Origin of the sequence: Naasia sp. SYSU D00948 (genome assembly GCF_017916515.1) — a bacterium.
Lineage (GTDB): Bacteria > Actinomycetota > Actinomycetes > Actinomycetales > Microbacteriaceae > Naasia.
On sequence record NZ_JAFMTA010000001.1, the window covers coordinates 738129 to 792151 of the forward strand.

The following is a 54023-nucleotide window of genomic DNA, read 5'->3' on the forward strand; positions in this document are numbered from 1 at the left end:
ACCCCTGTCAGAGGGGCGACACGGTGGCCGGCGCGACCATCACCCGCTCGCCCTCCACGATCCGCAGGTCGCCGGTGACGGCGAAGGTCCCCTCGAGCCGCAGGTCCTCGCTCGACGCCGCCACCCAGACCCGGAAGCTCCCCGGCTCGACGATGCGCCGGTAGTCCACTCCCGTGAAGGAGGTGAGGTCGGCGGAGAGCTCGAAGGAGACCCGGGCGGCCTCGCCGGGAGCGAGGGCGACCCGGGTGAAGCCGGTGAGCTGCCGGACGGGCCGGGCGACCTGGGCGTACTCGTCGGAGAGGTAGAGCTGCACGACCTCCTCGCCGGCGACGTCCCCGGTGTTGCGGATGACGGCGGACACCGTGAGGGCACCGGTCGCCTCGACAGCCGAGGCCGAGAGAGACAGGTCGGAGTACTCGAACGTCGTGTAGGAGATCCCGTGTCCGAAGGGGTAGAGGGGCGTCGGATCCAGGTTCGAGACCCCCTTGCTGAAGCGGCCGAGGATCGGTGCCAGGTAGGTTCCCGGCTGGCCCCCGTGGTGGCTCGGGACGCCGACGGGGAGCTTGCCGCTCGGGGTCACCCGGCCGGAGAGGACCCCGCTCAGCGCGGCGGCGCCCTCGGACCCGGGCAGGAAGGCCTGGACGATCGCCGCCGCGCGCTCGGCGTAGTCGCCGAGGGCGTAGGGCCGGCCGGACACCACGACGAGGACGGTGGGCGTGCCGGTGTCGAGGATCGCCGAGAGGAACTCGGACTGGTGCCCGGGCAGCCGGAGGTCGATGGCGTCACACGCCTCCCCGGAGGTGCCCCGGCCGAAGAGCCCCGCGAGGTCGCCGACCGTCACGATGGCGAGGTCCGCGTTCCGCGCCGCCTCCACGGCCTCCGGGATGCCGCCGGTGTCTCCGCCGCTGATCTCGACGCCCTTCACGACCCGCAGCTCCGCGTCCGGGAACTCTGAGCGGATCGCGTCGGCGATCGTGGGCACCGGGATCCCCGTTCCCTCGTCGCCGAGCCGCGACATGACGTGGTTCGGGAACGAGTAGCAGCCGAGCATCGTGCGGGGCTCGGTCGCGGAGGGACCGAGCAGGGCGATCCGCGCGGGCGCCGAGCGGACGGGCAGGACGCCGTCGTTGGCGAGGAGGACGACGGACTTCTCCGCCAGCTCGCGCGCGATCTCCCGGTTGCGGGGCGAGTCGAGGTCGATCGGTCCGTCCTTCGCCGGCGGCTTCCAGCCCGGGTCGAGCATCCCGAGGTCCGCCTTCTGCCGCAGCACCCGCTCGAGGGAGCGGTCGACGAGCCGCTCGTCGAGCTCGCCCGACTCGACGAGCCGCGCGATGGCGCGGTAGGCGGAGGTCTCGGGGAGCTCGACGTCGAGGCCGGCCCGCAGCGTGGCCGCTCCCGCGGCCGCGACGTCCTCCCCCACCCGGTGCATCGTGTGGACGAAGTTGATCGACCAGTAGTCGGATACGACGGTTCCGTCGAAGCCCCACTGGTCGCGCAGCACCTTCGTGAGGAGCTCCGTGCTCGTGGCGACCGGCTCGCCGTCGACGTCCGTGTAGGAGTTCATGACCGAGCGCACGCCGCCGAGCCGCACCGCCATCTCGAACGGGGGCAGGATCACGTCCGCCATCTCCCGGCGTCCCATCGGGACCGGCGCGTGGTTGCGGCCGGCGCGTGACGCCGAGTAGCCGGCGAAGTGCTTGAGCGTCGCGATGATGCCGGCCTTCTCCAGGCCGCGCACGTAGGCCGTTCCGAGCATGCCGACGAGGTAGGGGTCCTCCCCGATGCACTCCTCGACGCGGCCCCAGCGGTAGTCGCGGACGACGTCGAGCAGCGGCGAGAGCGACTGCTGCACACCGACGCTGCGCAGGTCGTCGCCGATCGCGGAGGCCATGCGCTCGACGAGCTCGGGCGAGAAGGTGGCGCCCCAGGCCGTCGCCGTCGGGTACACCGTCGCGCCGAGCGTCGTGAATCCGGTGAGGCTCTCCTCGTGCGCGATCGCCGGGATGCCGAGGCGCGTGTTCTCCCTCAGGTGGCGCTGGTACCGCCGGAGGTTCGCGACGCCCTCCTCCGGATCGACCGGGACGCTGCCGAACACCCGCGTGAGGTGGCCGAGCCCCTCGGCGGCCGCGGCCTCGAACGACTGCCCCTGCTCGCTCATCTCGCTCTCGAGCGGCGCCACGTCTCCGAACTCCCCCTCCTCGACGAGGTTCTTCGGCCAGTAGCTGCCGAGCTGCGCGAGCTTCTCGGTGAGGGTCATCCCGCTCATCAGTGCGGCGACGCGCTCGTCGACCGGGAGGGACGGGTCCCGCCAGCGCTCGCTCTCGGTGGCGGTGATGGTGTCGTCGGACACGGCTCTTCCCCTCTCGACTCTGAGAGCACTCGCGTGCGCGTCCGCGAAAGTTTCTGGCAACATTTTCGCGACGTCGGGCCACCGTAGCAAAGGGCGGGAGCCCGGGCAACGGCGCGTGCGCCCCCGGGCGACGGGGCCGCGCGGCAGTACTGTCGGAGGGCCCGCCGACGAGGACGGAGAGGTGTCCATGGAGCTGCTCAGCGGCGTTCTGCCGGTCGCGCCGACCGTGTTCGCGGAGGACGAGAGCCTCGACCTGGACGGTCAGCGGCGCGTCGTCGACCTCCTGATCGACGGCGAGGTGGACGCCATCTGCGTGCTCGCCAACTTCTCGGAGCAGTTCTCGCTCGACGACGCCGAGCGGATGGCGGTGATGTCCGCGGTGCTCGACCAGGCCGGTGGTCGCGTCCCGATCGCCGTGACGACCAGCCACTTCAGCGCCCGCATCGCGGCGGAGCGGTGCCGCACCGCCGAGGCGGCCGGAGCCTCGATGGTCATGCTGATGCCCCCGTTCTTCGGCACCACGGTCCGCGTCGGCGAGGAGGGCGTCCTCGAGTACTTCAAGCGGGTCGCGGACGGGCTGTCGATCGACGTCATGATCCAGGACGCCCCGATGAGCGCCACGCCGCTCCCGGTTCCGCTGCTCGCCCGCATCGCGCACGAGGTCCCCCAGGTCCGGTACGCGAAGATCGAGGTCCCCCAGGCGGCGGAGAAGCTGCGCCTGCTGTCGCGCGCCGCCGGAGAGGACCTGCCGGGCCTCTTCGACGGGGAGGAGGCGGTCACGCTGATCCCCGATCTGGATGCCGGCGCGATCGGGACGATGAGCAGCGTCATCGCGGCCGCCGAGCTCGGTCGCGTGGTGCGGGACTACGCCGCCGGCCGCCGAGAGGCGGCGGTGTCCGCCTGGGAGGAGCTCCTGCCGCTCGTGCACTTCGAGAACCGGCAGGTCGGCCTCCGCGCGTCCAAGATCCTCCTGCAGGAGGCCGGGGTCATCGCGAGCGACCGAGCCCGTGCCCCGCTGCCCGACGTCTCCCCCGAGACCCGGACCCAGCTCGTGGACCTGGCGCGACGGAAGTCGCCCTTCCTCCTCTCCTGGGCGCGGTAGGGCGCTCCGGCTCGGACGTCGCGTCGCACCGCGGCGTCCGAGCCGGAAGCTGGGACGGGCTCAGCCGACGGCGACCTGAGCGCCGATCCGGTAGCCGGCGCCCTTGTGCTCCTCCGGCAGCCGGTCGCCCCGCCCGTGCAGCTTGTGCCGCAGCGTCCCGGGCGTGTACTCGGTCGGGTACACGCCCCGCTCGCGGAGCACCGGGATGACGTGCTCGATCACGTCCTCCCAGGTGCCCGGCGTGATCGCGTAGGCCAGGTTGAACCCGTCCACGTCGGTCTCCTCGACCCACTCCTGGAGCTGGTCGGCGATCTGGGTGCCGGATCCGACGATGGTGGGACCCAGGCCGCCGATGGACCCGTGACGGCCGATGTCCCGCACCGTGAACTCCTTTCCGTGTCGCGCGGACTCCTGCAGGTTGGCGATCACCGACTGGATGGCGTTGCTCTTCACGTTGCCGACCGGCTCGTCGAGGTCGTACTGGGACAGGTCGATCCCCATCCAGCCCGACATGAACACGAGAGCACCCTCGTCGCTGGCGTACGAGAGGTACTCCTCGTACTTCGCCTGCGCCTTCTCCGGCGTCTCGTCCGTGATGATCGTGAGCAGGGTGTAGATCTTGGCTGCGTACCGGTCACGGCCCGCGGCCTCGAGGGCGTCGCGGATGCGCGAGACCGTCCCCGTCAGGACCTCCTTCGTGGGCGCGGCGACGAAGATCGCCTCCGCATTGCCCGCGGCGAACGCGATGCCGCGCGGCGAGGCGCCCGCCTGGTAGATCACCGGGGAGCGTTGCGGCGAGGGCTCGGAGATGTGGATGCCGGGGACGGTGAAGTGCTTGCCGCGGTGGCCGATCTCGTGGACCTTGCTCGGGTCGGTGAACACGCCCCGCTCGCGGTCCTTGACGACGGCGTCGTCCTCCCACGACCCCTCCCACAGCTTGTAGAGCACCTCGAGGTACTCGTCCGCGTGGTCGTAGCGGTCGTCGTGCTCCATCTGGTCGTCGTGACCCATGTTGCGCGCCGCGCTCGGCAGGTAGCCGGTGACGACGTTCCACCCCACGCGTCCCTTGGTGAGGTGGTCGAGCGTCGTCATGCGCCGAGCGAACGGGTACGGGTGCTCGTAGGCGGTGCCGGCGGTGACGCCGAAGCCGAGGTGCTCGGTGACGTGGGCCATCGCCGACACGAGCAGGATCGGGTCGTTCACGGGGACCTGCGCCCCGTTCCGGATCGCGGCCTCGTTGCTGCCCCCGTAGACGTCGTAGGTGCCGAGCACGTCGGCGATGAAGATGCCGTCGAAGGTGCCCTTCTCGAGCAGCTGCGCCAGGTTCGTCCAGTACTCGAGCGTGTTGTAGGTGGCGGAGCGGTCCTCGGGGTGGCGCCAGAGGCCCGAGGACTGGTGCGCGACGCAGTTCATGTCGAACGCGTTGAAGCGGATCTGTCGACTCATGCCGCCATGGTGCGATGCAGGGGCGGCCCCGCGCGACGGCGCCCGCAACGGCGGGTAACGGCTCGACACATCCCGTAACGGTTGGGGCGGGGGGATGCGGGGTGCGGCGCGCCGGCGGAAGGGGGGGCCGAAAGGCGGCGCCGAGGGCTGAGGCGGAGCGCGCGCCCTGCCGCTACCTGCGGCAAGCAGCGCGGACGGAAGAGGCGGAGGCCGCCCCGCAACGGGAGAAGGCGCCCCGAGTGGGACGCCTTCTGCTTCTCGTGGACCTGAGGGGATTCGAACCCCTGACCTTCTCATTGCGAACGAGACGCGCTACCAACTGCGCCACAGGCCCAAGTGCCCGTCCACACTACCAGTTCTGGGACGGGCGGATGCGCCACCGGGCTCCGCAGCGGCGCAGGCGTCCTCGAGCGCTCCCTGGCACACCGAGCGCACCCCGGAACCCCGAGAGCGCCTCGGGCACGGGGTGCATTCGGTGTCTCGGGGTGCGCTCGGCGGCATCGACTGCGCCAACGGGGTCTGCGGGGTGCCCAGCGCATCCGGGCACCGGATCCCGCCGTGCACCCATTGCCCTCGGTCCTCCCGGATGCAGTCGGTGCGGCACGGCAGACGGAACGTTCCGCCGGGGTCGCGCACGGCCAATGTACGAAACCTCCGGCGCACTCGGTGGTGCCGAGCGCGCCCTAGAACACCGAATGCGCCCTGTGCAACGGGCGCCCTCGGTGTTCGAGGTGACGCTCGGCGTTACAGGGCGCTCGGCGGACGGAAGCCCCGCCGCAGCAGCCCCGCCCCCTGCCGCCGCCTCGCGGAGGCGTGCCCGAGGGCGGGCGGGATCAGACGGCGCGGCGGCGGCGCAGGACGTCGTTGAGGTCGGTGATGCCGGGTGCGGGGTCCTCGAGCTCGACGAGGGCGACGTAGCGCTCCTTCGACACCGGCCGCGCCGGCATGCTGGCGACCTCCGGGGCCGACTGGGCGGCGCGGAGGGCCGCCTCCGCCTTCGCGGCCGCGTCGCGCAGCGACTGGTCCACCGTCACCTCGATGCGACGGACCGGCCCCGGCGGCGGTGTGGGGAGCTCGGTGCGGGACAGGTAGAGGGGCTTCGGAAGGGGCACCGGCGTCCAGGTCGGCCGGACCTCCTCCGTCTTCTCCCAGTCGACGAAGCTCTGCACCGGCGGCGCGACGGTGACGGTGCGGTCGACGGCGAGGGTCGCGCGCCGCGCCGCGGCCACCGTGGCGACCCAGTGCAGGAAGGCGAGAGCGCCGAGCACGCCGACCGAGCTCGCGGCGAGGAGCAGCCAGGAGCCGCTCGCGAACACCTGCGGCAGACCGACGACGACGCCGACGCCGGACGCCGCCAGGAGGACCGAGGCGAGCAGGCGAGCGCGCCGGAGGCGGGATGCGGCGAGCGCGGACACCGCGGCGGCCCGCTGCTTGGGCTCGCGGGGCGCCCTCGGGCTGCGGGCGAGGGCACGCGCCGCGGCGGCATCACGCGCGTGCGCAACCGCCTCGGCGCGCTGGGCGGCCTGCTTCAGCGCGCGGTGCGCCTCCGCGACGCTGCGCGCGTCCATCTCCGCCCGGACCTCCTCCGGGACCTCCGCCGTCTCGGCGAGGATCCGCAGGGTCTGCTGCAGGCGGACGGCGTTGCGCTCGGTGGCGAGGTACTGCCGGCGGCGCAGCCAGCTCGGCATCAGGTAGACGAGCCAGAGCACCGCGGCGAGCGCGATGATGATGCCGCCGCCCGCGCTCTCGCCGCCCATGCGCTCACGGTAGAGCGCGGGCTCCCGTGGTCATCGGATTGCCGGGGCGTGTCTCGTCCGTTCTCGGCGCTCATCAGGTAAGAGGGCCCCCGAAAGCGGGTCAGCCCTCGTGATCCGGCCGGCCCGGGAGCACGAGAGACAGGCGGCAGGCCGCGCGTCAGGCGTACGGCCACGCGGGTGGTGCGGACAGTTGCGGGTCAGGTACGGGGTGGCGACTGTCCGCACGACCGGCACGACGACCGCACGACCCGCACGACTCGCGACCCGCCCCGACCTCACCAGGCCGGGAACGGCTGCGCCGCGGCCTCCCGGTCCGCGTTCGGGATGTGGGCCGCGTCCGGAGGGACGCGTCCCTCCTTCCAGCGGCGCAGGACGCCCTCGCGGAGCTCCTCGGCGACGAGCGCGAAGCAGAAGTGGTCGCGCCAGTCGCCGTTGATGTGGATGTAGCGGCGCCGCAGCCCCTCGTACCGGTAGCCGAGCTTCTCGACCACCCGCAGCGACTTGGCGTTCTCGGGGCGGATGCAGATCTCCATCCGGTGCAGCCCCAGCTGCTGGAAGCAGTAGTCGGTCGTGAGGGCGACCGCGGTCGGGGTCGCTCCGGCGCCCGCGAAGCGCTCGCCGATCCAGTACCCGGTCGAGGCGGACGACGTGGAGCCGTACGCGATGCCGGACACGTTCAGCTGACCGGCCAGCTGCCCGTCCACCTCGATGATGAACGGCAGACCCTGACCCGACCGCGCGTTCGCCTGCAGCGCGCGGATCGTCGAACGCGTGTCGAAGCTCATCGGCCCCCGGGGGTTCGTGGCCTCCCACTCCCGCAGCCAGCCGCGATTCTCCAGCAGCTCACGCTCGAGGGCACGCGCGTCGCGGAGGCGGATCGGCCGGACCGTGATCCTGCCGTCACGCAGAGTGGGGATGATGGCCACCGTCAGTCACCGACGGTGGCGACGAAGTCCCGCAGCCAGGGGCGCAGCTCCTCACCCAGGTCGCCCCGCTCGCACGCGAGCTGGACGATCGCCTTGATGTAGTCGATCTTGTCGCCGGTGTCGTAGCGGCGGCCACGGAAGACGACGCCGTAGACGCCGCCGTCCGTCTCCGACGCGGCGAGGTGCTGGAGCGCGTCGGTCAGCTGGATCTCGCCGCCCTTGCCGGGCGCCGTGTTCTCGAGCACGTCGAAGACCTCGGGACGCAGGACGTAGCGTCCGATGACGGCGTAGTTGGAGGGCGCGCTCTCGGGCGACGGCTTCTCGACGAGGCCGGTGATCCGCACCACGTCGTCCTCCTCGGTGGCCTCGATCGCCGCCGCGCCGTACAGGTGGATCTGCGCGGGGTCGACCTCGAGAAGGGCCACCACGGTCGCGTTGCGCTGGCCCTGCACCTCGATCATGCGGCTGAGCAGGGTGTCGCGGGAGTCGATGAGGTCGTCGCCGAGGAGGACGGCGAACGGCTCGTCCCCCACGTGCATCCGGGCCCGCAGGACCGCGTGGCCGAGGCCCTTGGGGTCGCCCTGGCGGACGTAGTGGATGTCCGCGAGGTCCGTGGACTCCGTCACCCGCTGCAGCTTGGCGAGGTCGCCCTTCGCCTCGAGGGTCGCCTCGAGCTCCGCGACGCGGTCGAAGTGGTTCTCGAGAGCGTTCTTGTTGCGGCCCGTGACCATGAGGACGTCCCTCAGTCCAGCGGACACGGCCTCCTCGACCACGTACTGGATGGCGGGCTTGTCGACGACCGGCAGCATCTCTTTCGGCATCGCCTTGGTGGCGGGAAGGAAGCGGGTGCCGAGGCCTGCGGCAGGGATGACCGCCTTAGTGATGTGGGAGGGCATACAGAAGAGGCTATCGGGAGGGCCCCCTAGTATCGGACCATGCCGGCCGACCCGGGGCACCAGAAGAGGGCACTTCGAGCCGAGTTGCGGGAGCGCCGACGCACTCTGACGTCCACGGAGCGGGCCGAAGCGAGCAGCGGACTGACCCGCAATCTGGTCGAGCTGACCCGCTCCACGGGCGCCAGATCCGTCTCCTGCTACCTCTCCGCGCCGGACGAGCCGGACACCCGCGGGTACCTCCGCTGGACCGCCGAGCACGGCATCCGCACCCTCCTTCCGATCACCCGCAACGACGGGCTCCTCGACTGGACGGTGTCGCACGGCACCGAGGAGACGGTCGGCCTGTTCGGCCTCCCGGAGCCGATCGGCGAGCTGCTCCCCCCGAGCGCGATCGACGACGTGGACCTCATCCTCGTGCCGGCGGCCTGCGTGGACGAGCGGGGCGTCCGGATGGGCTGGGGCAAGGGGTACTTCGACAAGATGCTGGGGTCGATCGAGAAGTGCCCCCCGGTGTTCGCGGTAGTCTTCGATTCCGAGGTGATCGACGAGGTCCCCCGCGAGCGGCATGATCAGCCGGTCGACGGCGCGGTGACTCCGACCCGGATCCTCCGGTTCGCCTCGACGCCGTCCCGATCCTGATCGACCCGGAGCTCCTCCATGCCGACCTACTCCTACAAGTGCACCGCGTGCGGCAACGCCTTCGACACGGTGCAGTCCTTCAGCGATCCCGCGCTCACCACGTGCGACGTGTGCGGCGGCACGCTCCGCAAGGTGTTCAGCCCGGTCGGGGTGACGTTCAACGGATCCGGGTTCTACCGCACCGACTCGCGCAGCAAGCCCTCCGACTCGAAGCCGGCCTCCGGCTCGTCGGGCTCCGGCGCCGGGAAGTCGGACGCGGGCTCCGGCTCGTCGGGCTCGGGCTCGTCGTCGTCGGCGCCGTCGTCCGCCCCGGCCTCGACCGGCGCCTCCTCGTGAGCGAGGAGGAGAAGGCGGCCGGCGAGCAGAAGGAGAGCCTCTTCGCGGGCTTCAAGGAGTTCGTGCTCCGCGGCAACGTCCTCGACCTCGCCGTCGCCGTCGTCGTCGGCGCCGCCTTCACCGCGGTCGTGAACGCGATCGTGTCCGGGATCTTCAACCCGGCGATCGGCGCCCTCTTCAACGCCGAGAGCCTCGACGACGCGCTGATCTGGCGCATCCCGACGACGAGCGGCGGCACCGCCGACATCCGGTTCGGGTCGGTCCTCGGCTCGATCCTCCAGTTCCTCATCGTCGCGGTCGTCGTCTACTTCGTGCTCGTCCTCCCGCTCAACCGGCTGAAGCGCATCGCCTTCGCGAAGCAGCAGCAGGAGGAGACCGAGGAGGACAAGGCGCCGCTCCCGCCGAGCGAGGCCGAGCTGCTGCTGCAGATCCGCGACCTCCTGGCGGCCCAGGCGGACAAGGACGCCGTCCCGATCACGACGGGCAAGCACGCGGTCATCCGCCCGGGCGCCACCCCCGCCGACTGAGCCCCCTCCCGCCCTCTGCGCGGATCAGGAGTTTCGACGCCGATCAGGACAGCTGCCCGGTTCCGAGCGCGGATCAGGAGAACACGCCGTGCGGGAACCGCGAACTCCTGATCCGCGCAGCCACCGCAGAGTCGCCCGCTCAGTAGTGCGGCGGCTTGTCCGCCCGCAGGCGCGCGTCGTTGCCGTCCGAGCGGTCGCCCCAGGCCTCGTCGGCGTCCTCCTTCGCCCGCACCGCATCCACGCGCTCCTGCGGGGACGGGTCGGACCCCGGCACGGGCTCGGTGCGGACGCGGCGGTGCCTGCGCGGTTCTGCCACGCCGCAGACCCTAGTCCGCGATGACGGGGATCGCCTCGGTCTGCGGGGCGAGGTGCTTCGCCCCGAGCGCGATCGCGATCCGCAGCGCGACGCCGCCGGGGTCGGCGAAGAGCTCGAAGCTGTGCACGCGCAGGTAGTGCCAGCCGAGCCGCTTCAGCACCTCGGGACGCAGCCGCAGCGCCTCGCGCAGACTGGTGCCGGTCACCGCGGCGTCCGTCTCGATCGCGATCGCCCGCCCCTTGTACGAGGCGACGAGCCCGAGACCCTTGTAGCCGAGCGCCGTCTTCAGCCCGAGGGCCTCGAGCCGCCGGGACAGGTCGACGAGCATGGCGTCGCTCTCGTCCGGCTCGCGGTGCTCGCCGACGCGCGCCTCCGCCTCGGCGAGGAGCTCGCCGAGGGCGAGGACGCCGTGCGACATCCGCTCCGGGCTGATGTCCTCGGGTCGGAAGCAGGACACGATGACGAGCGAGCGGCGGGCGCGGGTGACGGCGGACGCCAGCAGCCGGTCCCCGCCGGGCCGGCCGAGCGAGCCGAAGCCGGAGAGCATCCGGCCGTGGGGTGTGCGGCCGTAGCCGATCGAGAGGATGACGCGGTCGCGGCTGAGCGCGACGGCCTGCTCGAGCGTCACGACCATGAACGGCTCGGCCTGCTCCTTGAGGAAGAAGTCCGTCACCTCGACGCGCTTCGCGACCGCGCGGAGGACGGCCGCCTGCACGCGCACCGCGTGCTTCTGGCTCGCCGTCACGACGAGGAGGGACTCCTTGGGCCGCTTGATTGCGTGGTCGAGCACGAGCTCGACCACGCGTGCGACCTCCGGATCGACGCTCTCGACCGAGCCGCTGTCGGCGTCCGGCATCCCGAAGCCGTCGACGACGTAGTCGAGCACCAGGCTCGGCCGGCCGAGGAAGCTGCCCGCCCAGGGCAGGGACTGGATCTTGCCGCCGTAGAAGCGGCGGTTCACGAGCTCCGCGAGGTCCTGGCCGCCGGCGCGGTAGCTGCGGGTGAGCTCGAGCGTGGGCAGCAGCTCCCCGAGCCGCGACAGCGCGGAGTCCGCGTGGCGGGCGTCGAGCTCCTCCTGGGTGTGCTCGACGCCGGGCGAGCCGCTCGTGAGGTCCTGGACCGCGATCCGGAAGTCGACCGGGGTCTGGGTGACGGGATCGCCGAACGCGACGATCTGCTTGCCGCGGCGGATCGCACCGAGCGTCTCGGCGACGCTCACGGAACCGGCGTCGAGCAGGAACACGGCGTCGAAGGGGATCTCGTCGGAGATCGTCCACAGGTCGTAGGGCGAGGCGAGCCAGACGGGCGCGACGAGCCGCGACAGGTGCGGCGCAGCCCGGTACAGGCTCGTGGCGTTCGCCGACTCGCCGCGCAGCAGCAGCCGCAGCGCCTCGGCCTCCTCCGGCCAGTCCTGGATGGCGACCTTCCAGGCTTCCGCGAGCGACCAGGCGAGGCGCGGGGCGTTGCCCGCGGCGTGGGCCTCGTCGACGAGCCGGAAGTCCGCCTCGAGCCGGTCCAGCACGCGGGTGTTCGCACCGAGCAGCGCCTTGTCGGTGGCGAGCATCCGCTCGAGCACGCTCGTCCACCAGGTGAGCTCGAGCTCGATCGCCACGTCCTCCTCGGGGACGTGACGGCGGGCCAGGTCGTCGAGCAGGGGGTCGAGGTCGAGCGCGCGCAGCGTGGTGACGAGGGCGGTGCGCTCCTGCAGGTTCTGCAGGACCTCGGAGTCCTCGGCGAGGGCCGCGAGCGTGCCGAGCAGCTCGGGGATCGGCAGGGTCGCGAGCGAGCCGGACGTCGCGGCGAGACCGAGCGGCTCGTCGAGCATCGCGAGGTCGCTCGCGACGCGCTGGTACGCGACCTGGACGTCGCCGATGCCGATCGGCACCTCCGGAGTCACCCCGGAGGTCACGAAGCGCTGGTAGAGCACGCGCTGCTGCTGGATGCGGATGAGGGAGTCGTGGAGGTCCGCGACGTGCACGCCGGGCCGGACGTACTCCTTCGCGAGCTTGCGCAGGCGGCGCCGGTTGCCGCCGCTCATCGCCTCCGCCTCGCGGCGGGGTCCGGTCGCGGCGATCAGCTCGCCGAGCGAGCGGTCGAACACGACGGGCAGGAACTTGTCGAGCGTCTCGCGGATGTCGAGCAGGAGCCGCAGGTAGATGCCGAGCTCGGCGATGCTCTCGAACGGGCGCAGCCGGGTCTGCCCGATGAGGTCTCCGGCGCGCTCGAGCAGGCGCGGGACGTCCGTCGACGACAGGCGCTTCGCGAGCGCATGCGCGTTGGTGGCGGCCGCGGACGTGGCGAAGGTGGCGCCGTACCAGGGCGAGTCCCCCGGCCCGTACTTGAACTCGCCCAGCGCCGCGGCCCGGACGAGAGTCTCGGCGGCGCCCGCCCTGTCGGTCGCGAGAGCCTCGATGGCGCGGTCGGTGAGGCGGGAGGTCGTCTGCGGAGGCTCGGGCAGGAGCGAGAGCCGGGCCAGCTCGGAGAGGGCGTCGAGCGCCGAGACCCCGAGGATCGGATCCTTGCGCGCGAGCGCCTCGCGGTAGTCGAGCAGCACGCTGCGGAGGCGGACGAGCGCCTCGTCGACCTCCGCGGTGTTGCGCTCCACCGCCTTCTCGCTGCGGTTGATCGACTGGATGACGTCGCGGCGCACGGAGCGCGGCGAGACCGCGATGCCGGGCAGGCCCGTCTCGTTGAGGCGCGCGGTGAGAGCGGCGAGGGTGGCGTGCCGGGGACTGACGACGAGCACGCGCTTGTGCTGGGCGACGAGGCAGCCGAGCGCGTTGACGATGGTCTGCGTCGCGCCCGTGCCGGGGAGCGTCTTGACGACGACCGAGTTCCCCTCCGCGATCTGCGCGACCACGAACTCCTGCTCGGCGTCCGCATCCAGCACGAGGGTGTCGCTCGCGGGCGGGCGCTCGTCCTGGCCCGCCGGCTCGATCTTCCGGTAGGCCTCGCTGATCGTCCGCTTCGCGTTCTTGTTGCCCGCGAGCGCGTCGATCACCGGATGGTCGAGCTTCTGCACGTCGGCGAGCATCGGCGGGGCGACGTCCGCGAACGAGGACGCGACGAGGCGCGGGTGCACCGAGAACCAGGCGAGGTGGGAGGTGAGCCCGCGCAGCCGGTCGATGGCCGCCTGAGGCTTGAACGTGTTCCCCGTCCCCGCGAGCGCGACGAACGCGGCGGGATCGAGCGTGATCTGGAACTGCTCGTGCAGGGCCCGCGCGAGCGCCGGGTTGAGGAAGGGCGAGCCCTTGAGCCGCAGCTCGAAGTCGCGGCCGTAGCGGCGGAGCGCGAGCGGCCGAAGCAGGAGCGGTGCCCGGTACTCCTTCTTGTCGTGCTTCCACTCGGCGATGCCGATCGCGAGGTGGATCGAGTCGATGCCGCGGGTGGAGCTGAGCTCGACGCCCTTGGCGGTCATGTTGGAGGCCGCGACGCTCGCGGTCCGGAAGGCGAGGTCGTCCCGGATGAGGCTCGAGAGCAGCGTCGTCTTGCCGGTGATGAACTGGGCGAGGCCGCCGGGATGCGTGGTCCCGAGCTCGATGCGGGTCCGGGGCGAGTCGATGAACTGCAGGAGAGGGGACGGGCCGCCGATGGCCGCGACCTCCGCGCGCCACTTCTCCCACTGCGGCTCCGCCACGTTGATCGGCGTCGCCCGCGGGTCGCCGACGGTGATCGTTTGCGGCCTCACCGGGGCCGGCGCGACCTTCGGCACGACAGCCTCGGAGAAGACGCTCACGTCCTCGTTCTTCCTGCCGACCCACGCCACCCGCCCACTGTATGCGGCTCGGGTCCCGGAAACCTGGAGGCGCCGCGAGTTTCGCGGACCCCGGACGGGGGGCGTGTCGTCCCTCGTCCACCGGGAACCGCTCTGCGATCACGCGCGCGTGCCGACCCCGACGGGGGCGAGGACGGGCGGCGTCGGAATCGAGGGCCGGCCGGAGCTCGCCCGGTCCACCCGCCGACCGCCGGTCCGCCCCGTGCTCCGCGGCGGCGGCACGAGGGCTCCTGACCGTAGACTGGGCGGGCCTCGCCTCTGTAGCTCAATGGAAGAGCAGTTCCGTCCTAAGGAAACGGTTGGGGGTTCGAGTCCCTCCAGGGGCACCACGCACGCGCGGCGGACCGTTCGCGACGTTGCGGCAGTGCTCCGATACTGCCCGTGCCCTGCAGGGAGCCGCTAGCGGCCTAGGTCTACGGCTGGCCCCGTCCGATCGGCTCTCCAGCCCACCGGCGCGTGACCCTGCGACGGCGACTCGGGCCCCAGCCGGTCGAGGTGGCCCGCACGGCCGGTGCGGGGTCGCCAGACTGGTGTCATGAATCCACACCCGGGCGAGCGGTCCTCCGGCGCGGAGCTGCGCCCGTCGGAAGAGCCGGCGCCCAGCACGACGACCGCGCTGACGCGAGCGGATCGCCTCGACCGACTGCCCTTCACGCGGAGGCACCTCACCCTGCTCGGCGGGTCCGGCGTCGGCTGGGCCCTCGACGCCCTCGAGGTCGGCCTCATCTCGTTCGTGATCGCACAGCTCTCGGTGACCTGGAGCACGGATGCGGCCGCGCTCTCGTGGGTCGCATCCGCGGGGTTCGCCGGCATGGCGATCGGCGCCGCTCTGGGCGGCCTGCTCGCGGACCGGATCGGCCGCCGCAACGTCTTCGCCCTGACCCTCCTCCTCTACGGGGTGGCGACCGGGCTCTCGGCGCTGGCCTGGTCGGTCGCGGTGCTGATCGTGCTGCGCTTCGTGGTCGGACTCGGGCTCGGCGCGGAGCTGCCCGTCGCGTCGACGCTCGTCAGCGAGTTCGCGCCGCGCCGCATCCGGGGCCGCGTCGTGGTGATCCTCGAGGCGTTCTGGGCCGTGGGCTGGACGGGGGCCGCCCTGCTCGGCTACCTCGTCATCCCGACGAGCGAGGACGGCTGGCGCTGGGCCTTCCTCGTCGGCGCCATCCCCGCCCTGTGGGCGGTGATCATCCGGTGGCGGCTGCCCGAGTCCGTCCGCTTCCTCGAGGCGCAGGGCCGGGAGGCGGAGGCTGAGCGCGCGGTGCGCTGGTTCGAGGAGAGCGCCGGTGTGCCCGAGCCCGAGACGTCGCCCGTCCCGCCCGCGCCGGCGGAGTCCGCCCGCCGCCGGGTGGCGCACCTGTTCGCCCCCGACCTGCGCCGGCGCACGTCCGCCATCTGGCTCGTCTGGTTCACGGTCAACTTCTCCTACTACGGCGCCTTCATCTGGCTGCCGACCCTGCTCGTCGCGGCGGGGTTCCCGCTCGTCCGCTCCTTCGAGTTCACGCTGCTCATCACGCTCGCGCAGCTGCCCGGGTACGCGGCCTCGGCCTGGCTCGTCGAGCGCTGGGGGCGCCGCGCCACGCTCGCCACGTTCCTGCTCGGCTCGGCCGTCGCCGCCGTGTTCTTCGGATTCGGCGCGGTCACCGGCTCGGAGGCATGGATCGTCGGCTTCGGCATGCTGATGTCGTTCTTCAACCTCGGCGCCTGGGGCGCTCTCTACGCCGTCACGCCGGAGCTCTATCCGACCCCGCTGCGCGGCACAGGTTCCGGCTGGGCGGCCGGCGTCGGGCGCATCGCGTCGATCCTGGCGCCGCTGTCCGTGCATCCGCTGCTCACGCTCGGCGGCACGCCCGTGCTGTTCACCGTGTTCGCCGGGGTGTTCCTCGTCGCGGCGGCCGGGGCTCTGGCCCTTCCCGAGCTGAAGGGCAAGGCGCTGGACTGAGCCCCGGCGGTGGGCGCCGCCGGCGCCCCTCGTCAACCCCGCGCCGGGAGCGCCGGCGCCCTGTCAGGGTGGAGGCACGAACAAGGAGGGGAACCATGTCCGACACGACAGGAACACCCGGCGGCTCCGAGAACGAGGGCGGCCTCGGGACCGAGGGCACGATCCCGGACAACCCCGCAGGTGTCGCGATCGGCGCGGGAGAGCCCAGCACGTTCGAGCCGGAGGAGGATCCCGAGACGGTGGACCCCGACGGAGGCGCGGGCGACGGCGAGGCCGCGACGGGCTTCAGCGGCCACTCGTAGGGGCGGATCCGTCTCAGGAGCCGGGGACGACCGGCGAGCCGCCGGCACCCTTCGCCGAGCGCCCGCGCCGTGGTCGGGCCCGTCAGGAGCGGATGCGCGGAAGCACGTCCTCCGCGAAACGCCGGTAGCTCGCGAGCGGGTCGTCCGCTCCGGCGACGACCACGACGGTCTCGCAGCCCGCCGCGCGCCAGCCGGCGATGGCCGCCAGGGCGTCGTCCGGTGTGCCGGCGAGAGCGACGGACTGCAGGATCGCGTCGGTCATCTCGCCGCTCCCGTCCGATCCGAGGCCGGCGATCTCCGCGAGCCGGTCGAAGACGCGGAACTCGACGATCCGCTGCATCCGCTGCCGCACCTGCTCGATGGCGCGTCCCGGGTCATCGCCGAGGCTCGTCATCGCGAACACGACGGCGCTTCCCGCCCGTCCGGCGGTCTCCATCTCCCGCCGCGCCCACCGCACCGCCTCCGGTGAGGCGATCTCCGGCAGGACCACTCCGTCCGCGACGCGACCGGTCAGGGCGAGGCCGGTGGGGCCCGTCGTGCCGAGGAGGACCCGCGGGGGCTGCTCCGGGGGGAACCCCAGCCGCACGCCGTCGAGCCGGACGTGCCGGCCGCTCATCGTCACCTCCTCCCCCGCCAGGAGCGCGGTGAGCGCGCTCGTCGTCTCGCCGAGAGCGGCGAAGGGGCGCGGCACCCGCGCGCCGATCTGCTCCATCCACGACGGGATGCCGTGGCCGAGCGCGACGGTCAGCCGTCCCGGCGCGATTCGGCTGAGCGCGGCGATCTCCATCGCCGCCGTGACCACGTTGCGCGTGACCGCGGGGAGGAGGCCGAGCCCGACGTGCAGCCGCGTGGTCGCCGCGAGCGCGCTGGCCGCCATCGCCACCCCTCCGGCCCACGGGAGGTCCTCGCTGAACCACAGCTCGTCGAAGCCCGCGTCCTCCGCCCACCGCGCGAACGCGGGAAGCTGCTCGGGGGGCCAGTCCGGCTCGAATCGGACCCCGATCCGGGGTGTGCGGCCGTCGGTGATCGTCACGTCGGTCCTCTCCGCTCTCCGGGGTCCGTTCGCACGCATCCGGGCGGCGCTCCCCCACTGACATCATCGACGGGTGGGACCCTCGACGACAGCCGACTGGTACCTCCGATACGCGGACCAGGAGGCCCGGGGCGAGTCGGCGACCTACGAGGAGTGGGCGCGAGGGGTCGCGGCGGACCCCGAGGTGCTCGGGCTGCTGGGCGGGCTGCCGGAGCAGAAGCGGCAGCCCGCCCTCGTCTTCGCCACCTCGCGGCTCCTCGGCGCGCAGGCCGGAGACTGGCCGTCGTTCCGCCGGTGGCTCACCTCGCACTGGACGTCGGTCGCGCGCGAGGCCGAGCGGCGGACGACGCAGACGAACGAGCCGCACCGGTGCGCCGCGGTGCTCCCCGCCCTCTCGCTGATCCCGCAGCCGATCGCGCTCCTCGAGGTGGGCGCCTCCGCGGGGCTCACCCTGCTGCCCGATCGATACGCCTACCGCTACGACGACGTGCTCGTCGGCGACAGCCCGCTCGTCCTCGAGTGCGCGACCGCGGGATCCCCGCCTCTCCCGGAGGTCCTGCCGGACATCCGATGGCGGCACGGCGTCGACCTCCACCCGCTCGACGTGGGCGATGCCGACGACGTGCGGTGGCTGGAGGTGCTCGTGCCGCCGGAGCAGACGACGCGGCGCGACCGCATCCGGGAGGCGGTCCGCCTCGCCCGGCTCGATCCGCCTCAGGTCGACGCCGGGGACGCCGTGGACGCGCTGCGCGAGCTGGTCGCGCGCGTCCCCGCTGATCTCACGCCCGTCGTCCTCTCCGCCGGGACGATGGTGTACGTGCCGGGAAGGCGCCGCCAGCTCTTCCGCGAGCTCGTCCGCGAGCTCGGCTGCCGCTGGGTGGCGATGGAGCGGGTCGGCGTGTTCCCGGATCTCGTCCCGCCGCGGCTGCCGACCGTGCCGACCTCGGCTCCGTGCCTCGTCACGCTCGACGAGCAGCCGCTCGCGGTCGCGTCGCCGCACGGCCGGCACCTCGCCTGGCTCTGACCGTGCACAGGCGTGCCCACCTGCGCGGCGCAGGCGCGGGCCCTGGCTAGGATCACGGCGTGAGCACCCCGAACGTCGCCCCCGCCGGCTGGTATCCCGACCCCAACGACGGCCGTCGGCAGCGCTGGTGGGACGGCTACCAGTGGACGGCGGAGACGGCGACCTGGCCGTCCGAGGCGCAGAGCGGGCCGCTCACCGCTCCCCCCGACACCGACTGGCGCACGCCCTGGGTGTGGCTCGTCCTGATCCTGCCGCTGCTGCCGATCCTCCCCGCCTTCCTGATCGACTGGTCCTCGATCTACCGGATCGACCCGGTCACCCTTCAGCCGGATCCCGCGGCGCAGCTGGCCCTCCTGACGTCTCCCGCGTACCTGGCGTCCGTGATCGGCGGATGGCTCTGCTACGCCCTCGCGATCGTCTTCGCCTATCTGGACTGGAAGGAGCTGCGCGCTCGCCGCGTGCCGCGCCCGTTCCACTGGGCGTGGACCTTCCTCAGCTCGTACGTCTACGGAATCGGCCGGGGCGTGGTCGTGCACCGGCGCACCGGGGGTGGCCTGGCCGTCGTGTGGGTCTCCGTCGCCATCCTCGTCCTGAGCATCGTGCTCGGCGTGGTGGTCTCGGTGCTGGCCGTCGCGGCCGTCTTCGCCCAGGTGAGCAGCTTCTCCTAGGCGAGAGCACGGCCGCCCGGGCGGCGCAACCCGGAGTTGCCCCAGAGCCGCGCCCGGGACTCCGGCCTACGGTTCCTGCATGACCGAGTTCAAGAAGGGCGACAAGGTGTCATGGAAGTCCCACGGCGGCGAGGCCGTGGGCGAGGTGAAGGAGAAGATCACCGAGGACACCAAGGCCGCGGGTCGGCAGGTGCGCGCATCCGAGGAGGATCCGCAGTACCTCGTGAAGAGCGAGAAGAGCGGCGGCGAGGCGGTGCACAAGCCGGACGCCCTCAGCAAGGAGTGAGGCGCCGTCGTACGCCGGCGCAGCAATGACGCAACCCCCCTGCCCGTTGCCGGTGGCCCTTGTTAGCGTGGAACGGCGATCCTGAGGAGGCGACGTGAGCACCGAGCACGACGAACTGCCACTGCCCGACTACGACCATCTGCCGGTGGGCAGTCTCGCGTCCCACCTGTCGGCGCTGACGGAGGACGACGTCGCGCGCCTGTTCGACTACGAGCGCGCGCACGGCAACCGTCTCCCGGTGCTCCAGGTGCTGGAGCACCGCCTGAACGCCCTCCGGGCCGGAGCCGAGCCGAGCGGGTCGGTCCCCGAGACCCTGCCGGAGCTCGGCGGGTCCGCAGCCGGCGGCTCCAAGGTCTCGCCGCAGACGAGCGGTCCACCGATCAACCCGCCGTCGCACGGCGACCCCACGAACCCGACCCAGCCCCGCGGATAAGGAGCACGCGATGGCTTCCGCCAAATACCTGAACCTCGCCTGGAAGGCGCTGCACACGCCGCAGGGCCGCGCGGTCGCGCGCAAGGCGACCGAGACGATCGCCGACGCCGGCAATCGGATCACCAAGAACAAGTACGAGACGCAGATCGCCCAGGGCAGAGCGGCGGTCCTCAAGCACTTCAGCGACCCCGAGCCGAAGCGGAAGGGACCGTTCAAGCGGAGGTGACTTCGCTCGGCGTCTTCCCGCCGGTCAGCATCCGACACGACCCAGTGTCGCGTGTGGTCCGGCCGGGGACACGCGGAGCGACGCCCGTTCTGGGGCGTGCTCCGCGCGCCGGCGGGGGCGTAGGAAGGTAGTCGGCCGTGCGCGGGGGCGCAGCGGCCGACTCAGGGGGAACGATGTCCGCGACGCTGCGCGCCGAGGCACGCCGCCCGGAGCTGCCGCCGCGCCGTCCGTTCGTGCGGCCCGCTCTGCTCACCGGAGCCGCGCTCTGGCTCTATCTCGGGGTCGCCGGGATGTGGTCGCCGCGTCCTGAGGTGACGGTCGCGTGGGCTCTGCTGGGCGCGTATCTCGTTCCTGCAGCCCTCGTGCTGGAGTCGGGCCGCCGCCTGTGGCCTCGCGACCGGGTGACGACGGTGATGCTCCTCCGCACGATGCTGCTCGGCAGTCTTGTCGCCGCAGCCGGCGCCGCAGCGCCGGATCTGGGCGCCTCCTCGGGTCCCTTCCCCCTCCGGGCCGCAGCCGCAGCACTCCCCGCAGCGGCGGAGACGGCCGTCGTCGCGCTGGCCGTCGCCCTCCTCGGGCGTCGCACGACGCCGACTCCGCGAACGGGCCTGTTCCTCGGCGGCGCGCTCGGCGCCGGCATCGCAGCGTTCACGGCTCTGTCCGCCACCCTGCAGGCGATCGGAGCGCTCAGCGGCGTTCCGCTGCCCGCCGAGATGTCCGCGCCCGTGTTCCTCGAGGGCGGCGTCGCGGTGCAGCAGGCTGTCCTCGCCGCGATCACGTCACCGGTGTGGGGCGCGCTCGTCGGAGCGGCGGTCTTCGGCTCCCCCCGGGCGCTCGCCGCCGCCGTCGCCGGAGTGCTGCTCACCCACGTCCTCGCCGACGCGGCCTTCCTCACCGTCGGCGGGCTGCTCGGCACGTCACCCGCTGCGCTCGCCGTCCAGCTCCTGCTGACCGCCGCGGTCGCCTCCCCGGCCGTCGCGGCCTGGAGCAGGCGCGCTCGCGCCCTGGGGCATCGCGCCGCCGAGGATCAGGGAAGCGGCGGCGCGTAGAGGAAGAGCGCGATGTCGGACACCTCGAGGATCCGCTGTCCGTACGCGTGGCTCATGCCGTGGTTGTACTCCTCGATGAGGAAGGTCCCGTCGGGGAACACCTCCTTCACGTACGCGACGTGGTTCCCGGGGAACCAGGCGACGGCGCCCGCGACCGGCTCCTTGCCGGTCGGCCAGCCGTGGCGCTTCCAGTTCGAGGCCCACTGCCGGGCGTCCCCGCCGCCGGGCGTCAGGTACGGCCAGGTGAAGGCGAACGGGGCCTCGGTGCTGCCCACGTCCCGGTTGAGCCGCCAGGCCACGAAGTCGACGCACTCGCGGTAGTAGTAGCCGAGCGGGGACAGCCCGCCGCCCTCGTAGTCGGCGGCCTGGTAGAACCACGGGTAGTCGTCGCCCGCCTCGACGGCGCCGGACGCGAGGTACTTGGCCACGCGGGCGGCCCGGGCGGGGTCGGCGATGCGGGCGCGCATCTCGTCCTCGGAGGTGGCCGAGAGGCCGCTGCGGTCGATCGCCTGAGCGGCAGCCTCCGACGAGACCACGAAGGAGCGGCCCTGCTGGGCGGCCGAGGCGGCACTCGTCCCGAGCTCCGGGGCGTACACCGACGCGTAGGCGGGAAGCGCGGCGGTCGCGAAGAGCCCCGGCACGACGAGGACGGTCACGAGGGTGCTCCAGACCGGCCGCTTGACCTTGGAGCGCGACGGCGCGGCGGGGCGCGCCGAGGGCCGCCGCTCGCCGATGACCCCGCTGCGACGGGCGCGCCGCGGGGGCGTCGATCCTCCGCGGAGGTCGCGGCGCCGGGTGGTCCCCGGCTCGGCACTCGCGGTTGCGGCCGTGCCGCTCGACGCTCCGTATGCAGGCTCGATCAATCGTTCCCCCGGTTCAGGTACGCGACTTTCCCCCCGCCGCCGACTGAGCCGGCGACCACCCGAGCGTACGCGAACGAGCGCGATCTGTCACGGAACGGTAACGGCGCGTCCCTCGCCCGAGGGTCAGGCGGCGGGGGCGAGGAACTCGGACCATGCGGCGTGCGGCCGCTCGATCCCCCGCACCACCCAGGACCCGCCATGGGGTGCCCGCGGAGCGATCCGCAGCCGCCAGCCCATCTCGGCCGGGGTCCGGTCACCCTTCGCGTTGTTGCATCCGAGACAGCACGCGACCAGGTTCTCCCAGGAGTCCGCCCCGCCCCGCGACCGCGGGAGGACGTGATCGACGGTGGTCGCTCCGTGGCCGCAGTAGGCGCATCGGTGACCGTCCCGGCGGAGCACGCCGCGACGGGACACCGGAAGACGTCGCGCTGAGGGGATCCGGACGTACCGCGTCAGCAGGATGACGCTCGGACGCTCCCACTCTCCGGACGAGCCGATCACGGGATTCCCGGCGTCGGATGCCACCACCGTGGCTTTGCCGCCCATGACGAGCACCAGGGCCCGCTTGAAGGAGACGACGGCCAGCGGTTCATATCCCGCGTTCAGCACCAGCGTGCGCATCTGCATCCTCTCGAGACGGCCTGCACGGCTTGCAGGCACCCGATCCCGCCTTCGACAGGCGCAGGATGCGAAAAAGGGCACCGTCTAACGACGGCGCCCTTTCTCCCGGACCGCGAACGAGCCGCGGCCCTGTATCCGGCTGGCGTGCCAGTGTCCCGCGAGCGCGCAGGCCACCCTGGTGCGGGGGCTGCTGCTCAGGTCCACTGACGGCCGTCCTCTCGGTGACGTGAGGTCAGGGTAGCGCATGCCCGCCCGACAATGGCTCAGCGCAGGGCGGGCGCGGACTCCTTCTCAGCCGACGCGGACGTAGAAGACGTTGCTCGTCCAGATCGGCTGCTCGCGCACCGACGCGCCGGGGTAGGGCGCGTGGACGATGTTGCCGTTGCCGGCATAGATGCCGTCGTGGCTCAGGTCGCTGAGGACGACGATGTCGCCCGGCCGAGCCTCGGAGGCCGGGATGACGGTTCCCGACTGCGACTGGCTGCGCACCGAGTGCGCGAGCGAGATCCCGTGCTGCGCGTAGACGAACTTCACGAGGCCCGAGCAGTCGAAGCCGGACGGGTTCGAGCCGCCGAAGACGTAGGGGACGCCGATGTACTGGCGGGCGGTCGCGAGCACGCTCTCACGGGGACCGCTCGGCGGTGCCGGCGTCGACGCGGCGTACTCGGACGCGCTCGGCCCGGAGTAGGAGTTGTACTGCGCGGCCAGCCGGGCACGGAGCTCCTCCGCCTGGCGGGCGGCCTCGGCCGCCTGGCGGGCGGCCTCTGCAGCGGCACGAGCGGCGAGGATCTCCTCCATGCTCGTAGCGGTGTAGTTGTCGCGGGTGACCGCGGCCAGGCCGGCGTCGTCGGAGACCTCGACGGTCTGCGCGCCATCGACCCGGAGCTCCTGGATGTCCGAGGCGGCGAAGGCGGCCTGCCCCGCCGTGACGGGGTTGAAGGCGTAGGAGGGGATCGCGATCGTCGCGACGAGTCCCATCGCGAAGGTCATCACCGCGACGTTGACCACGCCCTTCACGCGTGCTGCGCGGGAGCGCGGCGCGCGCTCGGGCCGGGTCTTCTCCAGCTGCCGTCCCGCGGTGCGCACCGAGCGGCGCGCGGGAAGCGGGATCGGCGAGGATTCGCGGCGCACCAGAGCGGTCGCGGAATCGGGTGTCGGGTCGTTCTGGGCGGAGCCGGAACGGTCACTCGATAGGGCCAAAAGGAACCTCCTGCGCCCCGCACCCGGTTCCCCGGGCACCCGTCCTCACGTTGTCAGCCGTGCACAGGAATGTCGCGTGACGGAGGGGTGGAGCGTCGCGATTCCCGGCCCTCCGACCGGCCTTTCTGGTCACGGGGCTGTAGCAGGCTACGTGACACCCGTGCCGATGGCAACAAATCGGTAACGGTCAGGTGGACACGAAGATATGTCCGGCGACCTCGACCGGCAGCTCGATACCCTGCTGCGCCCCGTCGACACTGACGCGGATGTAGCCGCCGGCGGCCTCGATCGTCGCCTGCGCTCCGGGGAGGACGCCGGCCTGCTTGAGGCGCAGCAGCAGCTCGGGATCGAACTGGACGGGCTCGCCCAGGCGCCGGATCACGGCGCGGACGGCACCCGAACGGGACCGCGCGGAATCGACCAGGTTCTCGACGCCGGCGAGGAACGCGACGGCCGGTGACTTGTCGACGTCGTCGAGGCTCGGGATGGGATTGCCGTAGGGCGACTCGGTCGGGTTGCCGAGCATCTCGATGAGCTTCTGCTCGACGTGCTCGCTCATCACATGCTCCCAGCGGCACGCTTCCTCGTGGACGAACTCCCACTCGAGCCCGATCACGTCGCTGAGCAGCCGCTCGGCCAGCCGATGCTTCCGCATGACGTGCAGCGCCTTCAGCCTGCCGCCCGGGGTCAGCTCGAGGTGGCGGTCCCCGGACACGACGACGAGCCCGTCGCGCTCCATCCGCGCGACCGTCTGCGACACGGTGGGGCCGGAATGACCGAGGCGCTCGGAGATGCGGGCCCGGAGGGGGACGATGTCCTCCTCCTCGAGGTCGAGGATGGTGCGCAGGTACATCTCGGTGGTGTCCACGAGATCGGTCACGAAGGCCTCCTCAACGCACGCGCTCGATGAGCGAGTTTACCGGCGGAGCAGGAGGCCCCCCGTCCGCGCCCATAGGCTGGACGATCATGGCCGCTCTTGCCCTGCCCGCGAATCTGCTCCCCGCCGACGGCCGCTTCGGATGCGGCCCGTCCAAGGTCCGCCCGGAGCAGCTGTCCGCCCTCGCCGGAGAGGGAGCCGCTCTTCTCGGCACGTCGCACCGGCAGAAGCCCGTGAAGCGGCTGGTGGGACGGGTGCGCGAAGGACTCGCCGACCTGTTCTCCCTTCCAGAGGGCTACGAGGTCGTGCTCGGCAACGGCGGCTCCACCGCGTTCTGGGATGCCGCGGCGTTCTCACTGATCGAGCGGCGCAGCCAGAACCTCGCGTTCGGCGAGTTCGGCGCCAAGTTCGCGAAGGCCGCAGCCGCGCCGTTCCTCGAGGCACCCGACGTCCGCAAGGCCGAGGGCGGCACGCGGAGCCGTCCGGAGGCCGTGGAGGGCGTGGACCTCTACGCGTACCCGCACAACGAGACGAGCACCGGCGTCATGGCGCCCGTGCAGCGCGTGAACGGGGACGACGGCGCCCTCACGGTCGTCGACGCCACCAGCGCTGCGGGCGGCATCGCTGTGGATGCGACCCAGTTCGACGTCTACTACTTCGCCCCCCAGAAGAACTTCGCGTCGGACGGGGGCCTCTGGCTGGGCCTGTTCTCACCGGCGGCCCTCGAGCGCGTGGAGCGCATCGCCGGGAGCGACCGCTGGATCCCGGAGTTCCTCAGCCTCCAGACGGCCGTCGACAACTCCCGGCTGGACCAGACGCTCAACACCCCGGCCATCGCGACGCTCCTGATGCTCGCCGAGCAGGTCGACTGGATCCGCGGGAACGGCGGGCTCGCCTGGGCCGACGCGCGCACCCGCGAGTCCTCGGGCATCCTCTACGACTGGGCGGACCGCACCGCCGTGGCGACGCCGTTCGTCGCCGACCCCGCCGACCGCTCGCAGGTCGTCGTCACGATCGACTTCGACGACACGGTCGACGCCGCCGCGATCGCCCGCACCCTCCGCGAGAACGGCGTCGTCGACGTCGAGCCGTACCGGAAGCTCGGCCGCAATCAGCTGCGCGTCGCCACCTTCGTCGCGATCGAGCCCGACGACGTGCGCGCCCTGACCGCCTGCATCGACTACGTGCTCGAGCACCTGCGGTAGCCGCCGTGCGCCTCTACCTGCGCGACTCCGAGCGGAGGCCGGACCCGGAACCGGTCGTCACCGACGACCGGACCGCGATCCTCGCGGGCCTCGGGCTCTGGATCGTTGCGCTCGTGGTCGCGGCGATCGTCGCCGGGCAGGGCGCCGCCCTGTGGACCTGCATCGCCGGCATCGTGCTCGGCGCGGGTCTCCTCACCTACGTCGAGGCACGGGCGCGCCGGAGGCGCTGACCCGACGCCGGCCGGCTCCGGGAAGCCCTAGGCGCGCTCGGACGGGTCCCAGCCGAGGTCCTCCCCGGCGTCCCGGTCCTCGTCGGCCTCGACGTCGTCCTGGTCGTCCCCCTCGTCGAGGTCGTCCGACTCATCGTCGTCGTCATCGTCCGACTCGTCGTCGTCATCCTCGTCCGACTCGTCGTCGTCGTCCGACTCATCGTCGTCGTCATCGTCCGACTCATCGTCGTCGTCATCCTCGTCCGACTCATCGTCGTCATCGTCCGACTCATCGTCGTCGTCGGACTCATCGTCGTCGTCATCGTCCGACTCATCGTCGTCATCGTCGTCGTCGTCGAGGTCGTCGGATTCCTCGTCGTCCTCGAGGTCGCCGGGCTCGTCGTCGACCGCGGACGCCTCCTCGAACTGCACGCCGTCGAGCTCGTCCTCGTCGTCACCGAGGAGGTCCTCCTCCTCGACGTCGACGAGCTCGTCCTCGTCCGCGAGCTCGCCGGCGAGGCCGTCCTTCGCCTCCTGCGCCGCGCGGTACTCGGCGAGCCGCTCCGACCACGGCACCCACTCGGGCGCCACCAGCGCTCCCTCGCCCGGGAGCAGGCCCAGCTCGAGCACCGACGGCCGGTCGCGGCCGTCCGCGACGGACACCGACACGGTCCACGTCCAGCCCGGGTAGCCGGCGAGTTCGGTGGCGAAGTGCACGTCGACGACGCCGTCGGACGGCTCGTCGAGCCCCGCCAGCTCCCCCACGGTGTCCTCAGGGGTCGTCTCGAGCAGCGCGGCCCGAGCCGACTCGATCACGGGCGCGTCGACCGGAGAGGGCTCACGCATCCAACTCGTCCGCGACCTTGCGCAGCATGGCCGCGATCTTGCGGCCGTGCGCCCCGTCGGGGTACCGCCCGCGCTTGAGGTTCGCACCGATGCCGTCGAGGAGCTTCACGAGGTCCTCGACGATGATCGCCATGTCGTCGGCGGGCTTGCGAGCCGCCTTGGCGAGGCTCGGCGGCGCCTGGATGACGCGGGCCGAGAGCGCCTGCGTGCCGCGCTTGCCCTGGACGACTCCGAACTCGAGCTTGGTCCCGGGCTTGACGGAGGTGACCCCGGCCGGCAGGGCCGACGCGTGCAGGAAGACTTCCTCGCCGTCGTCGGAGCTGATGAATCCGAAACCCTTCGCTTCGTCGAAGAATTTCACCTTGCCGGTGGGCATGTCACTCGCCTTCTCTCGTGTACAGCGTCCCTGATTCTACGGCCGGGCGCCGGGGCGGGCTCACCGCGGGCGGCCCCTATCCTGGTCCGATGGCCTCCGCCCCTGCCCCGCGCGCCCGCTCCTCCCGTGCCGAGCGGACGCTCGGCGGGATGGCCGCCGCGGTGATCGGGCTGTCCGTGCTCGCGATCCTCGCGGTGCTGATCGCGGGCGCACTCGGCGTATCGACGGGCAGCGGGATCTGGGTCACGATCGCCCTGCTCCCCCTGATCGGCCTCCCGATCGGACTTATGCTGATCATCGCGTTCATCGTGGTGAGCGCCGTGAACCGGTCACGACAGGCCCGCTCGTCGCGCTAGCGCGCGTCCATCGGCTCCGCTCCGAATCCTCCCAGCATTCCTACAGCCCATCCGCAGAGAATGGGTGCATGGCTGCCGACGGCCCCCGCATCCTCATCGTCGACGACGAGCCCAACATCCGCGACCTGCTGACGACCAGCCTCCGCTTCGCGGGCTTCGCCGTTCGGGCCGTCGGCAACGGGGCCGCCGCCATCTCCGCTGTGCTCGAGGAGGAGCCCGACCTCATCATCCTCGACGTGATGCTCCCCGACATGAACGGGTTCGGCGTCACGAAGCGGCTGCGCTCCTCGGGCTACACCTCGCCGATCCTGTTCCTCACCGCCAAGGACGACACCGAGGACAAGATCACCGGTCTGACCGTGGGCGGCGACGACTACGTCACGAAGCCGTTCAGCCTCGACGAGATCGTCGCCCGGATCAAGGCGATCCTGCGCCGGACCATGCACGCCGAGGAGGACGCGATCATCCGCGCCGGCGAGCTGACCATGGACCAGGACACGCATGAGGTGACCATCGGCAACCAGTCCGTCGAGCTGAGCCCGACGGAGTTCAAGCTCCTCCGCTACCTGATGCTGAACCCGAACCGGGTCCTCTCGAAGGCGCAGATCCTCGATCACGTCTGGGAGTACGACTTCAACGGCGACGCCGGCATCGTCGAGTCGTACATCTCCTATCTGCGTCGCAAGCTCGACCAGTACTCGAGCGAGCCGATCATCCAGACCAAGCGCGGCTTCGGCTACATGCTGAAGGCGTCCAAGGTCTGAGGTCCCGGCGAGCGCGAAGCCGCCGTCCGTACACTGGGCCACCGTGCACGAGTCGCTGGTGGAGTGGTGGAACAGCATCTCGCTGCGCACCAAGATCACCGGCGTCACCGTCCTCCTCCTGACCTTCGGCCTCCTCGTCACCGGCCTCGGCACGATGACGGTGATGCGGAACTTCCTGTTCGACGAGGTCGACAGCCAGATCGTCGCGGCGGCCAAGAGCCTGCCGGAGTCGTTCCAGGTCGAGGACGACGACATCTGGGGCAACACCCCGGCCCCCACGGACTACGTCCTCGCGGTCGTCGACTCGGACGGCCGCGTGATCAGCGCGAACGAGCAGTGGGGAGGGGCGGAGGCACCGCCCGACGTGTCCGACATCAACCTCGCGTTCACGAACGAGCACGAGTTCACGCCGTTCACCGTCCGCAACGACGACCACACCAGCGAGTGGCGGGTGGTCACCATCCTCGGCACCGACGGCGGGACCGGTCAGCACGTCTCGATCATCGTGGGCCTGCCGCTCGACAGCACCAACAAGGCGATCGCCCGCATGTTCACGCTGTTCCTCCTCTTCGGGATCGTCGTGGTCGTGCTCGGCGCGGTGCTCACGCGCCTGCTCGTCACGTCCGCGTTCGGTCCTCTGCGTCAGGTGGAGAAGACGGCCGCCGAGATCGCCGACGGGGACTTCAGCCAGCGCCTCACGGGCGCGACCCCCAACACCGAGGTGGGGCGCCTCAACCGCTCGCTCAACACCATGCTGAGCCGCATCGACCGCGCCTTCAGCGACCGCGCCCGGACGATCGAGCAGATGCGCCGATTCGTGGGGGACGCCAGCCACGAGCTGCGGACGCCCCTCGTCTCGCTGCGCGGCTACGCGGAGCTGTACCGCATGGGGGCGCTGCAGACTCCGGAGGAGGTCGCGCAGGCGATGGACCGGATCGAGCGCGAGGCGATCCGGATGAGCGCCCTGGTCCAGGATCTGCTCGAGCTCGCCCGGCTCGACGAGACGAAGCCCCTCCAGCTCGCGCCGGTCGCCCTGCTCCCGCTCGCGAAGGACGCGGCGCTCGACGCGATGGCGTCGTCGCAGGGTCGCGTGGTCACGGTGGTCACCGATCAGGAGGGCGTGTCCCGGCCGGACCTCGCCGATCTCGACACCGAGGGCGAGCCGCTCGAGGAGGAGGCGGAGGTCGTCGGCGCCTCGACGGACGGGGACGGCCGGCAGCGTCCGCGCCTCCCCCGCCTCGCACGCTCGTCGTCCGGCACCGGACCCCTCGCGTTCCCGCGCGCCCAGCTCGCGCGACTGCGCCGCCGGCGTCCTGCCGAGGGCGGCATGCCGCTCGTGCTCGTCGCGGACGAGGTCACCGAGAGGGCCGCCCCCGCCGCTGTCGTCCTCGGCGAGGAGAACAAGATCCGCCAGGTGCTCACGAACCTGCTGGGCAACGCCGTGCGCTTCAGCCCGCCGGACACCCCCATCGAGATCGTGGTGCGCACCGAGCCGGAGACCTCGGCGGCGGTCATGGAGGTCGTGGACCACGGGGAGGGCATCCCTCCCCAGATCCGGGAGAAGATCTTCCAGCGGTTCTGGAGGGCGGACAGCTCGCGCGCCCGCGACACGGGCGGCACGGGCCTCGGCCTCGCGATCGTCTCCGCGATCGTCGCGGCTCACAAAGGCACCGTCGAGGTCGACGAGACGCCGGGCGGGGGCGCGACGTTCCGTGTCCGGCTGCCGCTCCTGCAGATGAGCCCCGACGGGGACGACTCCACCGAGAACGCCTGACTCCGGCCTCCCGTCCGCGGCGCCGGATACCGTCTCCTCCTCAGGAAGAGGAAGGAGCATCATGCCGAGGTTCACCGTCGACAGCGAGGCCGTGTTCGCCGCCCAGTCGGCCGTCGCCGCGACCATCCCGCGCGTCCAGTCCGACGTGGCGGCCCTGCTGGCGAACCTGCACGCACTGCAGGACAGCTGGGGCGGAAGCGCCGCGGCCGCGTTCCAGGGCATCGTCGCCGACTGGCAGGCCACTCAGCAGCGCGTCGAGCAGTCCCTGCTCGCGATCAACGAGGCGCTGGGAGCCGCCGGTCGCCAGTACCTGGAGGTCGAGGAGGCGAATGTGCGGCTGTTCAGCTGACTCTGTGTCTTGGTTTGGTGTCGCGGTGGGCGGGGCCGCCACCGCTGCTCAGACAGTTGCGCGCCAAGCATGGCGCGCAAAACTCGCCTCGGCGGCGACCCCACCCACCGCTTCGTCTCACGGCGAGTCGCTTTCTCAGCCTGAGGGAGGGATAGAAAACAGAAAGGGCGGCCCCGAGGGGCCGCCCTTTCTGTGTCTGCTCGGACTTAGAAGTCCATGCCACCCGTGGGGTCGGCAGCCGGGGCCGGGTTCTTCTCCGGCTTGTCGGCGACGACCGCCTCGGTGGTGAGGAACAGGCCGGCGATCGACGCGGCGTTGACGAGCGCGGAGCGCGTCACCTTCGCCGGGTCGATGATGCCCTGGGCGAAGAGGTCGCCGTACTCGCCGGTCGCGGCGTTGAGGCCGTGACCCTGCGGGAGGCCGCGGACCTTCTCGGCCACCACGCCGGGCTCCAGGCCCGCGTTGAAGGCGATCTGCTTGAGCGGGGCGTCGATGGCGACCTTGACGATGTTCGCACCGGTCGCCTCGTCACCGACGAGGCCCGTGATCGCCTCCGACTCGAACGCCTTCGCGCCGGCCTGGATGAGGGCGACGCCACCACCGGCGACGATGCCCTCCTCGACGGCGGCCTTCGCGTTGCGGACGGCGTCCTCGATGCGGTGCTTGCGCTCCTTCAGCTCGACCTCGGTCGCCGCGCCGGCCTTGATGACGGCGACGCCGCCGGCCAGCTTGGCGAGACGCTCCTGGAGCTTCTCGCGGTCGTAGTCGCTGTCGGTGTTCTCGATCTCCGAGCGGATCTGGGCCACGCGGCCGGCGATCTGCTCCGGGTCACCGGCGCCGTCGACGATGGTCGTCTCGTCCTTGGTGATGACGACCTTGCGGGCCTGACCGAGCAGGTCGAGGGTGACGTTCTCGAGCTTGAGACCGACCTCCTCCGAGATGACCTGACCGCCGGTGAGGATCGCGATGTCCTGCAGCTGCGCCTTGCGGCGGTCGCCGAAGCCCGGGGCCTTGACGGCGACGGACTTGAAGATGCCGCGGATCTTGTTGACCACGAGGGTCGCGAGAGCCTCGCCGTCCACGTCCTCGGCGATGATGAGGAGCTGCTTGCCGGTCTGGATGACCTTGTCGACGATCGGGAGCAGGTCCTTGATCGCGGAGATCTTCGAGTTGACGATCAGGATGTACGGGTCCTCGAAGACCGCCTCCTGACGCTCGGGGTCGGTCACGAAGTACGCCGACAGGTAGCCCTTGTCGAAGCGCATGCCCTCGGTGAGCTCGAGCTCGGTGCCGAAGGTGTTGGACTCCTCGACGGTGACCACACCCTCCTTGCCGACCTTGTCGATCGCCTCGGCGATGATCTCGCCGATCTCGGGGTCGGCCGCGGAGATGGACGCGGTGGCCGCGATCTCGTCCTTGGTCTCGATCTCCTTGGCGTCGGCGACGAGCGCCTTCGTCACGGCGTCGACGGCCTTCTCGATGCCCCGCTTGAGGGCGATCGGGTCGGCGCCGGCGGCGACGTTGCGGAGGCCCTCGCGGACCAGGGCCTGGGCGAGCACGGTGGCGGTGGTGGTGCCGTCGCCCGCGACGTCGTCGGTCTTCTTGGCGACCTCCTTGACGAGCTCCGCGCCGATCTTCTCGTACGGGTCGTCGAGCTCGATCTCCTTGGCGATGGAGACGCCGTCGTTCGTGATGGTGGGGGCGCCCCACTTCTTCTCGAGCACGACATTGCGACCGCGGGGGCCGAGCGTCACCTTGACCGCGTCGGCCAGCGTGTTCAGACCACGCTCCAGGCCACGGCGGGCGTCCTCATTGAAGGCAATGATCTTAGCCATGTGTTGTTGTCGTCCCTCCCGGACGTACTGGGCGAAATGCTTGGCACTCTCAGAATCCGAGTGCTAATTCATCTTGGCAGTCACCCCGGGAGAGTGCAAGACGACCCGGCACAGGCTGCGACCCCGAGCGGCCGCCGGGAGGTCGTCTCAGACGGCGCGGACGGCTTCCGCCTGCGGCCCCTTCGCACCGGAACCGACCTCGAAGGTCACGGCCTGGCCCTCCTCGAGCGTCTTGTAACCCGGCATGTCGATCGCCGAATAGTGCACGAAGACGTCCTGTCCCCCGTCCACCGTGATGAAGCCGAAGCCCTTCTCAGCGTTGAACCACTTGACGGTCCCTCGCGCCATGTCTGTACTCCCGTGTGCTGTGCAGCGGGGCGGCCGAGCGGCCGACCCGGGGGAATAGTAGCGAGGGCGTGTGACGCGCAAGTCGCGAAATACGCATTGCGACAGGGGCCGGCGGAGTTCGACCCGCAGATTAAACGCGGCCGTAACACCGCCGTCATTCCGGCGTCAGGCAGGCGCCGTGTAGTCCGCCCCGAGCACGACCGTGATCCGGCTCTCCCCCGGCACCAGGTAGGCGTCGGACTGCTGGATCGGCACGTTGTTGAGCGCCGCGGAGAGGCCGAGCGCCGCCCCCTCCTGAGCCGGGTCGGTGTAGTAGATCATCGAGGCCTGGACGTCCTGGCTGCTGGCGTTGCTGCGCGCGCCCACCGTCCAGCCCTGCTCGACGAGGAGGTCACCGACCTGCCCCGCGAGACCGTCGACCGTCGTCCCGTTGAGCACGATGACCGTGACCGAGGGGTCGAGCGTCGGCTGCACCGTGGGCGTGGGGGTCGGCGTCGTGGTGGTCGAGGAGCCGGCGAACGGGTTGAAGACGACCCTGTTGTTGATCGCGAACATCGCGAGCACGCCCACGCCGATGAGGACGCCGGTCGCGACCACGGCCCACAGGAAGACGACCCAGCCGCGACCGCCGGGGCGAGGGGCACGATGCGCGCCGACGCGCTGGAGGTCGGTGGGCGGCCGGTCGAACCGGTCGGGCGGGAAGGTGGGCATGGCTCCTGGGCTGGTGGTCGGGCTCGGCGGTCAGGGCGCCCGGCGGAGGCTTCTCCGGGCGGCGCGCCGGGCGACCCGCGCGTCCCGCAGGCGCTGCAGCCGCTTGACGAGCATCGGATCGTGGACCAGCGCCGCCGGCGAGTCGATCAGGGCGCCGAGCAGCTGGTAGTAGCGCGCGGCGGAGATCCCGAACTCCTCCCGGATGGCTTCCTCCTTGGCTCCTCGGTGGGCCCACCAGGTCCGTTCGAATGCGAGGATCGCCATCTCCCGGTCGTCGAGGCGGCCCCCCGCTTCGCTCCGGTCAGAGGGCACAGGATCCATCGAGCCTCCCTCCCGGAATAGGGTCATCCTAGGGACGGTTGGCCTTGGCGAGCGGAGCGACAGGCCCCGATGCGCGAGGCTCCGATCCGGCTCGAGGAGGACGACATGGCGTACAAGGTGACGAAGAGCGACGCGGAGTGGCGGCAGAGCCTCTCGGACAGCGAGTTCCAGGTGCTGCGCAACGCGGCGACCGAGCGTGCGTGGACCGGCGCCCTGCTCGACGAGAAGCGCGAGGGCGTCTACATCTGCAAGGCGTGCGGCGCCGAGCTGTTCCGCAGCACGACCAAGTTCGACTCGGGCTCGGGCTGGCCGAGCTTCTTCGAGCCCGTCAGCGAGGACGCGGTCGAGCTGCACCGGGACGTCTCCTACGGCATGGTGCGGACGGAGGTCCGCTGCGCCACCTGCGGATCGCACCTCGGTCACCTCTTCGACGACGCCCCGCAGACCCCCACCGGTGAGCGCTACTGCATGAACTCGATCTCCCTCGAGTTCGAGGAGGAGACCCGGAGCTGAGCCCGTTCCGGCGAACGCCGGCAGCGAGGGCCGCGGTCAGCTCCAGAAGCCGACGTGCACGGCCTTCGCCTCGTCCGCGACGGCGGGTCCGGCGACGGTGATCGTGCGCCGGCCGCTGTTGAGCACCGTCGCGCTGGCCAGGGACATCGTGGGGTTCTCGGCGTGGTCCCCCGTGAGCTCAGCGAGCTGCGCCTCGGTCATCGCGTAGACGACGCGCCCGATCCCGGACCAGTAGATGGCGCCCGAGCACATCGCGCACGGCTCGCAGCTCGTGTAGAGGGAGTACCGCGAGAGCGCCTCCCCGCCGACCTCCTTCCAGGCCGCTCGGGCGAGGCTCGTCTCGGCGTGCGCCGTGCAGTCGACCTCGGTCGTCACGCTGTTCTCGGCCTCGAGGACGATCCGGCCGTCGGGGTCCGCGAGCACCGCTCCGAAGGGGTGGTTCCCCCGCTCGCGGGCGCGCCGGGACACCTCGATCGCCGCGCGCAGCAGCTTCCGGTCGTGGTCCGTGATCGCCGGGTCCTCGGTCATCGCGCTCCTCCTGCCGCCCGGCGCCGTTCTAGCACATCCAGGTTCCTCCGAGATGTCGCCCCCGGGGCCCGGGGCCGCCTAACCTGGCCGGAAGCGGGAAAGGCGGTCGGCGTGGGACACGACACTCCGGGGCACGTGGTTCTGCTCGGCGACTCCATCTTCGACAACAAGGTCTACGTGGGCTCGGGGCCGGACGTCGTGAGTCAGCTGAGACAGCTGCTCCCGGGGGGCTGGAAGGCCACGCTGCTCGCGGTCGACGGGGACGTGGCCGCGGGGGTTCCCCGGCAGCTTCGGCGCCTCCCCTCCGGCGCGACGCACCTCGTGATCAGTGTGGGCGGCAACGACGCCCTGCGCGTCGCGTCCCTGCTGAACGAGCGACCGGGGTCGGTGGCGGAGGCCCTGCTGCTGCTGCGCGGCGAACAGGAGCCGTTCGCCCGCGACTACGCCGCGATGCTCGACGAGGCCCTGAGCACCGGTCTGCCGACCGCGGTGTGCACCGTGTACGACACCCCGCCCTCGGAGCCCGCCTATCCGGTGATCCGGACGGGGCTCGCCGTCTTCAACGACGTCATCACCCGCGCCGCATTCCGGCGAGGCATCCCGCTGATCGACCTGCGGCTGATCTGCGACGAGGACGCCGACTACGCCAACCCGATCGAGCCGTCGGTCCAGGGCGGAGCCAAGATCGCGAGCGCCATCCGGAGCCTCGTGCTCGGCCGGCACACCCCGGGAAGCTCCGTCGTCGCGACGGCGTCGCCCGCCGGTTGAACGCGGATTGCAGCCGAGGTCAACCCGCAATCGCGGCGATCTCCGAGGCGTAGGTTTTCCGTCATGTCGACCGCCTCCCACGACTCGCCGGATCCCGCCTGCCCCAACTGCGGCGTGCAGCTGGAGCGAGGCGGGGATTCCGATCACCGCTACTGGTCCTGCCGGAAGTGCAACCTGATCTTCCTCGCCTGACCGCTCCGTGACCGGCCGCACCGGGCCTGTGACCCCGGACCGGTCAGCGGGAGCGCGCGACCAGACCTCGCACCCGGGCGCCGAGGCCGGACGGAGCGGCGACGAGCGGGCTCGTACGCCGCTGCTGCTCGCCCTGCTGAGCCGCGAGCACGATCAGCACCCCGGTCAGCGCCGGCGGGATCCACTGCACGATCTTCTGCTGCCGCTGGGCGCCGCTCATCTCGGGCGACGCACTGGCGAGAGGCTCGGTGGGTCCGACGCCTCCCTCGTTCTGGTGAGCCGACTGCACCCGGCCGAGGACGCCCGAGTAGGCGGACGCCCCGATCGCGAGCAGGGTGATCGCCGTCTTGATCGCCGCGCTCCGCCGGCCGCCCTCCTGGACCAGCAGCCGCTGCTTGTCGCTGAACAGCATCACGACGCTCCCGGCGACGTGCGCCGCGATCGAGAGCATGAGCACCGGGGACCACTTCTGCCAGCCGGCGGACGAGATCCGGGTCCTCTCCTGCGGAGCGCGGGCGGTGGCAGCCCCGCCGTTCAGGCCGATGGCGCCCATCAGCGTGCCTCCGAACCAGGATCCGAGACCGAGATCGTGCAGGCTTCGCGCGGCGGTTGTCGCAGCGGACATGGTGTTCCTCCGATTCCTCGTCGAACCGGACGCCTCGTCCGGCTCGGCCAGTGTGCCGAGGACGACTCCGAACCGGCTGACAGGCGTCAGCCGACGACCGGAAGGCCTCCCCGGAAGGGGGCGGCGGAGGGGCCGGTCACGTCGACCTTCGCGCGGAAGACGCGCCCCGCCAGCGGATGCTCGTCGCTCTGGGCGGGCGAGTACCCCTCCTGCGACGTCGTGATGAAGAGGACGTCGCGGTCGGGGCCGCCGAAGGCGCAGCTCGATACTTGAGGGGCGTCGACGTCCACGATGCCGAGCAGCTGCCCTTCCGGTGAGTACCGGTGGACGGCGGATCCGCCCCAGAGCGCGACCCAGAGGCAGCCCTCGTCGTCGATCGTCATTCCGTCCGGCGTGCCCGCGGACGCGTCGATCGGGAACGCCGTCCGGCGCCCGAGAACGGCACCGTCGGGCGCGACCGCGAGCACGTCCACCCGCTGGGTCGGGCTGTCGATGTAGTAGGCGAGGCCGCCGTCGCCGTTCCACGCCATGCCGTTCGAGATCGTCACCCGGGTGATGACCGTCGCGCAACTGCCGTCGAGGTCCAGCCGGTAGAGGGCGCCCGACCCGGCCGTCTTCTCCCAGGCCATCGATCCCGCCCAGAAGCGCCCCGACGGATCGCAGGTGCCGTCGTTCATGCGGAGCCGGTGCGTCTGGCCCGCGAGCGGCGAGGCCACCGCGGTCACGACCCCGTCCTCTCCGAGGTGGGCGAAGCCCTCCCCCGCGGCGATCATCCAGCCGAGGCCCCGCTCGAGGAGCGGGACGACCGCTCCGACCGGCGTGCCCACGTCGTAGGTGCGCGCGAGCTCGACCGCCTGCCCCTCCTGCGCGGAGGCGAGGTGCACGAGTCCGGCGAACTGGTCGACCCAGAGCAGCATCGAGTACCGGGCATCCCACGCGGGCCCCTCGGCGTGCTCTGCGCGCGGCAGCGGTGTCGGATCGGCGGTGTACACCGTGGTCGTCATCGAGGGTCTCCTCCGCAGCGGGGGCGCCTGGCGCTCGTCACGGTAGTGCATGCCGCCGCCGGGGCCGTCAGGCGAAGGCGGAGAGGCCCGTGATCTCGCGTCCCAGGATCAGCGCCTGGACGGTCTCGGTGCCCTCGTACGTGTGCAGCGCCTCGAGGTCCGCGAAGTGGCGGGCCACGCGATTGCCGATAAGTATGCCGTTGCCGCCGAGCAGGTCCCGCGCCTCCGCCGCCAGCAGCCGGGCGGTCCGTGTCCCGCAGTACTTCGCGAGCGACGCCTGCGGACCGCTGAGCCCCTGCTCCTCCTCGGCGAGCGGCGTGAGCGACATCAGCAGGGCCTGCAGCCGCGTGAGCTCGGACAGCATCCGGGCCAGCCTCTCCTGCACCACCTGCGATGCGGCGAGCGGCCGGCCGAACTGCACGCGCTGCCGGGCGTAGTGCACGGCGGTCTCGTAGCAGGCGGTCGCGTGACCGAGCGCCGCCCACGCGACCCCGAGCCGGGTCGCGAGCAGGACGCGCGCGGTGTCCTTGAAGCTGTTCGCGTCCGGCAGCCGCGCGTCGGCGGGCACGAGCACGTCGTCGAGCCGGATGTGCGCCTGCCAGATCGCTCGCAGGGCGAGCTTCCCCTCGATCGTCTCGGCCGTGTAGCCGGGGGTCTCCTGGGGGACGAGGTAGCCGTGCACCGCTCCGTCGTCCCCGCGCGCCCACACGACCGTGACGCCGCCGACCGAGCCGTTGCCGATCCACTTCTTCTCGCCGTCGAGGACGTACCCGCCGTCGACCGTGCGCGCGGTCGTCTCCAGGCTGACCGAGTCGGAGCCGTGGGTGGGCTCCGTCAGCGCGAAGGCGCCGAACTCCGCCGCCCGGGCGAGAGGCGCGAGCCAGCGCTCCTTCTGCTCGGCGGACCCCAGCATCGCGATCGAGCGGAGGGCGAGGCCGCCCTGCACGCCCACCATGGTGCCGACCGAGCCGTCGCCGCGGGAGAGCTCCGCCTGCACCAGACAGGCGGCGAGCAGGCTCTGCCGTGGGAAGCCCGGCACGTCGAGCCCGTCGCGGACCAGGTCGAGCTCACCCAGCCGGCGCGCGAGGTGCAGCGGGTACTCGGCGCGATCCCAGTACCCGTCGATGACGGGCAGGACCTCCTCCTGCACGAAGCGGCGAGCCCGGTCGCGGTACTCGAGGTCGTCAGCGGGGAGGCCGCGGAAGACGCCCGCCATGTCGGGGTCGAGGGGCTCGGTGAGGCGATAGGCCGGCTCCTCGACACCGACCACCGAGTGCCGCGGCGGAGCGACCGTGTCGGCGGTGGGAGGGATGACGGTGGGGACGTCGGCAGGGCTCACGGCATCTCCTTTCGGGGCCATGCCGGGGCCGGCACGACGGCCGGCCCCGGTTGGCGACTAGAAGTCGAACTCCCCGATGTTCTCGGCGTCGAAGACGAACGGGTCGCCGAGCAGCACGGTCGCATTCGCTCCCACCTCGTACTCGCCGAGGTCGCCGGCCTCGAAGCTCTCGCCCTCCTCCCCGCTGATCTCGCCCTCGATGAGCGCCTTCGCGGCGTACGCCGCGAGGTAGCCGAGGTCCTCCGGGTTCCACAGCGCGAACGAGGTCACGGTGCCGTCCTCGACGTACTCGCGCATCTGGTTCGGCGTGCCGAGACCCGTCAGCGCGACCTTGCCCTTGAACTCGGACGTGGACAGGTAGCGCGCCGCGGCTGCGATGCCGACCGTGGTCGGCGAGATGATGCCCTTGAGCTCCGGGTAGGTCTGCAGCAGGGCGGCCGTCTGGTCGAAGGACTTCTGGTCGTCGTCATCCCCGTACGCGACCTCGACGAGCTCGACGTCCGGGTGGTTCGCCTCGAGCTCCTCCTGCATCAGCTCGATCCACGCGTTCTGGTTGGTGGCGTTCGCGGATGCCGACAGGATCGCGATCTGGCCGCTGTCGCCGATCTGCTCGGTGATCAGGTCGACCTGCACCTTCGCGATGCCCTCGGCATCCGCCTGGTTGATGAACAGGTCACGGCACTCGGAGTCGGTGTCCGAGTCGAAGGTGACCACCTTGATGTCGAGCTCGCGGGCCTCGTTCAAGGCGTCGCAGACCGCGTTCGGGTCGTTCGCGGAGATGACGATCCCGCCGACCTGCTGCTGCGTCAGCGTGTTGATGAACGACACCTGCGCGTCCGGGCTGGCCTCGGTCGGACCGACTTCCTGGTACTCGCCCCCGAACTCCTCGATGGCCCGCTCTCCGCCGGCGTTCGACGTCTCGAAGTAGGGATTGCCGAGGTTCTTGGGGAGGAAGGCGATGGACAGGTTCGCGTCGCTGCCGCTGTCGTCGCCGCCGCCCGTGCCGCTGGGTCCGCCGCCGCCACCGTTGGCGCAGCCGGCCGCGGTGAGCGCGACCGTGAGCGCGACGGCCGCGATGCCGACCGCTCGGCCGCGGCTGTGCGTGCTTCTGGGGAACATCGTCGTGTCCTTTCTGAAGGGGATGGTGCAGTCGGCGCTCAGCCCGTCGTCGCGGAGAGGGCGCCCTTCTTGGTTCCTCCTCCGCGCCGGCGCCGCGAGCGGAGCCAGGTGAGGAAGCTGGTGGACAGGACCGACAGCACGAGCAGGACGCCCGTGATGATGTTGATGACCTCGGCCGTCACGCTCGCCAGGCGGAGTGCGCTCGCGAGCGCGCCGATGAGCAGCACGCCCGCCAGGACCCCGTGCAGGGCGCCCCGGCCGCCGAAGATCGACACCCCGCCGAGCAGCACCGCGGCGATGACCGACAGCTCCATGCCGGTCGCGTTGTCGCCCCGGGCGCTGCCGAACCGGAGCGTGTAGTAGATCCCGGCGAAGGCCGACACGAGTCCGCTGAGCAGGAACAGGATGAACTTCGTCCGGTTCACGTGCACCCCGGAGAAGGACGCCGCCTCGCTGCTGAGTCCGATGGCGTAGATGCCGCGCCCGAACGGGGTGAAGTGCAGCAGGACAGCGAAGGCCACCGCGAGCACGACGACGACGATCGTGACCCCGGGGAGCGGGGTCCCGGGGATCCGGTCGGTGAGCAGGTCGGCCCAGAAGTCGGGGAAGTCGGTGACGGCGGTGGTGCCGAGCAGGCCGACCGCGAGGCCTCGGTACAGAGCCAGTGTGCCGATCGTGACCGCGAGGGAGGGCAGGCCGACCGCCGTGACGAGGAAGCCGTTCAGTGCACCGCCGGCGGCTCCGGCGGCGAGCGCGACGACCCCGGCGACCTCGAAGGGGACGCCCGCCTGGTACAGCGTCCCGAGCAGCACGCTCGACAGCCCGACGATGCTGGCCACCGAGAGGTCGATCTCGCCGGTGACGATGATGAGCGTCATCGGCAGGGCGATCATCAGGATCGGCGCGACGTCCAGCAGGAGGAAGGTGACCGTGATCGGCGTGCCGAAGTTGCGCACACCGGCCGACGCGACGAGAACGACGATCAGCAGCAGCGCGATCACGGCGTTCGACCGGGTGAACAGGAAGCGCTGCCACGCGGGACGCGCGTAGTCGGCGTAGGTGCGGCCCCGGGCCGGCGTGGCGGCGGTCATGATCCTCCCTCCCTCTCCGCGAGGAGCCTTCGGCTCTGCCGGACGGCGAGGACCCGGTCGAGGATGATGGCTCCGATGATCAGGCCGCCGACCACGGCGCGCTGCCAGAAGGCGGGCACGCCGAGGATCGGCAGCGCGCGGTTGATCGTGAGCAGGAGGACGGCGCCGATCGCCGCACCCCAGACGGTGCCGCTGCCGCCGAAGATGGCGACGCCGCCGATGACCGCGGCGGCCACGGCGTTGAGCTCGAATCCGCTGCCCGCCTGGGAGCTGACGGTCCCGTAGCGCGCCGCGTAGAGCACGCCCGCGAGCCCCGCGAGCGCTCCGGAGACGACGAAGGCCGCGAACACCCGCCGGGTGACGGGGAGGCCGTACAGGTTGGCGGCCGCCGGATCCGAGCCGATCGCGTAGAGCTCCCGGCCCGACCGGAGGTTGCGGAGGTACCAGCCGGCGGCGACGAGCACCGCGAGCGCCAGGAGGGAGAGGTACGGGACGCCGAGCAGGCGGGCGGTGCCGAGCGCCAGGAAGTCGTCGGGCATGTCGCCCGCGTTGATCCGGTCGCCACCCGCCCAGAGGACGTTGATGCCGCGGAAGGCGTAGAGCGTGCCCAGCGTGATGACGAGCGCGGGGACCTTGGCGATGGCGATGAGCGCGCCGTTGACGAGCCCGAGCAGGGCGCCCAGGAGCACGCCCGCGAGGATCGCGAGGGGGTACGGCAGGCCCGGGGCCGCCACGAAGATCGACCCGACCAGGTAGGCGGACAGGCCGAGGATGGAGCCGACAGAGAGGTCGACGTTGCGCGTGATGATGACGATCGCCTGGCCGATCGCGAGCAGCACGAGGATCGCGGGGGTCAGCAGGAGGTCGCGGGAGCCGTCGTTGCTGAAGACGAACGAGGGGTTCCGCACCGTCGCGGCCACGATGACGAGCGCGAGGGCCAGGAAGATGCCGAACTCGCGCGCCGTCACGACGCTGCGCAGGCCGCTGAGGACCGGCGAGGGACGGCGTGCCGAGCTCGCGACGCTCATGCCGCCTCCTCCCCCTGCGTCGCCGCCGTCATGACGGCCTCGGGCGTCGCCTTTTCGCGCGGCATGTCGGCGGTGAGCCGTCCCTCCCGCATCACGAGCACCCGATCGGCCATCCCGAGCACCTCCGGCAGCTCGGACGAGATCATGAGGATCGCGATCCCGAGCCCCGCGAGCTCGGAGAGGAGCCGGTGCACCTCCGCCTTCGTTCCGACGTCGATCCCGCGGGTCGGCTCGTCGACGATCAGCAGGGTCGGCTCCGTCGCCAGCCACTTGGCAAGCACGACCTTCTGCTGGTTGCCTCCGCTCAGCGTCCCGACCTCGGTGTCCAGCGCGGCGGCCTTCACCTCGAGCCGGCTCGCCCACGTCCGGGCCGCCTGGTTCTCGGCCGCGGCGGAGATGAGCCCGAGCCTGCTGAGGGTGCGCCGGATCGCGAGGGTGATGTTCCGCGACACCGACTCCTCGAGGACGAGGCCCTGCTTCCGCCGGTCCTCGGGGACGAGCGCCATGCCGGCCGCCATGGCGGCGACGGGGCTGTTGCGCGGGACGCTGCGTCCCCGGATGGTGACGCTGCCCGAGTCGTAGGGATCCACTCCGAAGATGGCGCGCGCGACCTCGCTCCGCCCCGCGCCGACGAGTCCCGCGAGCCCGACGATCTCCCCGGCGCGCACGTTGAAGGAGATGTCGTGGAACACGCCCGTCCGGGTGAGCTCACGGACGCGGAGCACCGGCTCCCCGATGAGGGCCTTCTCCTTAGGGAAGAGCTCGGTCACGTCCCGTCCGACCATCCGTCGCACGATCAGGTCGACCGTGACGTCGGCCGTGCGGTCGGTGGAGATGTACTCGCCGTCCCGCATGACGGTGATCTCGTCGCAGAGCTCGAAGACCTCGTCGAAGCGGTGCGAGATGAAGACGAGGCCGCGGCCCTCGTCCCGGAGGCTGCGGGCGACCGCGAAGAGCCGGTCGACCTCGACGCCGCTCAGCGCCGCCGTGGGCTCGTCCATGATGAGGAGCCGGGCATCGAGCGAGATGGCCTTGGCGATCTCGATGATCTGCTGGTCCGCGATGGAGAGTCCCTCGGCGGGGCGGTCGGGATCGATCGCGACACCGAGCCGGCGGAACAGCCCCTCCGCCTCCACCCGCATCGCCCGCCGGTCGATGCGGCGCAGCGGTCCGGTCGGCTGACGACCCATGAAGATGTTCTCGGTCACCGAGAGGTCCGGGAAGAGCGTCGGCTCCTGGTAGATCACCGCGACTCCCGCAGCCTTCGACTCGGCGGTCGAGCCGAAGTCGACCTCGGCGCCGAGCAGGCGGAGGTCGCCGGAGTCCCGCCGGTAGAGTCCGGCGACGATCTTGACGAGGGTCGACTTGCCCGCGCCGTTCTCGCCCACGAGCGCGTGGATGGAGCCGGGCCGGACGCGCAGGCTCGCGGACTTCAGCGCGACCACCGGCCCGAACGCCTTGCTGACGCGCTCGAGCTCGAGGACGGGCGTGCCGTCGGTGGGGGGATCGTTCGCCATCGAACTCCAAACCGCGATGTAAGGCCGGTGATCCACATCATGGATCGATTCAGCCGCTCGGACCAGTAGCAACCCGCCGCGTTCCGCGACCGGGCCTCGCGCCGCAGGATCTGTCCGGGTGCGAACGTAGCCCCGACGTCCGGGCTCCGTCCAGGACGTGGTGATCCCGGTTCGGTAACACCGTCCTGAGAAGGGGCCAGGCGAGGCGAGGAGACGGGCGACATCCAGGGGCCGCTTCAGGCTCCGCTCTAGGATCCGAGCATGGATTCCGCGCTGCTGATCGCCGGTGCCGCGGTCGCCGTGGTGGTCCTCGCCGTCGTCCTCGTCCTCTCGGGGCGAGCCCGCCGTTCCGCGGCTCGGATCCGGGCCGCCCAGGGTCGAGCGCCCCGAGTGGAGGAGGGGCGCCGGAGTCAGGTCGACGAGGGGCGCCGGAGTCAGGTCGACGAGCTGCAGCGATCGGCGGGCTCCGCGCTGGTGCAGGCGGATGAGCGGCTCCGCCTCGCGGACGACGAGCTCGGCTTCGCGATCGCGGAGTTCGGCGAGGAGGCGGCGGCGCCGTTCCGAGCCGCGCTGCAGAGGGGCCGGCAGCGGCTCACCGAGGCGTTCCAGCTCAACCAGCTGCTCACCGACGCCGCCCCGGACTCCGAGGCGCAGCGCCGGGAGTGGAGCGAGCGGATCGTCTCGCTCTGCCGGTCGGCGGAGCAGGCGCTCGCTGAGGAGAACGCCGCGCTCGCGGCCCGGCGCACCGCCGCCCGGAGGACTCCGGCCCAGGTGGCCGAGCTGCGGGCGGAGCTCGGGCGGGTTCGCGAGGCGGTGCCCGAGGCGCGGGCGACGCTCGCGGCCCTGGCCGAGCGGTACACCGGCGAGGCCCTCATCCCCGTCTCCGGGAACGCTGACGAGGCCGAGCGGCTGCTGTCGTTCGCCGAGCGGAGCCTCGAGGTGGCGCAGTCCCGGCTCGGGGCGTCCCGCGAGTCGGAGGCGGTGGCCGCGGCGCAGGCCGCAGCGGAGACGATCCGCCGGGCGGAGGAGCTCCTCGCCGCCGTCGACCGCTTCGAGGTCGAGGCGCTCCAGGCGGAGGCGACACTGGCCGCCATGGTGGCCGAGTCCCGCCAGGAGCTCGCCGCCGCACGCGCCCTGCCCGAGGGGGAGCGCCGAGGAGCGATCGAGGCGGCGATCACCGCGCTGGACGAGGCGCTCGCCGCCCTCCCGTCCCCCGGGGCGCGCGTCGACCCGGTCGCGTCGCTGAACGCAGTCCGGAGCGCCAACACCGCCCTCGACGAGGCGGTGGCGGAGCGCGCCGGACGCGCGGAGCGGAAGGAGCGGCTCCGGACGCAGCTGGTCACCGCGATCGACGACGCCGAGCGGCAGCTCGCCGTCGCGCGGCAGCTCGTGACCGACTACGGCGCCTCGGTCGGACCGCATGCGCGCACCCTGCTGGCGACCGCCGAGAGGGAGCTCGCGGGGCTGACCGAGGAGCGCGAGCCGGAGCCCGCGATCGCCCGCGCCCGTCGCGCCGCGGCTCTCGCGGCCGATGCCTCGGCCGCCGCCCGCGCCGACCTGCAGCGGGGCCCCGCCCCCGGAGCCTGGCGGCAGGGGGGAGGCCGTCCCGGGCTCGGCGCTCCCCCGGTCCTCGGGGGCGTCCTCGGCGGCCTGGCGATCGGGAGCCTCCTCGACGGCATCGGCGACGTCGGCGATCTCTTCGACTGAGGCTCGGGCCGGCCTGCTCCCCCGCCGCGGGGTTCCTACTCACGGTCCGGCGCGGCACGCCGGCGGGCGGTCAGCCGAGCGCGGCGGTCGTGCTCGCGACGGGTGCCGGCGCAGGAGGAAGGACGGGCTGGATCGCGCCCCACACGAGGAGGATGCCGGCGATGACGGCGGCCGCCACGACGGCGAGGAGCGCGACCAGCAGCGCGGCCTGGAGGCCGGCCGGGTGAGCGTCGCGGCCCACCTCCGTCTCCTCGAACTCGGGAGGCGGCGCCGACATGGGCACGAGCCTAGGTGAGGGCGGCAGCACTGGCCGCGTGTCGACTGGGGAGAGCCGTCCCCCGTCCGCCGCGCACCCTGCATCCTTGATCCCGGTGCCCAGGAGGTGATGCGGATGGAGTCGCAGGTGGACTGGAGGCGTCCGGCCGGGAGACCGGACGCGCTCTTCGGCTCCGGCGCGCGGCCTGTCGAGAAGGCGCTGGCCCTCGCGGGAGCCGCCGGCGCCGTCGTGGTCGTCCTCGGCGTCGTCGCTGCCACGGATTCGGACATCTGGGCGGTCTGGCAGTACGTCCTCGCCGCGGTCCTCGTCGCCGACCTCGCCGGCGGGGTGGTCGCGAACGGCCTCAACTCGGCCAAGCGCGACCACTTCTCGCCTGAGCCGGACGTCGCCGAGCCCGCGAGTGCCCGCCTCGTCCGGCGCCACGTGCTGTTCACCGCACTGCACCTCCAGCCGGTGCTGATCGCGCTCCTCTTCCCCGGACCCGGGCTCTGGTGGGGAGTGCTCTGGTACCTCGTCACCCTGGCCGCCGTCGTGGCCGTCCGGCGCTCCCCGCTTTACCTGCAGCGGCCGGTCGCGCTCCTCGCCTGCACCCTCGTCGCCGTCACCGGCCCGCTGGTCCCCGCTCCATACGGGTTCTGGTGGCTGCCGGTGATCCTCGTGCTGAAGCTGGCACTCGCCCATGCCGTGCAGGAGGAGCCGTACCGGCCTCGGGAATCCGGAGAGCACCCAGGCACCCGAGCTAGCCGGTGACCCTTCGGCGTCGCCCGGCTCGGCGAGCCGGATCCCCGCTGTGGGGACGGATGCGACGGTCCCGGCGTCGCCGGTATGGTGATGCCCACCATCGGCCGGAGGAGTCCACGTGTCGTTCGGAGCGCGCCTGCGGTCGCTCCGGCAGTCGCGCGGACTCACCCAGGAGGAGCTGGCCGAGCGGGCCGGGATGACCGCCAACGGGGTGAGCGCGCTGGAGCGCGGTACGCGCACCCGCCCGTATCCGCACACCCTCCGGAGCCTCGCCGACGCCCTCGGCCTCGACGAAGCGGAGCGCCGCTCCTTCGTCGCGGCCGCGCGCGAGGACGGCGAGCAGCCTGCGCGGGCAGAACCCGCAGCGCCGGGGCGCTCCCGGCTGCCGATTCCTCCGACGCCGCTCGTGGGCCGTGATGGCGAGCTCGACCAGCTCACGGCGCTCCTCACGACCGGCGACGCTCGACTCATCACCCTCACGGGACCGGGCGGCGTCGGCAAGACCCGGCTGGCGGCGGAGGTCGCCCGCAGAGGCGAGACGCTGTTCCCCGACGGCGTCACGGCGGTCGCGCTCGCCTCGCTGCCGGATGCCGATCTGGTCGCCCCCACGGTGCTCTCGTCCCTGGGCGGCTCGCCCGGCGGATCCGGTAGGGACCTCGGCGCCCGCATCGGATCGAGGGCGATGCTGCTCGTGCTGGACAACTTCGAGCACGTGATGGACGCCGCACCGCTCGTGGCCGAGCTCGCCGCCGAGTGCCCGTCCCTGACGATCCTCGTCACGAGTCGGGCCCGCCTCCGCCTGCGGGGCGAGGTGGAGGTCCCGGTCCGTCCGCTGCAGCTGCCCGCGTCCACACGGTCGCCCTCGCCGGACGAGGTGAGCGAGTCCCCGGCCGGCAAGCTGTTCCTGCAGAGGGCTCGTGCGGTGCAGCCGGGTTTCGCGCTCTCCCCCGCCACCGCCGCCGACATCGCGTCCATCACCTGGCGGCTCGGCGGGCTCCCGCTCGCCATCGAGTGTGCGGCGTCCAAGGTCCCCGCCTTCCCTCCCCGGCAGCTGCTGGCGAACCTGGACGCGGCGCTGGCGACCGGCTGGGCCCGGGACCTCCCGGAGCGGCAGCGCTCGCTCCGGGCCGTGCTCGACTGGAGCTACCAGCTGCTTGACGAGCCGACGCAGGCGACGTTCCGCGGCCTCTCGGTGTTCCAGGGCGGCGCGACGCTGGAGGAGGCGGAGGCGGTCCTCACCCCCGTCGTCGGGCGGGGGCGCGTCCTCGCCGGCATGGAGGAGCTGACCGAGCACTCGCTGCTCACCGTGGTGACCGAGGGCGGCGACGCACCCCGCTACACGATGCTGCAGCCGGTCCAGCAGTACGCCCGCGACCTGCTCCGGGAGCACGACGAGGAGACCGTGGCCGGCCTGGAGCACGCCCGCTTCGCCCTCCACGTCCTCGAGCACAATCCGCCGGTGCCAGGGGATCGCGCGGACTGGGAGACCGAGAACGTCCGCGCCGCGTTCGACTGGTGCCTGCGAACCGGCGACGGGCAGCTCGCCGCGCGGCTCGCCTACGCCGCATGGGTCCCCTGGCTCCCCTGGTGGCTGGGTGCTCCCGCCGAGAGCGGGCGCGGGCGGCTGGAGAGCCTGCTCTCGCTCGACCTCGGCGAGGAGAACCGGTCCCGAGCACTCCTCATCCACGGCAGCATGTGCTACGCCGAACACGACTTCGGCGGCGCCGGGGAGTCCTGGCAGGAGGCTCTCCGGATCGCCCGGGCTCGGGGCGACCAGGTGACCGAGGCGTACGCCCTGGCGGGGACCGGCCTCGTCCTCGCCCCCACCGATGCCCGGGGCGCGGCCGACGTCATCCGGCAGGCCATCGAGCTGAGCCGGACCGCAGAGGACGACCGGCTGCCCTTCATGGCGAGCATCTGGGCGGGGATCGCGGCGAGCGCGGCAGGTGAACGCGCGCAGCCTGTGTTCGAGGAGGTCCTCGCGGTCGCGCGCCGGCACGGCGATCCGGCGATGCTGAGCGCCGCGCTGTTCAACCTCGGTCACGCCGCGATCGAGGAGGGCAACCCCGCGGATGCGGAGACGCCGCTGCTCGAGAGCATCCAGATCTCCGCGCTCAATCGGGACAACGTCAACCTCGCTCACGCGCTCGACCTGCTCGCGGTGATCGAGTGCCAGCGGGCCGGCTGGCGCCGGAGCGCCCTCCTGAGCGGCGCCGCCGAAGGGGCCCGGTCGTCGGCTCTCGCGGCGGACGCGAGCTATCACCAGCCGGACCCGGCGATGCGCGAGCAGACGCGCTCGAGAGTGGAGGCGGCGCTCGGCCCGGAGGCCTATGCCGAGGCCTACGCGGAGGGCGCGAACCTCGCGCTCGACGACCTGAAGCGGCTGCTCGCCGAGCACTGACTGCCGCCTGCTCCCGTCGCGCGGGCCCTCGGTGTGAGTCCTGCGCCGGCAGCTGCCCGGACACCTCTCCCACAGCGGCGATGTGCGGGTAGCTGTCCGTGGTGGCCGGGCGAGCGCCGGGCCATCGTGATGCCACCGGTCGGATCCCCGGCCGGCGACGCACACCGGAAGCCGAATCCCATGAGCCTCACCCTCCACCGCCCGGACGTCGCCCACGAGGCGCCGGCCCGCGCGGACCATCCCGGCCTCGCGGGGTGGTACCCGACCAGCGACCCCTGGACCGACCGCTACTGGGACGGCAGCACCTGGACCGAGCGGTACCGGGAGGTCGGAACGGAGCCGGCCCCGGCATCCGCCGCCCACCGGAGCCGTCCCCAGCCGCGCGTGCCGCTCCTCGCCCTCGTGCTGTGGTCCGTCGGCGCCCTCCTCGCCGGGGTCGTCCTCGGCGGCCTCGCGGCCGATCGTGACGGATTCCCCGGCGCCGCGGACAGCGGCGCCGTCGCGAGCGCCGCCCGTGTCCAGAACGCCGACCCGGCCGCCGCACGACCCTGATCCAGCTGTCCGGGCAGTGTGCGGGTCGTGTCCGTGGTGACGCGCGAGCGTCCCCGGAAGTCTGATCAGTACCGAAAACAGCAGGAAGGAGCCCGACATGACGCTCACCCGGATGCCGGCGTTCCGGCCCTCAGGAGCCGGGGTCCCGGTCGCGACGCCGTGGCACGAGGCCCTCGTCCGGAAGGTGGACGGCAGCTCCACCGGCGGCGCGTTCAGCGTCCTCGAGCTCACCGCGGCCGCGGACTGGAGCCGTCCGCCGTACGTCCACCACCAGCTCGACGAGTGTTTCTACGTGGTCGAGGGGTCCTTCCTCGCCACCGTCGAGACCGCGGACGCGCCTCTCGAGCTGTCCGCGGGATCCGTGCTCTTCGTCCCGCGCGGCGTGCTGCGCTCGCTCCGGGCCATGAGCTCGGACTCGCGCCTCGTCCTCGTCACCACTCCCGGGTGCTCACCGGGAACCGCCGACCTCTCAGCGGGCATCGAGCTCGTCGAGCCGCCCCATCCTCCCGTCCCCGACAGCATCAACATCCATAGGACAAGGAGTCCCCTCTCATGATCGAGGTCCATCACCTCACGAAGAGGTTCGACGAGGCCACGGCCGTCGACGACCTCACCTTCACCGTCCGTCCCGGGGTGGTCACCGGCTTCCTCGGCCCGAACGGCGCCGGGAAGACGACGACCATGCGCATGATCGTCGGCCTCGCCCGCCCCACCTCGGGCAGGGTCACCGTGAACGGACGCTCCTTCGCGGAGCACGGCGCCCCGCTCGACGAGCTCGGCGTCCTGCTCGACGCCGGGAACGTCCACCCCGGACGGTCGGCACGAGCGCACCTGAGCGCCCTCGCCGCCACCCACGGGATCGGCCGCCGCCGCGTCGACGAGGTCCTCGAGCTCACCGGGATCCAGGAGGTCGCCGGGCGCAAAGCGGGCAAGTTCTCGCTCGGGATGCGGCAGCGGCTCGGCATCGCCGCGGCCCTGCTCGGCGACCCGCACACGCTCATCCTGGACGAGCCCATCAACGGGCTCGACCCGGACGGCGTGATCTGGGTCCGGACGCTGCTCCGCCGGCTCGCGGCGGAGGGACGAACCGTGTTCCTCTCCTCGCACCTGATGAGCGAGATGTCTCTCACGGCGGACCACCTCGTGATCATCGGCCGCGGGCGGATGATCGCGGACGCGCCCCTCGCCGACGTGATCGCCGCGACCTCGCACACGACCGTCCGGGTGCGCACGCCCGAGCCCCAGCGGCTCGCGACGGCGGTCGCCGCGACGCCGGGCGCCTCGGCCACCGAGGTGGGCGGCGGAACGCTCGAGATCGCCGGAGCGGACGCCGCGGCGGTCGCTCTCCTCGCGGCGCAGGCCGGCATCCACCTCGACGAGCTCTCCACCACGGGCGCCTCGCTCGAGGACGCCTATCTCTCCCTGACCCACTCCAGCCTCGAGTACCGGTCCACCACCGGTGCCTGAGGACACGATGAGGAATACCGACATGTCGACTCTCACCTCCACCCCCACGACCCATCGGGTCTCCCTGCCCCACCTCCTCCACGCCGAATGGATCAAGGCGGCCACCGTGAACGCGACCAGATGGACGACCGCGGTGACGCTCGCCCTCGCCGCGTTCTTCGCCGGCACGGTCCTGCTCGTCATCGGTGTCGCACCCCTCGAGGGCGAGGACCCCAGCGCCCTCATCCTCGAGAACTTCGGGGAGCGGCCGGCGCTCTCGGTCCTGTCCTTCACGTTCGCGGTCGTCCCGGCACTGGTCGCACTCCTCGGCCTGCTCCTCGTCAGCGGCGAGCGCGGCACCGGGACCCTGGCCGTGACGCTCGCGGCCGTGCCGCGGCGGACCCCCGTCCTCGTCGCCAAGCTCCTGCTGAGCGCCGCGGCCGGGTTCGTCGTCGGGCTCCTGGCGGCCGGTGTGACCATCGCCGTCGTCCAGCCCGGCCTCGCCGGGATAGGCCTCGGCGACGGTCTCTGGACCGCGGTCGGCGCGCAGGTGGTCCTCGGCGGAGCGGTGTCGTCCGCGGCGATCGCCGTGCTCGGCACGGCGCTGGGCTCCCTGTTCCGGAACACCGCGGGCGCCGCCGGCGCGGTCCTGTCGCTGCTCCTGATCGCCCCGGTCATCCTGCCGATGATCCCTGTGATCGGGAGCCCGCTGAGCCAGGTCCTCCCGACCTCGGCGGCCGCCGCGCTGTCCCAGCCGATCGACACGGTCGGCGGCGGAACCCTCCTCACCGGCGGGCTGATCCTCGCCGCCTGGGTCGCCGTCTCGGCGGTGGTGGCCACGGTCCTCTGGAAGCGCCGCGACATCTGAGCGCGGACAGCAGAAAGGCCCGGATCCGCCAGGATCCGGGCCTTTCACGCGCCTGCTGGCCTCCCGCTCCCGGTGACGGCTACAGCGAGTCGCGCGCCTGGATCCCGAGGTCGGGGTGGTCGCAGAAGGCCCCTGCCACGCCGGTCCCGAAGATCAGGCGGTACTCGGCCATCCAGTCGCCGTAGTCGCTCGGCTCCCTGCCCCGGCGGAGGTTGCGACCGAGGAACGCGTTCTCGGCGCGCAGCGTCCAGACGAAGGTCTCGAGCCCGGCCGCGGACGCCCGCTCCACCAGGTCGGTCGTGCCGGTCACGTTGCCGCGCCGGTCCTCCTGCAGCAGGAGCCCCTTGTTCACGCTCACGACGTCGACGGTGCCCGCCAGTCCGGCGAGGCCCTCGTCCGTGAGATAGCTCGCGAACGTGCGCGCAGCGGAGCCGAACCGGGCGACGTGGTCGGCCGGCGCCCCCTGCGCCTCGACGAGGAACACCCGCCGGCCCGGCACTCCCCTCGCGCGCACTCCGGCGAGGACATCCTCCTCGAAGCACTCGACCACCAGGTTCGCGTCGGTCGCCCAGCCCCCCACCTCCTGCGCGAACAGCTCATCGAGGGGCAGACCGAGCGACGCGAAGTACGTCGGATGCTTGAGCTCGGCGACGACCACCACCGGCCGGTCGGACTGCTCCGCCAGCGCGATGACGTCGCTCAAGCGGAGCAACCCCTCCGCACCGTCGAACGCGGTGTTCCGGGGCCGGATCGACGGCAGGCGCTCCCGCGCCCTCAGCGTCGCCAGCTCCGCCCACGTGAAGTCCTCTGTGAACCACCCCGTGTGGCGGACACCGTCGATCACTTTCCTGGTGCGCCGCGATGCGAACTCCGGGCGGGACGCGACGTCGGTGGTGCCGGAGATCTCGTTCTCGTGCCGCACGACCAGGACCCCGTCCCGCGACGCCACGAGGTCCGGCTCGATGGCGTCCGCTCCCATCGCGAGCGCCATCCGGTAGGCGGACGCGGTGTGCTCGGGACGGTAGCCGCTGGCTCCCCGATGCGCGATGACGAGAGGGGGTGCGCTCACGGGAGCCACCGTACGGGACACCGGGCGGAGCTCAGGCCCCAGGATCGGCTCGCCCTCGCGTCCCCGGAGCGAGTTCGTGCATCCTTGCAGCCATGACGAGCGCTGAGACCGCTTCTACGCCGGCCGCCGATCCGGTCTCCGCTGGCGTCGCTGCGCTGAACGGGCACCGGGCGGATCCGGTCACCTTCGTGCTCGTGCACGGCGGCTGGCACGGTGCATGGTGCTGGACCAGACTCGCCCCGATCCTGCGCGCCGAGGGCCACCAGGTCTTCACGCCGACGCTCACCGGCCTCGGCGACCGTGCGCACCTGCTGACACCGGACGTCGACCTCTCGACCCATGTCCGCGACCTCACGGCGCTCCTCGAGTACGAGGACCTCCGGGATGCGGTCCTGGTCGGTCACAGCTACGGCGGAATGGTGATCACGGGCGCCGTCGCCCAGTCACCCGATCGGGTGGCGCAACTGATCTTCCTCGACGCGTTCCTGCCGGAGGAGGGCAAGGCCCTGGCGGACTACGCCCCGCTGCCGCCGGCGAGCGCCGACGGCTGGCGGATTCCGCCGCCGGTCACGGCCGCCCAGTTCGGCGTGACCGATGAGACAGACGCGGCCTGGGTCGATCGGCGTCTCGGCGATCACCCGCTGAAGACGTTCACCGAGCCGCTGCCCTCATCGACCGGCGTGCCGCAGAGTGTGGAGCGCAGCTTCATCCGCTCCACGGACACACCCTGGTTCGTGGAAGCAGGCGAGCGAGCCCGCCGTCACGGATTCCGCTACCGCGAACTGCTCTCGGCTGGGCACGACGCGATGCTGACCCGCCCCCGGGAGCTCGCGACGGTGCTCCTGGAGCTGACGGAGTCCGTTCACATCCGTCCAGGAGGACGGCCGGGCGAGCAGGGCGGATAGGCGTCACCTCGTGCGCCCCGCGTCGCCCCATCAGCTCCGGGTCAGGCGCTCGACTTCGGCCTCGATGTCCCGCTCCGTGATGAGGCCGATCGGGGGTCCATAGGCCTTGAAGGCGGTGACTGCCACCGCGATGCCCACGCCGAGCATCGGCCAGAGCGGCCAGAAGGGCTGAGCGGGGTCGCTGATCGACCAGACGAGGACGAGCAGCGCGGTCACCCCCGCCCATACGGCGGCGAGGACCTTGAGATCGTGCCTCGCCTTCAGCCGCGCGTGCGCGTACTCGCGTGCCCTGCTCTCCTCGTTCATGGTCAGGTTCATCCTCGGGTCCTTCCCCTCGTGTGCGCGTCGGGCTTTCAGCGTGCAGCGCGGCCGAGCAGCACCCCTGCCGCAACGGCTGCGGCGAGCAGGGCGAGCAGGCGCGCGGCGGGCGTCGGAGTGGGGATGAAGCGCGTGCTGCTCGGAGTGATCTCGATGGCGCCGATCGGAGTCGTCTGAATGCCGCCGCCACCGCTCTGCGGAACGGTGTCCCCGCCTTCGCTCGTGACGGGCTTGCCGTAGCCGCCGCCGAGTCCGTAGGCGACGCGGGCGACGGGGATGAACGTGCGGCCGGCCACCTCGCGGGGCTCACCGAAGACGGTGTCCGCTCGCCCT

The 54023-nt window shown here is 72.0% G+C and carries 59 protein-coding genes and 2 tRNA genes (1 of these 61 only partly in view); 30 read left to right on the top strand and 31 right to left on the bottom strand.

The features are described 5' to 3' along the window. Positions 1-7: 7 nt before the first annotated feature. Positions 8-2350, bottom strand: a complete 2343-nt coding sequence (locus J3P30_RS03410; protein WP_307807388.1) for a glycoside hydrolase family 3 N-terminal domain-containing protein — start codon at positions 2348-2350, stop codon at positions 8-10. 187 nt (positions 2351-2537) lie between these two features. On the opposite strand from J3P30_RS03410, the gene J3P30_RS03415 reads away from it, so the two are divergent. Further along, positions 2538-3452 (top strand): dihydrodipicolinate synthase family protein, encoded by a 915-nt coding sequence (locus J3P30_RS03415; protein ID WP_210479527.1) that lies wholly within the window; start codon positions 2538-2540, stop codon positions 3450-3452. Positions 3453-3512: 60 nt separating this feature from the next. Here the strand turns inward: J3P30_RS03415 and J3P30_RS03420 are convergent, their stop codons facing one another. The 5 genes from J3P30_RS03420 to galU form a co-directional block, all read right to left on the bottom strand. Next, positions 3513-4898 carry an LLM class flavin-dependent oxidoreductase gene (locus tag J3P30_RS03420; protein ID WP_210479528.1) on the bottom strand — a complete coding sequence of 462 codons (1386 nt, stop codon included), beginning with the start codon at positions 4896-4898 and terminating at the stop codon, positions 3513-3515. A 261-nt stretch (positions 4899-5159) separates the two neighbouring features. After that, positions 5160-5232, bottom strand: a tRNA-Ala gene (locus J3P30_RS03425). A gap of 499 nt (positions 5233-5731) precedes the next feature. Next, positions 5732-6655: a hypothetical protein gene (locus tag J3P30_RS03430; protein ID WP_210479529.1), complete on the bottom strand. Its 924-nt coding sequence runs from the start codon at positions 6653-6655 to the stop codon at positions 5732-5734. 275 nt (positions 6656-6930) lie between these two features. After that, positions 6931-7581, bottom strand: coding sequence for a GNAT family N-acetyltransferase (locus J3P30_RS03435; RefSeq protein WP_210479530.1), 651 nt, complete (start codon positions 7579-7581; stop codon positions 6931-6933). A 2-nt stretch (positions 7582-7583) separates the two neighbouring features. Beyond that, a complete protein-coding gene (gene galU, locus J3P30_RS03440) occupies positions 7584-8477 on the bottom strand; it encodes a UTP--glucose-1-phosphate uridylyltransferase GalU (protein WP_210479531.1) in 894 nt (297 codons plus the stop codon). Positions 8478-8516: 39 nt separating this feature from the next. Here galU and J3P30_RS03445 point away from each other — a divergent pair, with 39 nt between their 5' ends. Genes J3P30_RS03445 through mscL form a run of 3 tightly spaced genes read left to right on the top strand, consistent with a single transcriptional unit; the run spans position 8517 to position 9979 of the window. Next, positions 8517-9116: a 5-formyltetrahydrofolate cyclo-ligase gene (locus J3P30_RS03445; protein ID WP_210479532.1), complete on the top strand. Its 600-nt coding sequence runs from the start codon at positions 8517-8519 to the stop codon at positions 9114-9116. 18 nt (positions 9117-9134) lie between these two features. Then, positions 9135-9452 (top strand): FmdB family zinc ribbon protein, encoded by a 318-nt coding sequence (locus tag J3P30_RS03450; protein WP_210479533.1) that lies wholly within the window; start codon positions 9135-9137, stop codon positions 9450-9452. Beyond that, positions 9449-9979: a large conductance mechanosensitive channel protein MscL gene (gene mscL, locus J3P30_RS03455; protein WP_210479534.1), complete on the top strand. Its 531-nt coding sequence runs from the start codon at positions 9449-9451 to the stop codon at positions 9977-9979. The genes J3P30_RS03450 and mscL overlap by 4 nt, the downstream gene beginning before the upstream one ends. Positions 9980-10118: 139 nt before the next feature. On the opposite strand, the gene J3P30_RS03460 is transcribed toward mscL, so the two are convergent. Together J3P30_RS03460 and J3P30_RS03465 are read right to left on the bottom strand one after the other, a co-directional pair. After that, complete coding sequence (locus J3P30_RS03460; RefSeq protein ID WP_210479535.1) at positions 10119-10295, bottom strand: hypothetical protein; 177 nt, start codon at positions 10293-10295, stop codon at positions 10119-10121. Between the two features lie 10 nt (positions 10296-10305). Beyond that, entirely contained in the window at positions 10306-14007 is a 3702-nt protein-coding gene (locus J3P30_RS03465; RefSeq protein WP_374058564.1) for a DUF4011 domain-containing protein, read from the bottom strand. A 317-nt stretch (positions 14008-14324) separates the two neighbouring features. Here J3P30_RS03465 and J3P30_RS03470 point away from each other — a divergent pair. The 3 genes from J3P30_RS03470 to J3P30_RS03480 all read left to right on the top strand — a co-directional run bounded on the left by J3P30_RS03470 (position 14325) and on the right by J3P30_RS03480 (position 16308). After that, positions 14325-14399: transfer RNA gene (locus J3P30_RS03470), tRNA-Arg, on the top strand. Positions 14400-14605: 206 nt separating this feature from the next. Then, positions 14606-16006: an MFS transporter gene (locus tag J3P30_RS03475; RefSeq protein ID WP_210479537.1), complete on the top strand. Its 1401-nt coding sequence runs from the start codon at positions 14606-14608 to the stop codon at positions 16004-16006. A 95-nt stretch (positions 16007-16101) separates the two neighbouring features. Continuing rightward, the gene (locus tag J3P30_RS03480) at positions 16102-16308 is read left to right on the top strand and encodes a hypothetical protein (protein ID WP_210479538.1); all 207 of its coding nucleotides are present in this window, start codon (positions 16102-16104) and stop codon (positions 16306-16308) included. An 82-nt stretch (positions 16309-16390) separates the two neighbouring features. Here J3P30_RS03480 and J3P30_RS03485 read toward each other — a convergent pair whose 3' ends face one another. Next, positions 16391-17341: an LLM class flavin-dependent oxidoreductase gene (locus tag J3P30_RS03485; RefSeq protein WP_210479539.1), complete on the bottom strand. Its 951-nt coding sequence runs from the start codon at positions 17339-17341 to the stop codon at positions 16391-16393. 73 nt (positions 17342-17414) lie between these two features. Here J3P30_RS03485 and J3P30_RS03490 point away from each other — a divergent pair, with 73 nt between their 5' ends. From J3P30_RS03490 to J3P30_RS03515, 6 genes are all read left to right on the top strand, one after another. Then, on the top strand, positions 17415-18365 hold the full coding sequence (locus J3P30_RS03490; protein ID WP_210479540.1) for a DUF2332 domain-containing protein: 951 nt from the start codon (positions 17415-17417) through the stop codon (positions 18363-18365). A 59-nt stretch (positions 18366-18424) separates the two neighbouring features. After that, on the top strand, positions 18425-19033 hold the full coding sequence (locus J3P30_RS03495; protein ID WP_210479541.1) for a DUF2510 domain-containing protein: 609 nt from the start codon (positions 18425-18427) through the stop codon (positions 19031-19033). A 79-nt stretch (positions 19034-19112) separates the two neighbouring features. Beyond that, positions 19113-19319, top strand: coding sequence for a DUF2945 domain-containing protein (locus J3P30_RS03500; RefSeq protein WP_210479542.1), 207 nt, complete (start codon positions 19113-19115; stop codon positions 19317-19319). A 94-nt stretch (positions 19320-19413) separates the two neighbouring features. Then, positions 19414-19752: a hypothetical protein gene (locus tag J3P30_RS03505; RefSeq protein WP_210479543.1), complete on the top strand. Its 339-nt coding sequence runs from the start codon at positions 19414-19416 to the stop codon at positions 19750-19752. 10 nt (positions 19753-19762) lie between these two features. After that, positions 19763-19978, top strand: a complete 216-nt coding sequence (locus J3P30_RS03510) for a hypothetical protein (protein WP_210479544.1) — start codon at positions 19763-19765, stop codon at positions 19976-19978. A 173-nt stretch (positions 19979-20151) separates the two neighbouring features. Further along, a complete protein-coding gene (locus J3P30_RS03515) occupies positions 20152-21027 on the top strand; it encodes a hypothetical protein (RefSeq protein ID WP_210479545.1) in 876 nt (291 codons plus the stop codon). Here J3P30_RS03515 and J3P30_RS03520 read toward each other — a convergent pair. The 4 genes from J3P30_RS03520 to J3P30_RS03535 form a co-directional block, all read right to left on the bottom strand. Then, positions 21006-21890 carry a CHAP domain-containing protein gene (locus J3P30_RS03520; protein ID WP_210479546.1) on the bottom strand — a complete coding sequence of 295 codons (885 nt, stop codon included), beginning with the start codon at positions 21888-21890 and terminating at the stop codon, positions 21006-21008. The genes J3P30_RS03515 and J3P30_RS03520 overlap by 22 nt on opposite strands. Before the next feature lie 123 nt (positions 21891-22013). Continuing rightward, entirely contained in the window at positions 22014-22511 is a 498-nt protein-coding gene (locus tag J3P30_RS03525; protein WP_210479547.1) for an HNH endonuclease, read from the bottom strand. A 291-nt stretch (positions 22512-22802) separates the two neighbouring features. Continuing rightward, positions 22803-23711 (bottom strand): C40 family peptidase, encoded by a 909-nt coding sequence (locus J3P30_RS03530; protein ID WP_210479548.1) that lies wholly within the window; start codon positions 23709-23711, stop codon positions 22803-22805. A gap of 187 nt (positions 23712-23898) precedes the next feature. After that, positions 23899-24591 (bottom strand): metal-dependent transcriptional regulator, encoded by a 693-nt coding sequence (locus J3P30_RS03535; RefSeq protein ID WP_210479549.1) that lies wholly within the window; start codon positions 24589-24591, stop codon positions 23899-23901. A gap of 86 nt (positions 24592-24677) precedes the next feature. On the opposite strand from J3P30_RS03535, the gene serC reads away from it, so the two are divergent. Together serC and J3P30_RS03545 are read left to right on the top strand one after the other, a co-directional pair. Continuing rightward, the gene (gene serC / locus J3P30_RS03540; protein WP_210479550.1) at positions 24678-25793 is read left to right on the top strand and encodes a phosphoserine transaminase; all 1116 of its coding nucleotides are present in this window, start codon (positions 24678-24680) and stop codon (positions 25791-25793) included. A gap of 5 nt (positions 25794-25798) precedes the next feature. Further along, on the top strand, positions 25799-26023 hold the full coding sequence (locus J3P30_RS03545; RefSeq protein WP_210479551.1) for a DUF2530 domain-containing protein: 225 nt from the start codon (positions 25799-25801) through the stop codon (positions 26021-26023). Positions 26024-26050: 27 nt separating this feature from the next. Here J3P30_RS03545 and J3P30_RS03550 read toward each other — a convergent pair whose 3' ends face one another. Next, the gene (locus J3P30_RS03550; RefSeq protein ID WP_210479552.1) at positions 26051-26848 is read right to left on the bottom strand and encodes a DUF3027 domain-containing protein; all 798 of its coding nucleotides are present in this window, start codon (positions 26846-26848) and stop codon (positions 26051-26053) included. Further along, complete coding sequence (locus tag J3P30_RS03555) at positions 26841-27224, bottom strand: cold-shock protein (protein WP_210479553.1); 384 nt, start codon at positions 27222-27224, stop codon at positions 26841-26843. Before J3P30_RS03555 ends, J3P30_RS03550 begins: the two co-directional genes overlap by 8 nt. An 89-nt stretch (positions 27225-27313) precedes the next feature. Between J3P30_RS03555 and J3P30_RS03560 the strand changes: the two genes are divergently transcribed. The 4 genes from J3P30_RS03560 (at position 27314) to J3P30_RS03575 (ending at position 30467) form a co-directional block, all read left to right on the top strand. After that, a complete protein-coding gene (locus tag J3P30_RS03560; RefSeq protein WP_210479554.1) occupies positions 27314-27580 on the top strand; it encodes a hypothetical protein in 267 nt (88 codons plus the stop codon). Positions 27581-27648: 68 nt separating this feature from the next. Beyond that, complete coding sequence (locus J3P30_RS03565; protein WP_210479555.1) at positions 27649-28344, top strand: response regulator transcription factor; 696 nt, start codon at positions 27649-27651, stop codon at positions 28342-28344. Between the two features lie 43 nt (positions 28345-28387). Further along, entirely contained in the window at positions 28388-30118 is a 1731-nt protein-coding gene (locus J3P30_RS03570) for a cell wall metabolism sensor histidine kinase WalK (RefSeq protein ID WP_210479556.1), read from the top strand. Between the two features lie 61 nt (positions 30119-30179). Then, positions 30180-30467, top strand: a complete 288-nt coding sequence (locus J3P30_RS03575; RefSeq protein ID WP_210479557.1) for a WXG100 family type VII secretion target — start codon at positions 30180-30182, stop codon at positions 30465-30467. Positions 30468-30673: 206 nt separating this feature from the next. Here the strand turns inward: J3P30_RS03575 and groL are convergent, their stop codons facing one another. From groL to J3P30_RS03595, 4 genes are all read right to left on the bottom strand, one after another. Beyond that, entirely contained in the window at positions 30674-32302 is a 1629-nt protein-coding gene (gene groL, locus J3P30_RS03580; protein WP_210479558.1) for a chaperonin GroEL, read from the bottom strand. A 147-nt stretch (positions 32303-32449) separates the two neighbouring features. Next, positions 32450-32650 carry a cold-shock protein gene (locus J3P30_RS03585; protein WP_210479559.1) on the bottom strand — a complete coding sequence of 67 codons (201 nt, stop codon included), beginning with the start codon at positions 32648-32650 and terminating at the stop codon, positions 32450-32452. A 165-nt stretch (positions 32651-32815) separates the two neighbouring features. Then, complete coding sequence (locus J3P30_RS03590; protein ID WP_210479560.1) at positions 32816-33361, bottom strand: LytR C-terminal domain-containing protein; 546 nt, start codon at positions 33359-33361, stop codon at positions 32816-32818. Between the two features lie 30 nt (positions 33362-33391). Further along, positions 33392-33682 carry a DUF3263 domain-containing protein gene (locus J3P30_RS03595; RefSeq protein WP_210479561.1) on the bottom strand — a complete coding sequence of 97 codons (291 nt, stop codon included), beginning with the start codon at positions 33680-33682 and terminating at the stop codon, positions 33392-33394. Between the two features lie 105 nt (positions 33683-33787). Between J3P30_RS03595 and msrB the strand changes: the two genes are divergently transcribed. Further along, positions 33788-34195, top strand: a complete 408-nt coding sequence (gene msrB / locus J3P30_RS03600; RefSeq protein WP_210479562.1) for a peptide-methionine (R)-S-oxide reductase MsrB — start codon at positions 33788-33790, stop codon at positions 34193-34195. A gap of 36 nt (positions 34196-34231) precedes the next feature. Here the strand turns inward: msrB and J3P30_RS03605 are convergent, their stop codons facing one another. Next, positions 34232-34723 (bottom strand): nucleoside deaminase, encoded by a 492-nt coding sequence (locus J3P30_RS03605; RefSeq protein WP_210479563.1) that lies wholly within the window; start codon positions 34721-34723, stop codon positions 34232-34234. A 111-nt stretch (positions 34724-34834) separates the two neighbouring features. Here J3P30_RS03605 and J3P30_RS03610 point away from each other — a divergent pair, with 111 nt between their 5' ends. Together J3P30_RS03610 and J3P30_RS15335 are read left to right on the top strand one after the other, a co-directional pair. Then, entirely contained in the window at positions 34835-35491 is a 657-nt protein-coding gene (locus J3P30_RS03610) for an SGNH/GDSL hydrolase family protein (RefSeq protein ID WP_210479564.1), read from the top strand. Positions 35492-35554: 63 nt separating this feature from the next. Further along, positions 35555-35683: a hypothetical protein gene (locus J3P30_RS15335; RefSeq protein WP_282593724.1), complete on the top strand. Its 129-nt coding sequence runs from the start codon at positions 35555-35557 to the stop codon at positions 35681-35683. A gap of 43 nt (positions 35684-35726) precedes the next feature. On the opposite strand, the gene J3P30_RS03615 is transcribed toward J3P30_RS15335, so the two are convergent. The 7 genes from J3P30_RS03615 to J3P30_RS03645 all read right to left on the bottom strand — a co-directional run bounded on the left by J3P30_RS03615 (position 35727) and on the right by J3P30_RS03645 (position 43406). After that, on the bottom strand, positions 35727-36308 hold the full coding sequence (locus J3P30_RS03615) for a hypothetical protein (RefSeq protein ID WP_210479565.1): 582 nt from the start codon (positions 36306-36308) through the stop codon (positions 35727-35729). 86 nt (positions 36309-36394) lie between these two features. Continuing rightward, on the bottom strand, positions 36395-37312 hold the full coding sequence (locus J3P30_RS03620) for an SMP-30/gluconolactonase/LRE family protein (RefSeq protein WP_210479566.1): 918 nt from the start codon (positions 37310-37312) through the stop codon (positions 36395-36397). A gap of 67 nt (positions 37313-37379) precedes the next feature. Continuing rightward, on the bottom strand, positions 37380-38528 hold the full coding sequence (locus J3P30_RS03625; RefSeq protein WP_246852948.1) for an acyl-CoA dehydrogenase family protein: 1149 nt from the start codon (positions 38526-38528) through the stop codon (positions 37380-37382). A gap of 180 nt (positions 38529-38708) precedes the next feature. After that, positions 38709-39770, bottom strand: coding sequence for a rhamnose ABC transporter substrate-binding protein (rhaS, locus tag J3P30_RS03630; RefSeq protein WP_210479568.1), 1062 nt, complete (start codon positions 39768-39770; stop codon positions 38709-38711). A 38-nt stretch (positions 39771-39808) separates the two neighbouring features. After that, entirely contained in the window at positions 39809-40861 is a 1053-nt protein-coding gene (locus J3P30_RS03635) for an ABC transporter permease (RefSeq protein WP_210479569.1), read from the bottom strand. After that, positions 40858-41889 carry an ABC transporter permease gene (locus J3P30_RS03640; RefSeq protein ID WP_210479570.1) on the bottom strand — a complete coding sequence of 344 codons (1032 nt, stop codon included), beginning with the start codon at positions 41887-41889 and terminating at the stop codon, positions 40858-40860. Before J3P30_RS03640 ends, J3P30_RS03635 begins: the two co-directional genes overlap by 4 nt. Then, positions 41886-43406: a sugar ABC transporter ATP-binding protein gene (locus tag J3P30_RS03645; RefSeq protein WP_210479571.1), complete on the bottom strand. Its 1521-nt coding sequence runs from the start codon at positions 43404-43406 to the stop codon at positions 41886-41888. The genes J3P30_RS03640 and J3P30_RS03645 overlap by 4 nt, the downstream gene beginning before the upstream one ends. Before the next feature lie 261 nt (positions 43407-43667). Here J3P30_RS03645 and J3P30_RS03650 point away from each other — a divergent pair, with 261 nt between their 5' ends. Further along, complete coding sequence (locus J3P30_RS03650; RefSeq protein WP_210479572.1) at positions 43668-45113, top strand: hypothetical protein; 1446 nt, start codon at positions 43668-43670, stop codon at positions 45111-45113. Positions 45114-45183: 70 nt separating this feature from the next. Here J3P30_RS03650 and J3P30_RS03655 read toward each other — a convergent pair whose 3' ends face one another. Continuing rightward, the gene (locus tag J3P30_RS03655) at positions 45184-45390 is read right to left on the bottom strand and encodes a hypothetical protein (RefSeq protein ID WP_210479573.1); all 207 of its coding nucleotides are present in this window, start codon (positions 45388-45390) and stop codon (positions 45184-45186) included. Between the two features lie 114 nt (positions 45391-45504). Between J3P30_RS03655 and J3P30_RS03660 the strand changes: the two genes are divergently transcribed. The 6 genes from J3P30_RS03660 (at position 45505) to J3P30_RS03685 (ending at position 51398) form a co-directional block, all read left to right on the top strand. Continuing rightward, positions 45505-46140 (top strand): hypothetical protein, encoded by a 636-nt coding sequence (locus J3P30_RS03660; RefSeq protein WP_210479574.1) that lies wholly within the window; start codon positions 45505-45507, stop codon positions 46138-46140. Between the two features lie 109 nt (positions 46141-46249). Beyond that, complete coding sequence (locus tag J3P30_RS03665) at positions 46250-48532, top strand: helix-turn-helix domain-containing protein (protein WP_210479575.1); 2283 nt, start codon at positions 46250-46252, stop codon at positions 48530-48532. Positions 48533-48712: 180 nt separating this feature from the next. Further along, on the top strand, positions 48713-49084 hold the full coding sequence (locus tag J3P30_RS03670; protein WP_210479576.1) for a DUF2510 domain-containing protein: 372 nt from the start codon (positions 48713-48715) through the stop codon (positions 49082-49084). A gap of 97 nt (positions 49085-49181) precedes the next feature. After that, the gene (locus J3P30_RS03675) at positions 49182-49640 is read left to right on the top strand and encodes a cupin domain-containing protein (protein ID WP_210479577.1); all 459 of its coding nucleotides are present in this window, start codon (positions 49182-49184) and stop codon (positions 49638-49640) included. Continuing rightward, positions 49637-50551 carry an ABC transporter ATP-binding protein gene (locus tag J3P30_RS03680; protein ID WP_210479578.1) on the top strand — a complete coding sequence of 305 codons (915 nt, stop codon included), beginning with the start codon at positions 49637-49639 and terminating at the stop codon, positions 50549-50551. The genes J3P30_RS03675 and J3P30_RS03680 overlap by 4 nt, the downstream gene beginning before the upstream one ends. A gap of 22 nt (positions 50552-50573) precedes the next feature. Next, the gene (locus J3P30_RS03685) at positions 50574-51398 is read left to right on the top strand and encodes an ABC transporter permease subunit (RefSeq protein ID WP_210479579.1); all 825 of its coding nucleotides are present in this window, start codon (positions 50574-50576) and stop codon (positions 51396-51398) included. 79 nt (positions 51399-51477) lie between these two features. Here J3P30_RS03685 and J3P30_RS03690 read toward each other — a convergent pair whose 3' ends face one another. Then, the gene (locus tag J3P30_RS03690) at positions 51478-52467 is read right to left on the bottom strand and encodes a glycerophosphodiester phosphodiesterase family protein (RefSeq protein WP_307807389.1); all 990 of its coding nucleotides are present in this window, start codon (positions 52465-52467) and stop codon (positions 51478-51480) included. Between the two features lie 92 nt (positions 52468-52559). Between J3P30_RS03690 and J3P30_RS03695 the strand changes: the two genes are divergently transcribed. Next, positions 52560-53372, top strand: coding sequence for an alpha/beta fold hydrolase (locus J3P30_RS03695; RefSeq protein WP_210479580.1), 813 nt, complete (start codon positions 52560-52562; stop codon positions 53370-53372). A 30-nt stretch (positions 53373-53402) separates the two neighbouring features. On the opposite strand, the gene J3P30_RS03700 is transcribed toward J3P30_RS03695, so the two are convergent. Both J3P30_RS03700 and J3P30_RS03705 read right to left on the bottom strand, forming a co-directional pair. Further along, on the bottom strand, positions 53403-53690 hold the full coding sequence (locus J3P30_RS03700) for a 2TM domain-containing protein (protein WP_210479581.1): 288 nt from the start codon (positions 53688-53690) through the stop codon (positions 53403-53405). Between the two features lie 35 nt (positions 53691-53725). Further along, positions 53726-54023: the 3' portion of a GerW family sporulation protein gene (locus tag J3P30_RS03705; RefSeq protein ID WP_210479582.1), read on the bottom strand. Its footprint extends 71 nt past the window's final position; 298 of the gene's 369 nt are visible here — the last part of the coding sequence; its start codon lies off the right edge, out of view — the gene reads right to left on this strand; the stop codon is at positions 53726-53728.

What these genes read in the sequence shown, in the direction of transcription:
- J3P30_RS03590 (WP_210479560.1), bottom strand. Translation starts at nt 33,361, where the DNA reads ATGCCCACCTTCCCGCCCGACCGGTTCGACCGGCCGCCCACCGACCTC.
- msrB (WP_210479562.1), top strand. Translation starts at nt 33,788, where the DNA reads ATGGCGTACAAGGTGACGAAGAGCGACGCGGAGTGGCGGCAGAGCCTC.
- J3P30_RS03550 (WP_210479552.1), bottom strand. Translation starts at nt 26,848, where the DNA reads ATGCGTGAGCCCTCTCCGGTCGACGCGCCCGTGATCGAGTCGGCTCGG.
- J3P30_RS03500 (WP_210479542.1), top strand. Translation starts at nt 19,113, where the DNA reads ATGACCGAGTTCAAGAAGGGCGACAAGGTGTCATGGAAGTCCCACGGC.
- J3P30_RS03565 (WP_210479555.1), top strand. Translation starts at nt 27,649, where the DNA reads ATGGCTGCCGACGGCCCCCGCATCCTCATCGTCGACGACGAGCCCAAC.
- J3P30_RS03560 (WP_210479554.1), top strand. Translation starts at nt 27,314, where the DNA reads ATGGCCTCCGCCCCTGCCCCGCGCGCCCGCTCCTCCCGTGCCGAGCGG.
- J3P30_RS03555 (WP_210479553.1), bottom strand. Translation starts at nt 27,224, where the DNA reads ATGCCCACCGGCAAGGTGAAATTCTTCGACGAAGCGAAGGGTTTCGGA.
- rhaS (WP_210479568.1), bottom strand. Translation starts at nt 39,770, where the DNA reads ATGTTCCCCAGAAGCACGCACAGCCGCGGCCGAGCGGTCGGCATCGCG.
- J3P30_RS03515 (WP_210479545.1), top strand. Translation starts at nt 20,152, where the DNA reads ATGTCCGCGACGCTGCGCGCCGAGGCACGCCGCCCGGAGCTGCCGCCG.
- J3P30_RS03525 (WP_210479547.1), bottom strand. Translation starts at nt 22,511, where the DNA reads ATGCGCACGCTGGTGCTGAACGCGGGATATGAACCGCTGGCCGTCGTC.
- J3P30_RS15335 (WP_282593724.1), top strand. Translation starts at nt 35,555, where the DNA reads ATGTCGACCGCCTCCCACGACTCGCCGGATCCCGCCTGCCCCAACTGC.
- J3P30_RS03480 (WP_210479538.1), top strand. Translation starts at nt 16,102, where the DNA reads ATGTCCGACACGACAGGAACACCCGGCGGCTCCGAGAACGAGGGCGGC.
- J3P30_RS03575 (WP_210479557.1), top strand. Translation starts at nt 30,180, where the DNA reads ATGCCGAGGTTCACCGTCGACAGCGAGGCCGTGTTCGCCGCCCAGTCG.
- J3P30_RS03695 (WP_210479580.1), top strand. Translation starts at nt 52,560, where the DNA reads ATGACGAGCGCTGAGACCGCTTCTACGCCGGCCGCCGATCCGGTCTCC.
- J3P30_RS03615 (WP_210479565.1), bottom strand. Translation starts at nt 36,308, where the DNA reads ATGTCCGCTGCGACAACCGCCGCGCGAAGCCTGCACGATCTCGGTCTC.
- J3P30_RS03680 (WP_210479578.1), top strand. Translation starts at nt 49,637, where the DNA reads ATGATCGAGGTCCATCACCTCACGAAGAGGTTCGACGAGGCCACGGCC.
- J3P30_RS03420 (WP_210479528.1), bottom strand. Translation starts at nt 4,898, where the DNA reads ATGAGTCGACAGATCCGCTTCAACGCGTTCGACATGAACTGCGTCGCG.
- J3P30_RS03645 (WP_210479571.1), bottom strand. Translation starts at nt 43,406, where the DNA reads ATGGCGAACGATCCCCCCACCGACGGCACGCCCGTCCTCGAGCTCGAG.
- J3P30_RS03640 (WP_210479570.1), bottom strand. Translation starts at nt 41,889, where the DNA reads ATGAGCGTCGCGAGCTCGGCACGCCGTCCCTCGCCGGTCCTCAGCGGC.
- J3P30_RS03700 (WP_210479581.1), bottom strand. Translation starts at nt 53,690, where the DNA reads ATGAACCTGACCATGAACGAGGAGAGCAGGGCACGCGAGTACGCGCAC.
- serC (WP_210479550.1), top strand. Translation starts at nt 24,678, where the DNA reads ATGGCCGCTCTTGCCCTGCCCGCGAATCTGCTCCCCGCCGACGGCCGC.
- J3P30_RS03625 (WP_246852948.1), bottom strand. Translation starts at nt 38,528, where the DNA reads ATGGCGGGCGTCTTCCGCGGCCTCCCCGCTGACGACCTCGAGTACCGC.
- J3P30_RS03510 (WP_210479544.1), top strand. Translation starts at nt 19,763, where the DNA reads ATGGCTTCCGCCAAATACCTGAACCTCGCCTGGAAGGCGCTGCACACG.
- J3P30_RS03430 (WP_210479529.1), bottom strand. Translation starts at nt 6,655, where the DNA reads ATGGGCGGCGAGAGCGCGGGCGGCGGCATCATCATCGCGCTCGCCGCG.
- J3P30_RS03655 (WP_210479573.1), bottom strand. Translation starts at nt 45,390, where the DNA reads ATGTCGGCGCCGCCTCCCGAGTTCGAGGAGACGGAGGTGGGCCGCGAC.
- J3P30_RS03670 (WP_210479576.1), top strand. Translation starts at nt 48,713, where the DNA reads ATGAGCCTCACCCTCCACCGCCCGGACGTCGCCCACGAGGCGCCGGCC.
- J3P30_RS03675 (WP_210479577.1), top strand. Translation starts at nt 49,182, where the DNA reads ATGACGCTCACCCGGATGCCGGCGTTCCGGCCCTCAGGAGCCGGGGTC.
- galU (WP_210479531.1), bottom strand. Translation starts at nt 8,477, where the DNA reads ATGCCCTCCCACATCACTAAGGCGGTCATCCCTGCCGCAGGCCTCGGC.
- J3P30_RS03475 (WP_210479537.1), top strand. Translation starts at nt 14,606, where the DNA reads ATGAATCCACACCCGGGCGAGCGGTCCTCCGGCGCGGAGCTGCGCCCG.
- J3P30_RS03415 (WP_210479527.1), top strand. Translation starts at nt 2,538, where the DNA reads ATGGAGCTGCTCAGCGGCGTTCTGCCGGTCGCGCCGACCGTGTTCGCG.
- J3P30_RS03585 (WP_210479559.1), bottom strand. Translation starts at nt 32,650, where the DNA reads ATGGCGCGAGGGACCGTCAAGTGGTTCAACGCTGAGAAGGGCTTCGGC.
- J3P30_RS03650 (WP_210479572.1), top strand. Translation starts at nt 43,668, where the DNA reads ATGGATTCCGCGCTGCTGATCGCCGGTGCCGCGGTCGCCGTGGTGGTC.
- groL (WP_210479558.1), bottom strand. Translation starts at nt 32,302, where the DNA reads ATGGCTAAGATCATTGCCTTCAATGAGGACGCCCGCCGTGGCCTGGAG.
- J3P30_RS03660 (WP_210479574.1), top strand. Translation starts at nt 45,505, where the DNA reads ATGGAGTCGCAGGTGGACTGGAGGCGTCCGGCCGGGAGACCGGACGCG.
- J3P30_RS03450 (WP_210479533.1), top strand. Translation starts at nt 9,135, where the DNA reads ATGCCGACCTACTCCTACAAGTGCACCGCGTGCGGCAACGCCTTCGAC.
- J3P30_RS03635 (WP_210479569.1), bottom strand. Translation starts at nt 40,861, where the DNA reads ATGACCGCCGCCACGCCGGCCCGGGGCCGCACCTACGCCGACTACGCG.
- J3P30_RS03445 (WP_210479532.1), top strand. Translation starts at nt 8,517, where the DNA reads ATGCCGGCCGACCCGGGGCACCAGAAGAGGGCACTTCGAGCCGAGTTG.
- J3P30_RS03685 (WP_210479579.1), top strand. Translation starts at nt 50,574, where the DNA reads ATGTCGACTCTCACCTCCACCCCCACGACCCATCGGGTCTCCCTGCCC.
- J3P30_RS03595 (WP_210479561.1), bottom strand. Translation starts at nt 33,682, where the DNA reads ATGGATCCTGTGCCCTCTGACCGGAGCGAAGCGGGGGGCCGCCTCGAC.
- J3P30_RS03605 (WP_210479563.1), bottom strand. Translation starts at nt 34,723, where the DNA reads ATGACCGAGGACCCGGCGATCACGGACCACGACCGGAAGCTGCTGCGC.
- J3P30_RS03620 (WP_210479566.1), bottom strand. Translation starts at nt 37,312, where the DNA reads ATGACGACCACGGTGTACACCGCCGATCCGACACCGCTGCCGCGCGCA.